This window comes from Desulfovibrio sp. Fe33 (genome assembly GCF_028532725.1).
In the GTDB taxonomy this organism is placed as follows: domain Bacteria; phylum Desulfobacterota; class Desulfovibrionia; order Desulfovibrionales; family Desulfovibrionaceae; genus Pseudodesulfovibrio.
In genome coordinates this window covers 112,797-168,091 of record NZ_JAQKGU010000009.1, presented here as the reverse complement: position 1 = coordinate 168,091, position 55,295 = coordinate 112,797, and the positions used below count along the sequence as shown (strand labels likewise).

55 protein-coding genes (1 of these 55 only partly in view) are annotated in these 55,295 nt (G+C 63.0%); 21 read left to right on the top strand and 34 right to left on the bottom strand.

Annotation, left to right across the window (positions count from 1 at the left end):
• Positions 1-348 precede the first annotated feature (348 nt).
• The 7 genes from PSN43_RS12620 to ffh form a co-directional block, all read right to left on the bottom strand.
• Positions 349-990 carry a ribonuclease HII gene (locus PSN43_RS12620; protein WP_272701088.1) on the bottom strand — a complete coding sequence of 214 codons (642 nt, stop codon included), beginning with the start codon at positions 988-990 and terminating at the stop codon, positions 349-351.
• 265 nt (positions 991-1,255) lie between these two features.
• Entirely contained in the window at positions 1,256-1,606 is a 351-nt protein-coding gene (rplS, locus tag PSN43_RS12615; protein ID WP_272701087.1) for a 50S ribosomal protein L19, read from the bottom strand.
• A 73-nt stretch (positions 1,607-1,679) separates the two neighbouring features.
• Positions 1,680-2,975 (bottom strand): tRNA (guanosine(37)-N1)-methyltransferase TrmD, encoded by a 1,296-nt coding sequence (gene trmD, locus PSN43_RS12610; RefSeq protein WP_272701086.1) that lies wholly within the window; start codon positions 2,973-2,975, stop codon positions 1,680-1,682.
• A complete protein-coding gene (rimM, locus tag PSN43_RS12605; protein ID WP_272701085.1) occupies positions 2,972-3,559 on the bottom strand; it encodes a ribosome maturation factor RimM in 588 nt (195 codons plus the stop codon). Before rimM ends, trmD begins: the two co-directional genes overlap by 4 nt.
• A gap of 148 nt (positions 3,560-3,707) precedes the next feature.
• Positions 3,708-3,941, bottom strand: a complete 234-nt coding sequence (locus PSN43_RS12600) for a KH domain-containing protein (protein WP_272701084.1) — start codon at positions 3,939-3,941, stop codon at positions 3,708-3,710.
• Positions 3,942-4,054: 113 nt separating this feature from the next.
• Positions 4,055-4,294 carry a 30S ribosomal protein S16 gene (rpsP, locus tag PSN43_RS12595; protein ID WP_272701083.1) on the bottom strand — a complete coding sequence of 80 codons (240 nt, stop codon included), beginning with the start codon at positions 4,292-4,294 and terminating at the stop codon, positions 4,055-4,057.
• A gap of 87 nt (positions 4,295-4,381) precedes the next feature.
• Positions 4,382-5,911 carry a signal recognition particle protein gene (gene ffh, locus PSN43_RS12590; protein WP_272701082.1) on the bottom strand — a complete coding sequence of 510 codons (1,530 nt, stop codon included), beginning with the start codon at positions 5,909-5,911 and terminating at the stop codon, positions 4,382-4,384.
• Between the two features lie 281 nt (positions 5,912-6,192).
• Here ffh and PSN43_RS12585 point away from each other — a divergent pair, with 281 nt between their 5' ends.
• The 3 genes from PSN43_RS12585 to PSN43_RS12575 all read left to right on the top strand — a co-directional run bounded on the left by PSN43_RS12585 (position 6,193) and on the right by PSN43_RS12575 (position 8,603).
• Positions 6,193-6,747 (top strand): hemerythrin domain-containing protein, encoded by a 555-nt coding sequence (locus PSN43_RS12585; protein ID WP_272701081.1) that lies wholly within the window; start codon positions 6,193-6,195, stop codon positions 6,745-6,747.
• A 28-nt stretch (positions 6,748-6,775) separates the two neighbouring features.
• Positions 6,776-7,543, top strand: coding sequence for a potassium channel family protein (locus PSN43_RS12580; RefSeq protein WP_272701080.1), 768 nt, complete (start codon positions 6,776-6,778; stop codon positions 7,541-7,543).
• Positions 7,544-7,628: 85 nt separating this feature from the next.
• Positions 7,629-8,603 (top strand): 4Fe-4S binding protein, encoded by a 975-nt coding sequence (locus PSN43_RS12575; RefSeq protein WP_272701079.1) that lies wholly within the window; start codon positions 7,629-7,631, stop codon positions 8,601-8,603.
• A 2-nt stretch (positions 8,604-8,605) separates the two neighbouring features.
• On the opposite strand, the gene PSN43_RS12570 is transcribed toward PSN43_RS12575, so the two are convergent.
• A complete protein-coding gene (locus PSN43_RS12570; protein ID WP_272701078.1) occupies positions 8,606-8,941 on the bottom strand; it encodes a TraR/DksA family transcriptional regulator in 336 nt (111 codons plus the stop codon).
• Entirely contained in the window at positions 8,938-10,095 is a 1,158-nt protein-coding gene (locus tag PSN43_RS12565) for a pyridoxal phosphate-dependent aminotransferase (protein ID WP_272701077.1), read from the bottom strand. The genes PSN43_RS12570 and PSN43_RS12565 overlap by 4 nt, the downstream gene beginning before the upstream one ends.
• Positions 10,096-10,293: 198 nt before the next feature.
• Between PSN43_RS12565 and PSN43_RS12560 the strand changes: the two genes are divergently transcribed.
• Entirely contained in the window at positions 10,294-11,235 is a 942-nt protein-coding gene (locus PSN43_RS12560) for a phosphotransferase (RefSeq protein ID WP_272701076.1), read from the top strand.
• 5 nt (positions 11,236-11,240) lie between these two features.
• Positions 11,241-12,686, top strand: a complete 1,446-nt coding sequence (locus PSN43_RS12555; protein ID WP_272701075.1) for a protein adenylyltransferase SelO — start codon at positions 11,241-11,243, stop codon at positions 12,684-12,686.
• A gap of 792 nt (positions 12,687-13,478) precedes the next feature.
• Here the strand turns inward: PSN43_RS12555 and PSN43_RS12550 are convergent.
• The 6 genes from PSN43_RS12550 to ahbB all read right to left on the bottom strand — a co-directional run bounded on the left by PSN43_RS12550 (position 13,479) and on the right by ahbB (position 19,038).
• The gene (locus PSN43_RS12550) at positions 13,479-14,726 is read right to left on the bottom strand and encodes a hypothetical protein (protein WP_272701074.1); all 1,248 of its coding nucleotides are present in this window, start codon (positions 14,724-14,726) and stop codon (positions 13,479-13,481) included.
• Between the two features lie 73 nt (positions 14,727-14,799).
• Complete coding sequence (locus PSN43_RS12545; protein ID WP_272701073.1) at positions 14,800-15,207, bottom strand: cytochrome c3 family protein; 408 nt, start codon at positions 15,205-15,207, stop codon at positions 14,800-14,802.
• Positions 15,208-15,374: 167 nt separating this feature from the next.
• Positions 15,375-16,121 (bottom strand): precorrin-3B C(17)-methyltransferase, encoded by a 747-nt coding sequence (gene cobJ, locus PSN43_RS12540; protein ID WP_272701072.1) that lies wholly within the window; start codon positions 16,119-16,121, stop codon positions 15,375-15,377.
• Positions 16,114-17,142 (bottom strand): cobalt-precorrin 5A hydrolase, encoded by a 1,029-nt coding sequence (locus PSN43_RS12535; RefSeq protein ID WP_272701071.1) that lies wholly within the window; start codon positions 17,140-17,142, stop codon positions 16,114-16,116. Before PSN43_RS12535 ends, cobJ begins: the two co-directional genes overlap by 8 nt.
• A 149-nt stretch (positions 17,143-17,291) precedes the next feature.
• Positions 17,292-18,551, bottom strand: coding sequence for a glutamate-1-semialdehyde 2,1-aminomutase (gene hemL, locus PSN43_RS12530; RefSeq protein ID WP_272701070.1), 1,260 nt, complete (start codon positions 18,549-18,551; stop codon positions 17,292-17,294).
• Between the two features lie 10 nt (positions 18,552-18,561).
• The gene (gene ahbB / locus PSN43_RS12525; protein WP_272701069.1) at positions 18,562-19,038 is read right to left on the bottom strand and encodes a siroheme decarboxylase subunit beta; all 477 of its coding nucleotides are present in this window, start codon (positions 19,036-19,038) and stop codon (positions 18,562-18,564) included.
• 132 nt (positions 19,039-19,170) lie between these two features.
• Here ahbB and PSN43_RS12520 point away from each other — a divergent pair, with 132 nt between their 5' ends.
• The 4 genes from PSN43_RS12520 to cbiD are packed head-to-tail and all read left to right on the top strand — an operon-like array spanning position 19,171 to position 23,042.
• Positions 19,171-20,163 carry an NAD(P)H-dependent glycerol-3-phosphate dehydrogenase gene (locus tag PSN43_RS12520; protein ID WP_272701068.1) on the top strand — a complete coding sequence of 331 codons (993 nt, stop codon included), beginning with the start codon at positions 19,171-19,173 and terminating at the stop codon, positions 20,161-20,163.
• Between the two features lie 13 nt (positions 20,164-20,176).
• On the top strand, positions 20,177-20,455 hold the full coding sequence (locus tag PSN43_RS12515) for a hypothetical protein (RefSeq protein ID WP_272701067.1): 279 nt from the start codon (positions 20,177-20,179) through the stop codon (positions 20,453-20,455).
• An 11-nt stretch (positions 20,456-20,466) separates the two neighbouring features.
• Positions 20,467-21,963 (top strand): SDR family oxidoreductase, encoded by a 1,497-nt coding sequence (locus tag PSN43_RS12510; RefSeq protein ID WP_272701066.1) that lies wholly within the window; start codon positions 20,467-20,469, stop codon positions 21,961-21,963.
• 2 nt (positions 21,964-21,965) lie between these two features.
• Positions 21,966-23,042, top strand: coding sequence for a cobalt-precorrin-5B (C(1))-methyltransferase CbiD (gene cbiD / locus PSN43_RS12505; protein WP_272701065.1), 1,077 nt, complete (start codon positions 21,966-21,968; stop codon positions 23,040-23,042).
• 1,554 nt (positions 23,043-24,596) lie between these two features.
• Here cbiD and fsa read toward each other — a convergent pair.
• Positions 24,597-25,247, bottom strand: a complete 651-nt coding sequence (fsa, locus tag PSN43_RS12500; RefSeq protein ID WP_272701064.1) for a fructose-6-phosphate aldolase — start codon at positions 25,245-25,247, stop codon at positions 24,597-24,599.
• A 148-nt stretch (positions 25,248-25,395) separates the two neighbouring features.
• Between fsa and cbiE the strand changes: the two genes are divergently transcribed.
• Complete coding sequence (gene cbiE, locus PSN43_RS12495; RefSeq protein ID WP_272701063.1) at positions 25,396-26,640, top strand: precorrin-6y C5,15-methyltransferase (decarboxylating) subunit CbiE; 1,245 nt, start codon at positions 25,396-25,398, stop codon at positions 26,638-26,640.
• Here the strand turns inward: cbiE and PSN43_RS12490 are convergent.
• Complete coding sequence (locus PSN43_RS12490) at positions 26,637-27,404, bottom strand: substrate-binding periplasmic protein (protein WP_272701062.1); 768 nt, start codon at positions 27,402-27,404, stop codon at positions 26,637-26,639. The two genes, cbiE and PSN43_RS12490, sit on opposite strands and share 4 nt — an antisense overlap.
• A gap of 101 nt (positions 27,405-27,505) precedes the next feature.
• Between PSN43_RS12490 and PSN43_RS12485 the strand changes: the two genes are divergently transcribed.
• The 5 genes from PSN43_RS12485 (at position 27,506) to PSN43_RS12465 (ending at position 31,862) form a co-directional block, all read left to right on the top strand.
• Complete coding sequence (locus tag PSN43_RS12485) at positions 27,506-28,789, top strand: MFS transporter (protein WP_272701061.1); 1,284 nt, start codon at positions 27,506-27,508, stop codon at positions 28,787-28,789.
• Positions 28,790-28,792: 3 nt separating this feature from the next.
• Positions 28,793-29,350, top strand: a complete 558-nt coding sequence (gene amrA, locus PSN43_RS12480) for an AmmeMemoRadiSam system protein A (protein ID WP_272701060.1) — start codon at positions 28,793-28,795, stop codon at positions 29,348-29,350.
• A gap of 203 nt (positions 29,351-29,553) precedes the next feature.
• Complete coding sequence (locus tag PSN43_RS12475; protein WP_272701059.1) at positions 29,554-30,177, top strand: flagellar brake protein; 624 nt, start codon at positions 29,554-29,556, stop codon at positions 30,175-30,177.
• 16 nt (positions 30,178-30,193) lie between these two features.
• Entirely contained in the window at positions 30,194-31,396 is a 1,203-nt protein-coding gene (locus PSN43_RS12470) for an HD-GYP domain-containing protein (protein WP_272701058.1), read from the top strand.
• A gap of 22 nt (positions 31,397-31,418) precedes the next feature.
• Positions 31,419-31,862, top strand: coding sequence for a hypothetical protein (locus PSN43_RS12465; RefSeq protein WP_272701057.1), 444 nt, complete (start codon positions 31,419-31,421; stop codon positions 31,860-31,862).
• Between the two features lie 4 nt (positions 31,863-31,866).
• On the opposite strand, the gene PSN43_RS12460 is transcribed toward PSN43_RS12465, so the two are convergent.
• Both PSN43_RS12460 and PSN43_RS12455 read right to left on the bottom strand, forming a co-directional pair.
• Entirely contained in the window at positions 31,867-32,139 is a 273-nt protein-coding gene (locus PSN43_RS12460) for a cysteine-rich small domain-containing protein (protein ID WP_272701056.1), read from the bottom strand.
• 1 nt (position 32,140) lies between these two features.
• Positions 32,141-32,440 (bottom strand): DUF4389 domain-containing protein, encoded by a 300-nt coding sequence (locus tag PSN43_RS12455; protein ID WP_272701055.1) that lies wholly within the window; start codon positions 32,438-32,440, stop codon positions 32,141-32,143.
• Between the two features lie 218 nt (positions 32,441-32,658).
• Between PSN43_RS12455 and PSN43_RS12450 the strand changes: the two genes are divergently transcribed.
• Positions 32,659-34,773: a methyl-accepting chemotaxis protein gene (locus PSN43_RS12450; protein ID WP_272701054.1), complete on the top strand. Its 2,115-nt coding sequence runs from the start codon at positions 32,659-32,661 to the stop codon at positions 34,771-34,773.
• Positions 34,774-34,974: 201 nt separating this feature from the next.
• Positions 34,975-36,009, top strand: coding sequence for a hypothetical protein (locus PSN43_RS12445; protein WP_272701053.1), 1,035 nt, complete (start codon positions 34,975-34,977; stop codon positions 36,007-36,009).
• A 10-nt stretch (positions 36,010-36,019) separates the two neighbouring features.
• On the opposite strand, the gene PSN43_RS12440 is transcribed toward PSN43_RS12445, so the two are convergent.
• The 4 genes from PSN43_RS12440 to purN form a co-directional block, all read right to left on the bottom strand.
• Positions 36,020-36,415: a secondary thiamine-phosphate synthase enzyme YjbQ gene (locus PSN43_RS12440; RefSeq protein ID WP_272701052.1), complete on the bottom strand. Its 396-nt coding sequence runs from the start codon at positions 36,413-36,415 to the stop codon at positions 36,020-36,022.
• Between the two features lie 17 nt (positions 36,416-36,432).
• Positions 36,433-37,194: a precorrin-4 C(11)-methyltransferase gene (gene cobM, locus PSN43_RS12435; protein ID WP_272701051.1), complete on the bottom strand. Its 762-nt coding sequence runs from the start codon at positions 37,192-37,194 to the stop codon at positions 36,433-36,435.
• The gene (locus PSN43_RS12430; RefSeq protein WP_272701050.1) at positions 37,194-37,730 is read right to left on the bottom strand and encodes a 3'-5' exonuclease; all 537 of its coding nucleotides are present in this window, start codon (positions 37,728-37,730) and stop codon (positions 37,194-37,196) included. The genes cobM and PSN43_RS12430 overlap by 1 nt, the downstream gene beginning before the upstream one ends.
• 309 nt (positions 37,731-38,039) lie before the next feature.
• Positions 38,040-38,744 carry a phosphoribosylglycinamide formyltransferase gene (purN, locus tag PSN43_RS12425; protein ID WP_272701049.1) on the bottom strand — a complete coding sequence of 235 codons (705 nt, stop codon included), beginning with the start codon at positions 38,742-38,744 and terminating at the stop codon, positions 38,040-38,042.
• 169 nt (positions 38,745-38,913) lie between these two features.
• On the opposite strand from purN, the gene PSN43_RS12420 reads away from it, so the two are divergent.
• Together PSN43_RS12420 and PSN43_RS12415 are read left to right on the top strand one after the other, a co-directional pair.
• Positions 38,914-39,705, top strand: coding sequence for a substrate-binding periplasmic protein (locus PSN43_RS12420; RefSeq protein ID WP_272701048.1), 792 nt, complete (start codon positions 38,914-38,916; stop codon positions 39,703-39,705).
• Positions 39,706-39,832: 127 nt separating this feature from the next.
• Positions 39,833-40,162, top strand: a complete 330-nt coding sequence (locus PSN43_RS12415; RefSeq protein ID WP_272701047.1) for a YegP family protein — start codon at positions 39,833-39,835, stop codon at positions 40,160-40,162.
• Positions 40,163-40,245: 83 nt separating this feature from the next.
• Here the strand turns inward: PSN43_RS12415 and cobA are convergent, their stop codons facing one another.
• Together cobA and PSN43_RS12405 are read right to left on the bottom strand one after the other, a co-directional pair.
• Complete coding sequence (gene cobA, locus PSN43_RS12410; protein ID WP_272701046.1) at positions 40,246-41,760, bottom strand: uroporphyrinogen-III C-methyltransferase; 1,515 nt, start codon at positions 41,758-41,760, stop codon at positions 40,246-40,248.
• 142 nt (positions 41,761-41,902) lie between these two features.
• Positions 41,903-44,569 carry a valine--tRNA ligase gene (locus tag PSN43_RS12405; RefSeq protein ID WP_272701045.1) on the bottom strand — a complete coding sequence of 889 codons (2,667 nt, stop codon included), beginning with the start codon at positions 44,567-44,569 and terminating at the stop codon, positions 41,903-41,905.
• A gap of 127 nt (positions 44,570-44,696) precedes the next feature.
• Here PSN43_RS12405 and PSN43_RS12400 point away from each other — a divergent pair, with 127 nt between their 5' ends.
• Positions 44,697-45,959: a BPL-N domain-containing protein gene (locus tag PSN43_RS12400; RefSeq protein WP_272701044.1), complete on the top strand. Its 1,263-nt coding sequence runs from the start codon at positions 44,697-44,699 to the stop codon at positions 45,957-45,959.
• A gap of 146 nt (positions 45,960-46,105) precedes the next feature.
• A complete protein-coding gene (locus PSN43_RS12395; RefSeq protein WP_272701043.1) occupies positions 46,106-48,007 on the top strand; it encodes a DUF342 domain-containing protein in 1,902 nt (633 codons plus the stop codon).
• Between the two features lie 3 nt (positions 48,008-48,010).
• Here the strand turns inward: PSN43_RS12395 and truA are convergent, their stop codons facing one another.
• From truA to nhaA, 9 genes are all read right to left on the bottom strand, one after another.
• Entirely contained in the window at positions 48,011-48,757 is a 747-nt protein-coding gene (gene truA / locus PSN43_RS12390; protein ID WP_272701042.1) for a tRNA pseudouridine(38-40) synthase TruA, read from the bottom strand.
• A 104-nt stretch (positions 48,758-48,861) separates the two neighbouring features.
• Positions 48,862-49,485 (bottom strand): MotE family protein, encoded by a 624-nt coding sequence (locus PSN43_RS12385; RefSeq protein WP_272701041.1) that lies wholly within the window; start codon positions 49,483-49,485, stop codon positions 48,862-48,864.
• 28 nt (positions 49,486-49,513) lie between these two features.
• The gene (fliJ, locus tag PSN43_RS12380) at positions 49,514-49,954 is read right to left on the bottom strand and encodes a flagellar export protein FliJ (RefSeq protein ID WP_272701040.1); all 441 of its coding nucleotides are present in this window, start codon (positions 49,952-49,954) and stop codon (positions 49,514-49,516) included.
• Positions 49,955-49,983: 29 nt separating this feature from the next.
• Complete coding sequence (locus tag PSN43_RS12375) at positions 49,984-50,157, bottom strand: hypothetical protein (RefSeq protein WP_272701039.1); 174 nt, start codon at positions 50,155-50,157, stop codon at positions 49,984-49,986.
• An 82-nt stretch (positions 50,158-50,239) separates the two neighbouring features.
• On the bottom strand, positions 50,240-51,538 hold the full coding sequence (locus PSN43_RS12370) for a hypothetical protein (RefSeq protein ID WP_272701038.1): 1,299 nt from the start codon (positions 51,536-51,538) through the stop codon (positions 50,240-50,242).
• 129 nt (positions 51,539-51,667) lie between these two features.
• Positions 51,668-52,855, bottom strand: a complete 1,188-nt coding sequence (locus tag PSN43_RS12365) for a DNA polymerase IV (RefSeq protein WP_272701037.1) — start codon at positions 52,853-52,855, stop codon at positions 51,668-51,670.
• Positions 52,856-52,952: 97 nt separating this feature from the next.
• Positions 52,953-54,350, bottom strand: a complete 1,398-nt coding sequence (locus PSN43_RS12360) for a cobyrinate a,c-diamide synthase (RefSeq protein WP_272701036.1) — start codon at positions 54,348-54,350, stop codon at positions 52,953-52,955.
• Between the two features lie 9 nt (positions 54,351-54,359).
• A complete protein-coding gene (locus PSN43_RS12355) occupies positions 54,360-55,091 on the bottom strand; it encodes a tetratricopeptide repeat protein (protein WP_272701035.1) in 732 nt (243 codons plus the stop codon).
• An 87-nt stretch (positions 55,092-55,178) separates the two neighbouring features.
• On the bottom strand, positions 55,179-55,295 hold the 3' end of the coding sequence (gene nhaA / locus PSN43_RS12350; RefSeq protein WP_272701034.1) for a Na+/H+ antiporter NhaA. Its footprint extends 1,230 nt past the window's final position; the window shows 117 of its 1,347 coding nt (coding positions 1,231-1,347); its start codon lies beyond the right edge, outside the window; it ends in the stop codon at positions 55,179-55,181.

Genomic DNA, 55,295 nt, shown 5'->3' with positions numbered 1-55,295 from the left:
CCTCTTTCCAGGGCATGTGCACCTCCAGGCTTCCATGCCCAAAGTGTTACCCATGTTCCCGGACTAATGTGTTACCTATGTACCCGGACTGTACCCTTTCCTTCTCCCCTTCCCCCGGCCCCCCATCCCCTTATCCTTCCTAAACTTTTTGGACCGCTTCGCGAAGCGGCGCACAATTCCGCACGCCCTTTCTTGAAGACGTGTTTCCGCACAAGGTCCAAGACGCAATCTTCAGCGCTCCCGCGCATCCGCCGAAGGCATACAAAAAGTTTGGGAGGGTCCAGGGAACCTTTTTCAAAAGGTCCCTTGGCGGGGTCCGGGGCAGCGCCCCGGCCGCCGGAGGCATCCCTAAAACAGGGAACCCTGGAGCTGCGGCTTGTCTTCGGGTTTGACCTTTTTGAAGGTCAGGCGGTGGATTCGGCAGGGGCCGAGGGTTTGTATGGCGTCAACGTGGACCTTGGTGCCGTAGCCCATGTGCTTGGACAGGCCGTAACCGGGATAACGCCTGGCGAGATGGACCATGAGGCGGTCGCGGAAGGTTTTGGCGAGAATGGATGCGGCGGAGATAGCCGGGACCTTGCCGTCACCCTTGATTACGAATTCTTGGGGAATGTCGCGTTGCAGGGCGTGGTTGGGGATGAGCTTGTCACCATCGATGCGCAGGAACCGGGGCTGGACTTTCATGGTCCGAACGGCCTTTCCCATGGCCCGGAATGTGGCCTGGAGAATATTGATCTCGTCGATCTCCCACGGCCAGGCCACACCCAATCCCCAGGCCACGGCCTGTTCGCGAATGAGCGGGTAGAGCGTCTCGCGCTTCTCGGCGGTGAGCTGTTTGGAGTCGTTCAGCCCCGGCAGATCGTATTCGGCGGGCAGAATACACGCCCCGGCCACCACCGGCCCGGCCAGACACCCGCGCCCGGCCTCATCTACGCCCGCGATCTCGGTGGACGAAAAACCGGAAGATATGAAAAGGGAACCCTGCGTCATGATGGGGCTGTTGTGCCTGAAACGGACCGTGAAGGGAAGCATGGAAACATGTCAGCCGGACAGAGCCCACCCGATGACCAAACCACAAAAGCCCGGAGCGTCAAACAACGCTCCGGGCATATATATCGCATGAATCACGGGGTTTTTTCGGAGGAGTGGGGTGACTGTGCCGACGGGATGGGGATTCGGGGCCGCCGCGTATCTTAATACGCAAGGAGCCGATTTTCCCAGGCGGCGGTGCAGACGCCCGCTTATCCGAAAAAAATTATTCCCAGATCTGCTTGGACTTGATGCGGGCGGCCTTACCGCGCAGGTTGCGCAGGTAGTAGATGCGCGAGCGGCGAACCTTGCCTTCGGAAACCACTTCCACGCGGTCGATGAAGGGGGAGTTCATGGGGAACACGCGCTCCACGCCGATACCGTCGGAAATCTTGCGAACGGTGAAGGTGGAGTTGGTGGTGCCGCGACGGCGACGCAGAACCGCGCCCTGAAAGACCTGAATACGCTCTTTCTCGCCCTCGATGATCCGGTAGTGAACCTTGACGGTGTCGCCGGCCTTGAAATCGGGCATATCCAAGCGAATGTGTTCGGCTTCAATTTTCTTGATGATGTCCATGGTGATCTCCTTAAAATTGTAGAGTGCTGGACCAGCTTCCGCGCCGCCGAAGCGGCGATGAGGCCATCCGCCTCTAGTACTCATCCGCGACGAGCCGGTCGACGATAATCGCCACCGCGCTGCGTACAGACAGATGGTTGTAGTCATCCAAATACCGAAGCGGCCTCACAATGCCGTCCGTTTTGGAGAGGACTTCCTCCGCCAAACCGTGTCCAGTACCAAAAATTAATAATACCGGAGTGTTGGCGAGCCAGCTTCGGACTTCCCCGAAGGTCAGTGCGGGCTGGGCTTGCTTGCGGCGATCCAGACGCGCTGAAGTGGCCGCGAGGCGCGGACATTGCCCTGTTTGCGCCTCAATGTCAAGGACCGCGCTTTCGATATCGTCAAAAACCTTGACCTTGGAAAAAGCTTCGGCCCGGTCCGGATTGGCCTGTGCTCCCGCGCCCTCGCGCCAGTGTCCGAGAAGCTTTTCGGCCAGCGCCTTCTGATCCTCGATGGGCGTGGTCGCGTAGAACCCGCCCAGGCCGTAGCTGCGGGCCACGCGGGCCATGTCGTGCAGGTCCAGGTTGGTCACGGACACCGCCACTTTTTCCCCGAACTTGTTGGTCACGGGGTAATGGCACAGGGCGATGTACAGGTTGCGGCCGAGCCGGGTGCGCGGCAGGGTTCGCAGAAAATCGACATCCTCCACGGTCAGGCGCGCCTCGGGCAGGAGGTCGGGCCGGTCGCGCAGGGTGGCGGTCAGGGACTGATCGCGCCGCCATTCGGCTATCTTGCCGTGGTCGCCCGAACGCAGGACCTCAGGTACTGTCAGGCCCTCAAAATCCTCGGGACGGGTGTAGTGCGGGTATTCAAGCAGTCCGGCGGAAAAGGATTCCTCGTCGCCCGATTCCTCGTGCCCCATGAAACCGGGCAGCAAACGGGCCACGGATTCGACCAGACAGACGGCCGCGGCCTCCCCGCCGTTGAGCACGAAATCGCCCACGGAAACAAGCTCGATGGGATAGAGATCAAGAAGCCGCTCGTCGATGCCCTCGTAGCGGCCGCAGATGAGGGTGACATCCTCCTCGCCCGCCAGTTCGCGGGAAAGCGCCTGGGTCAGGGGCTTGCCGCGCGGCGAAAGCATGAGAGTCCGCCCCCGGGACTTGACGGAGTCGAGCGCCTTTATCATGGAGTCGAGCTTGAGGAGCATACCGGGGCCGCCGCCGAAGGGACGGTCGTCCACGGACTTGTGCACCCCACCCGCGTACTGCCGAACATCCACACAGTCGAGCTTGACCAGGCCGGTCTCCACGGCCTTGGACATGAGGCCGCAGGTGAACGGCGACTCGAAGAAGTGCGGGAAAATGGAGACGAGGTGGAAGTTCATGAAGTCTGCTTCTTGCTGCGCGGAGGACGGCCCGTCTTGTTTTTGGGCGGCTCGGGGTTGAGATAAATATCCAGCAGCCCCTCGGGCGGCTCGATGACGATGACTCCGGCGTCCAGGTCGATGTCCAGGACGAACTCCGGCACGGCAGGCAGGAGAATCTCGGTGCCCGCCTTGTCGACTATGACCCAGGTATCCTGCTCACCGGTCTCGTAGTATCCCTGAAGCTCACCGACCTCGCTCCCGTCCTCCAGGACAACCCGGCAGCCAATGAGCTGATAGAGGTAATGTTCGCCCTCGCCGAGGTCGGGGAGGTCTTCCGCGCGCACCAGGAGTTCGCTTCCGCGCAGGGCCTCGGCCCGATCGCGGTCGAGGACCTGGGGCGAAGTCAACAGGACCAGGTCCTTGTGCTCACGCCAGGAACTGATCTCGATGGGGCGGGGGCGTCCCTTTCCGTCGGACAGGAACAGGGCCGTGCCGTCGAAAAGGGTCGGGGAGTCCGCATAACACCTTATGCCGAACTCCCCCTTGATTCCGTGCGCCTTGACCACTCCGCCCACGGGGATGAAACCGGGCTCTTTCTTCATGGGCCATCCGTTCGCTTGCTGCAAAAGACCGGGGCCGCCGCGCGGGGCAAGCCCGCACGCCGGTCCGTGATCGTTCGCGTCTCGCCTCAGGCCTTGTTCAAGCCCTCACGCGGACGTGCAAATGTTCAGCCGTTCTCGAACGAGAAAGCTACTCGAGGATCTCCAGGACGGAGCGTTTTCTCGCCTTGGTGGAAGCGGCTCCGAGCAGAGTGCGCATGGCTCTCGCCGTGCGGCCCTGCTTGCCGATCACCTTGCCAAGGTCTTCCTTGGCCACCTTCAGCTCGATAACCGAGGTCTGCTCGCCTTCGACTTCAGAAACTTGCACTTGGTCCGGGTTGTCCACCAGGGACTTGGCAATGTACTCAATCATCTCTTTCAACATGACGTCACCTCCGGTGCCGACGCGTCGCCGCGCGCCGTGAATATGAGCTGCCAAACGTGGTCCGGACTCTGCAGGACGGGCCGACGAGACCCGCCTGTCAGAAGAAGCGCAAGCTACTTGCCGGCTTTCTTCAACAGAGAACGAACCGTGCTGCTGGGCTCTGCGCCCTTTTCCAACCACTTCTCGATCTTTTCCATGTCGAGAGCGATTTCATTCGGCTCGACCATGGGGTTGTAGTGCCCGAGGTATTCGACAGGACGTCCGTCACGGCGGGTAGTGCTCTCCAGAGCCACGACGCGGTAGAAGGGACGCTTCTTGGAACCCATCCGGGTCAGTCTGATTTTCATTGCCATGGTTCTTATACTCCCAATAGTTAATTAATACGTTTTTGCCCACGAGATGGCAAGTTTTATCACTGAAGGACCTAAGTTGCCGGTCGCTTACTTTTTGCGACTCTTCTTGTTCTTCTTTTTGTTCAATTTTTTTTTCTTGCGCTCTTTGAGCGTCTTCTTGGAGACGGCCCGTTTGGAACCCTCGTCCTCCATGCCGGGCATACCGGGCATCCCCGGCATTCCGGGCATTCCGCCCCCGAGCGCGTTCAGATCGGGCATTCCGCCCCCGCCGCCCAGGCCGGGCAGCTTGGGCAGGCCGAACTTGCCCTTTTTCTTGCCGCCGCCCATCATGGACTGCATCATCTTGCTCATCTGCTTGAAATTCTTGATGAGCACGTTGACGTCGGCGAGCTTCACGCCCGAACCCTTGGCGATGCGCTCCTTGCGGCTCGCATTCTTGAGCAGGTCGGGCTGGCGGCGCTCCTTGAGCGTCATCGAAGATATGATCGCCTCGGTGCGCTTCAGCTCCTCTTCGGGCAGGGCGTTGTCGCCGAGCTGCTTCATGATGTTGCCCATACCGGGAATGAGCTTGAGCAATCCTTCCATGGAGCCGAGCTTCTTGAGCTTCCTCATGTGGCCGAGGAAATCCTCGAAATCGAACTCGGCCTTGGCCATCTTCTCGGCCATGGCCTTGGCCTCGTCCTCGTCGATCTGGCTCTGCGCCTTCTCGATGAGGGTCATCATGTCGCCCATGCCGAGGATGCGCGAGGCGATGCGGTCCGGATGGAAGAGCTCCATATCGGAAAGCTTCTCGCCCACGCCCACGAACTTCACCGACCGCCCGGTGACGGTCTTGATGGACAGGGCCGCGCCGCCTCGGGCGTCGCCGTCCATCTTGGTCAGGACCACGCCGGTGATGCCGAGCTTCTCGTTGAAGGCCTCCGCCACGGTCACGGCGTCCTGGCCGGTCATGGCGTCGGCCACGAACAAAATTTCCTGCGGCTCGCACTCGCGCTTGATGTTCTCAAGCTCGCCCATCAGCGTTTCGTCGATGTGCAGACGGCCCGCGGTATCGAAAAGAATCAGGTCGCAGCCCAGCTCTTCGGCCTTGGCCATGGCGTCGCGGCAGATGTCCACCGGGTTCATGTCCGTGGTGGACGGATAGACCGGCACGTCGAGCTGGCGGGCCAAGGTGTTGAGCTGATCGATGGCCGCCGGGCGGTAGACGTCGGCAGGCACCAGGTAGGGCTTCTTGCCGTGGTGCTTGCGCAAAAAGAGCGCGATCTTGCCCGAGGAAGTCGTCTTGCCCGAGCCCTGAAGACCGACCATCATCAGCTTCAGCGGCCGGGCCTTGAGGTCCAGGTCCTTCTGCTCGCCGCCCAGAAGCTCCACAAGCTCCTCGTTGACGATCTTTATGAAGTGCTGGCCGGGCTCAAGCCCCTTGAGGACCTCGTCGCCGAGAGCACGTTCCTTGACCTGGTCAACGAACTGCTTGACCACCTTGAAGTTGACGTCGGCCTCGAGAAGCGCGAGACGCACCTCTCTCAGACCCTCCTTGATATTGTTCTCATCAAGGGTCTTTTTGCCGCCCAACTTGGAGAAGGTGGAGCCGAGTCTTTCTTGCAAGCTCTCGAACAACTTATCAACTCCCTGAAATAAATATAATTATTCTTTTTGCCTGCGTAGAGACCAGCGTCCAGCGCGGGCAAAGAGGACGTTTGTTAAGCCAGATTCCCCGGATAGTCAAGGGCAGCCGGGGCACTCCGGGGGAAAGCGGCTTCCCGCAAACCGCGAACGGAACGCATTCCGCCTCGCCCGTTCCGCCCGCGCCGCCCCCTTCCGCCGCGCAGCTCCCTGCTGGACAGGAGCACGATAATATATATATTATCCGAAACAAACCCCGGTGATACAATATGAACATGAAGCCCCAAGCAGCATTGATCTGGACCCCGGACCTCTCCGTCCACATGGAGAACCTGGACAGCCAGCACCGCAGCATTCTTCTGCTCATCGACACGTGGTGGAGCAAGCTCAACGCCGGGGAATTCAACCCGACCAGGCAGAATCTCTCCAACATCTTCAGCTTCCTGAGCCGGTTCACCCAGCAGCACCTGGAGCTGGAGGAGCGCATTCTCGACATTCTCGTTACGCAGTTCGGCTATTCCGGCGAAACCACCAACGGACACAAGATGCGCCACCATGTTTTCCGCAGCAAAATCATGCCTCAACTGCGACACGACATCATGCTTCAGGTGCAGTCCGGCGGCAGCGGCTCGGACCTTTTGCGGCCCATCGCGAAATGGTGGGTTTCCCACATCAAGACCGAGGACCGCGACTACGGGAACGTACTGGGCGCCTTCTCCGCAGAGGACAGGGACAAACTCTTCATCCAGCTTGTGGAGTCGCTTCTGGACAAGCCCATCGTCACCATAAGCTACAAGCAGTTCGCCAAGGCCATCGGCGAAACCGCGTAGGCCGAGGTCGCGCGGACGGCTCACCGACATGCAGCAATCCCGGGAACCGCTCTTAATCCAGGTCTGGCTGACCCACTTCGTGCCCTGCTTCTTTGTCGGTGCCGCGCTGCTGCTCACGACCAGCGAAATGTCCGACCTCCAGCTGCTGCCGGACGGAAACGCCCGGATCTTCATCCGGGCCGCGCTCAACGGGGCCGTCATGGCCGCGGTCACCGTCGCCTACCACCTGGACAGAAACCGACGCCTCAGACGCCTCTGGCGGACCACGGCGGGACAGTACACGGGCGCGCGCCTGCGCTGCGCGGCCGCGGTCGGCTTCCTGGCCGGAGCGTCAGACATCCTGCTGACCCTGAGCGAATGGGGCGTCCTCTTCCTCGCTATCCTGGTCCTGTCGATCCTGGTTTGGAACCTTCGCGTCTTCGTGCGTCATGCCGTGGATCTGCTCGGACCCGACAGCAAAATCCGTTGGGCCGATTTGAGCGAACTCCTGCGCATCTACCTGACCACCCTGATCGGCTTCACCCTGGTCAACGCTACCCTCGACGGAATGCACAAGCTGGCCGGATCGCCGCCGCCCTTCCATTTCGGCGCAGCCGACGCCCAGCCCCTTCTGGACTCCCTCTATTACACGGTGGTCACCATGACCACGCTCGGCTTCGGCGACATCGTGCCCCTCACATGGGACGGCAAGGCGATGCTCGTCGTCCAGAGCCTCGTCAGCTATTTCATGTTCGCGTTGATGGTCGGCATCATCACCAGGGGCGTGAGCGGCAACAAGGACCCGGACCGGGAATAGCCCGCCGTTTGTGCACCGGCTTGCAGCCGGTTGCGGTTGAGGCGCGATGAGTATAGGGACCCGCCAGACAGGACAGGTCCCTATTATGAAATTGACTCCAGATCGTTTCCGGCAAGCCGTTCAGGCGGCTTTCACCCTCTTCTCCCTCTACGCGGGCTACCGCTTCATCCTTTTCCTCGACTGGGCCGCAGGCCGCTCCGAGACCTTCACGCCCAAACCGGGCGCGGTGGAAGGATTTCTGCCCATCAGCGCGCTGCTCGGCTTCCGCAGGCTCCTGGCCTCAGGCTTCTGGGACCAGGCGCACCCGGCGGGGCTGGCCGTGTTCCTGGCCGCCCTGGTCATGGCCTTTTTCTTCCGCAAGGGTTTCTGCGGCTACATATGTCCGGTGGGATTCATCTCCGGGCTACTGGAACGGGCCGGGCGCAGGATGGGACTGGCATTGGTCCCGCCCCGCAAGGTCGACCTGCCCCTGCACAGCCTGAAATACCTGCTCATGGGCGGCTTCCTGTTCGCGGTATTTTCCATGAGCGCGAGCTCCCTGGAATCCTTCCTGCGCAGCCCGTTCAACCTGACCTCGGACGCCCGGATGCTCGACTTCTTCCTGCATCCGTCCGGCACGGCCCTGGCCGTATTCGCGGCCCTCGCCCTGCTCAGCCTGGTCGTGCGCAACTTCTGGTGCCGGTATCTCTGCCCCTACGGCGCGCTCCTGGGGCTCATCGCCTGGTTCGGGCCGATTCGGGTGCAGCGCGACGCCGACGCCTGCGTGCATTGCGGCAGGTGCACGGCCCGCTGCCCCTCAGGCATACAGGTGGAAAAGAAGGATCGCGTACTCTCCCCGGAATGTATCGGCTGCGGCCAATGCGTGGGGACGTGCCCGGTGGACGGATGCCTCGGATTCAAGGCACTGGGACACGGCATCCCATGGCCGACGGTGGCTGTCGGGGCCGTGCTGGTCCTGGTCGCGGCGAGGATATGGGCGGGATACGCGGGCGTCTGGGACAACCCCCTGCCCCCGGACATGCTCAAACGGATTTACATGATCGGCGCCGGACTCCTATAGGCCTACTCGGCGCAGTCCACGCAATACCCCGTTTCAGGCATGGCCTTGAGACGGGCCATAGGGATCGGCTCCCCGCAGTCCATGCACAGGCCGAATTCCTCGTCATCGTCCGCCCGCTTCACGGCCTCCCGCAGCCGGGCCAGGCGAACCCTGGCCTTGGAAAGCTGGGCTTCGGCCACGGACTGGTTGACGATGTTGTCCATGCGCGAGATTCGCCCAATGGCGTTGTCCGGAGCCACGGGCTTGACCAACTCCGCGAGCCGGGGAATTTCCGTTTCCAGGGCCGCGATCTCTTCGGCGGCGAACTTCTTGAATTCCGTTCTTTCCTTCTCGGTCACGAGAGCCTCCCCAGACGCTGCATGGCGTCCTCCAGCACATCCATTTCCTTTGCGAAACAGAACCGGGCCAGCGTTTCCCCCACAGGGCCGGAATAAAAGGCCGAGCCGGGCACACAGGCCACGCCGGTCTTTTCCAGCAGATACAGGGCGCGCTCCTTGGCGGTTGCGCCGGGGAGGGACGTCACGTCGGCGAGCGTGTAGTACGCCCCGGACGGGACATGCGGGGCCAGCCCGACCGATCGCAGGGCGTCGCAAAACCGGTCCCGCTTGAGCTGATGGTCGTCGGACACCCCCTGGTAATAATCCACACCGAGTTCCTCCAGCCCCTTGGCCGCGCCGAGCTGCAACGGAGCCGGAGCGCAGACGTAGACCAGATCGCTGAAATGGCCGATGGCCAATGCCCATTCAGGATCGCAAAGGGCGTAGCCGAGCCGCCAGCCGGTGATGGCGAAGACCTTGGAAAACCCTGAAATGGTGATGGTCCGCCGGGCCATGCCCGGCAGGGTGGCCGGAGACACATGCTCCCGCCCGTCGAAAACGAAATGTTCGTAAATCTCGTCGGTAAAGACGAACAGGTCGTGCGCTTCGGCAAAATCGGCGACAAGGGCAAGTTCCTCGCGGGTGAAGACCTTGCCCGCCGGGTTGGACGGGGTGTTCAGAATGATGGCGCGGGTTTTCGCTGTCACGGCCCGTTCCAGGTCTTCGGCGGCGAATCCCCATTCGGGCGGCTCCAGGGTGACATAAACCGGCTTGATGCCCAGGGAAACCATGGTCACGATGTGGTAGCCGTAGTACGGCTCGAAGACCAGGACCTCGTCTCCCTCGTCCAGCAGGGCCAGGCAGGCGGAATAGAACGCGCCCGTGGCTCCCGCCGAAACCACCACCTGTCCGTCCGGGTCGAACTCCATGCCGGTGAACCGCTTCTGCTTGGCCGCCACGGCCTCGCGCAGGCGCGGCAGACCGTCGAAGCGGGTATAGATGTTGGTTCCCGCCCGCATGGCCTCCTCCGCGCCCCGGATGACCGGTTCGGGCACGGGCAGATCGCATACGCCCTGGGCCAGGTTCACCCCGGACACCTTGGCGCATTCAAGGGTCATGTTTCGTATTTCCGACTGGGCCACAAGCGGTCTGCGCTTGCTCACTTTCAAGGACATGGGGTACTCTCAGGTTGAAACGGGTAATCAACGACAAAGTTCAAGCATACAGCATATCATCCCGGAATAAAACCCTGATCCCGACCCGGAGCGGCGACGCCTCCGCCAGGCGCGACCACGGGTTGACGGTCGGCACAACGCCCATATAGGCTCGACCATGACCAAACCGCAGCCCATGGGGCTGACAATAGGACCGCCATGACCGATCTGCTCACCCTTTGGGGACTGTCCTCCGGCCGTCCCCGCACGGATATCGTCCTGCCCGGCAGCCCCGAGAGGTGCCTGTCCCGGCGCGCCATGGAAGACGGCCAGGGCCGAATCTGGATGCTCGAGACATTGCGCCCAGGCCAGTTCGACAGACGCGAGCGCATCGCCCGCGCCCTGGACCGGCTCGGCCGGGCCGGACTGCCCGTGCCCGCCTATCTGGCAGGGCCGGACGGATGTTTCGTTGTCGAACACGAGGGGCAGCACCACCAGCTGTCTCCGTTCATTCCCGGCGACCCACTGCCCCAGCCCGAATACATAGAGGATGCCGCGCGCGGCGAAAGCCTGGGCAGGTTCCTTTGCCGCCTGCGCGAGGTCTCGGGCTGCATTCACGAATTCAATGACGAGCCCCCATTTCTCCTGGAGCGATACGTCGACGAGCTCATGGCGGCCATGGCCGCACGCAGGCCGGACCTTTACGAGACCCTCTCCCCGGTCCTGCCCGCGCTGACGCCCCTCTTCGAGGCGTGGCCGAGCCTGCCCGTCTCCTTTTGTCACGGCGACTTCCATCCCCTGAACATCATCTGGCACGGCACTTCCGCCGCGGCCGTCATCGACTGGGAGTTCGCCGGAATCCGCCCCTGCCTGTTCGACGCGGCCAACTGCCTCGGCTGCGTCGGCATTGAGGACCCCCACGCCCTGGTACGCGGCCTGGCCCCGGCCTTGCTGTGCACCCTGCGCCAAGGCGTGTGCCTGGACAGGACCTCCCTCGCGCTGCTGCCGGAAATGGTGCTCGCCCTTCGCTTCGCCTGGATGTCCGAATGGCTTCGCCGCCGCGACGAGGAAATGATCGGGATCGAGGCCCACTACATGCGCCTGCTGGCCAATTCGCTGGACACCCTGCTCCCGGCCTGGCTCAACATCCTGGGGGAATGAACGCCATGCGCTTCATCAACAGCTACGCGCATCTCCCCGAGGTCTTCTTCCAACGAATCGACCCGGAACCGGCGGCCGCGCCCTCGCTCATCCGTCTGAACCGCCCCTTGGCCGACCGCCTTGAGCTGGACCTGCCCGGGAACGACGCCGACCTGGCCGCCTTGTTCTCCGGCAACCGGCTATTGCCCGGATCCGCGCCCATTGCGCAGGCGTATGCGGGGCACCAGTTCGGACAATTCGTGCCGCAGCTCGGCGACGGCCGGGCGCACCTGCTGGGCGAGGTGGTCAACGGCCAAGGCGAGCGGTTCGACATCCAGCTCAAGGGCTCGGGCCGCACCCGCTTTTCGCGCGGCGGCGACGGCCGCTCTCCCTTAGGGCCGGTGATCCGCGAATACGTGGTCAGCGAGGCCATGCACGCCATGGGCATCCCGACCACTCGCGCCCTGGCCATGGCCTCCACGGGCCAGCCGGTGTTCCGCGAGGCCGAGTTGCCCGGCGCGGTCCTGACCCGCGTGGCCTCGGGTTTCGTGCGCGTAGGCACCTTCGAGTATTTCGCGGCGCGGCGTATGGAAGACGCCGTCCGGCAACTTGCCGATCACGTCATCGACCGGAACCATCCCGCCGCCCGAAAGGCCGACAATCCGTATCTCGCCCTGTTCGAAGCAGTCTGCGAGGCCCAAGCCGGGCTGATGGCGAAATGGATGTGCGTCGGGTTCGTGCACGGAGTCATGAACACGGACAACACCGCCGTAAGCGGCGAAACCATCGACTTCGGGCCGTGCGCCTTCATCGACCACTACGACCCGGAAGTGGTATTCAGCTCCATCGATCACTTCGGACGCTACGCCTTCAATCGGCAGCCCTCCATCATGGCCTGGAACCTGGCCTGCCTCGGCGGCTGCCTCATCCCCCTGCTGGATGAAGACGAAGCCCGTGCGCACAAGGCCGGCGAAAAGGTTCTGGAACAGTTCATCCCGGCCTTCACCGACCATTACCGCCAAGGACTTTGCCGCAAAATCGGACTCCCCGGCGACGACGAATCCTTCAATCTCGCCCGACGCCTTCTCGACCTCATGCGGCGCGACGGGACCGATTTCACCAACGCCTTCCGCGCCCTGAGCGCAGCCCAGACCGACCCGGCCCCGTTCGCGGGCCTCTTCGCCCCGGACGAGGAAATCCGCGCATGGCTCGACGACTGGCGTGCCCGATTGGCGTTGACAGGGGCCGCAGACACGGCACGCGAGACCATGCGTTCCGCCAACCCGGCCTTCATCCCCCGGAACCACCGCATTGAACAGGCCATCCGGGCGGCGGAGCACGGCGATTTCACCCCGGCGAACAAGCTCATCGAAGTGCTCCGGCGGCCCTACGACGACCAGCCGGAAAACGCCGAATACGCCGCCCCGCCGCGCCCCGAAGAGCGCGTAGAACAGACTTTCTGCGGCACGTAGGCGGAGAGTAGGGAGGTTGGGAGAAGGGAGAGAAAAACTTTGAAAAGGGAACCATCTCCTACTACCTGAAGACGAAAATCAGGCATTGAATGCCGCTTTGCGGCGATAGACGGGTGATTTCGCCTCCGGCGGGCAAGGGTTCGCACCCTTGCATCCCCTGTATGCGCCTTCGGCGCGGCTTTTTCGGCTTCGCGGCTGCGTAGAACAGACCTTCTGCGGCACGTAGGCAGAGAGTAGTGAGGTTGGGAGAAGGGAGAGAAAAACTTTGAAAAGGGAACCATCTCTCCTACTCACTGAAGACGAGAATCAGGCATTGAATGCCGCTTTGCGGCGATTGTCGGGTGATTTCGCCTCCGGCGGGCAAGGGTTCGCACCCTTGCATCCCATGTATGCGCCTTCGGCGCGGGCTTTTCGGCTTCGCGGCTGTGTAGAACAGACCTTCTGTGGTACGTAGGTGCAGAGTGGTGCGGGCGAGGGAAGGGAGAGAAAAACTTTGAAAAGGGAACCATCTCTCATACTCCCTGAAAACGAAAATCAGGCTTTGAAACCCGCTTTGCGGCGATTGTCGGGTGATTTCGCCTCCGGCGGGCAAGGGTTCGCACCCTTGCATCCCATGCATGCGCCTTCGGCGCGGGCTTTTCGGCTTCGCGGCTTTCTGCTCCGAAAGCGGGGGGGCTTATTCCTTGTTGGGCATTTATTTGATGGAAGGTGAATGGAAAAGGCCTCACCCTGACGGGTGAGGCCTTTGTAAATTCTTTGAGACGGAGTTGGCCTTTCGGCCGGGATTTGCGGCTAGTCGTCGAAATCGGCAGCCAACGCGGCGATCTCCTCGCGAATGATTCTGGCGGCTTCCGCCGGGACCATCTGGGCTATCTCGTCGCGTAGGCGCAGTTCAAGCTCCTCCACACGGCCCTCCAACTGGCGCACCTTGGCCTGAAGCTCCGCAAGGGTGGGCTCGCCCTCCCCTGCCGGGATAACCGGGAGCTGGCCCGTCTCGCTCATGTCTTCGCCCATGCTCTCGTCCATGCTGTCGGACGGTCCGGATTCGGCGGCCAGCGCCTCATCCAGGGACCCTTCGTCCAGATCCATGACCATGTCGTCGTCCATCTCGGCGTCAACCTCTTCGGAATCCACAACGTCGGACACGTCCACCTCGACGTTGTCCAGCAGGCTGTCCACGTCCTCGATGTCGTCGTCGCCCAGCTCGTCCAGGCCGGTAAGCTCGGCGTCCATCAACTCGACGCTCGGCAGATCGTCCGCCGCCGGGGCCTCTTCAAGCTCTTCAACTTCTTCCATGACGGCGTCGGGCTCCACGACGGGCAAGGCCTCGTCGACCAGTTCCACGATGGGTTCCTCGGCGGCGGGCGCATCGTCCAGGGCGGGCTCCGACCCGGACTCGAAAATTGTCTCTTCCGCTTCGGCCGGGGATTCCTCCCCGATCAGGTCGTCGAGATCGATGAGCGGTTCCTCTTGGGGTTCTTCGGACACTTCGGGCTCATCGGAACCGAAGGAAACAGGCTCCTCGGCGAGATCGTCGAGATTGATGATCTCGTCGTTTTCGCCGGACTCTTCACCGGCGGAAAGCTCCATGTCGTCTTCCCCGGTTTCGGACGCCACCGCCCAGGTTTCACCCTCGGCGGCATCGGCCTTCTCGACCAGATCGACGACCTCGTCGAGCACGATCAATTCGTTCTCGTCGTCAAGCTCTTCGACCGGTTCTTCAACCACGTCGTCCAAAAGCAAAAGATCATCGCCCTCCGGCGCGGAGCCGCCCGCGGCGGGTTCCCCCACCACGTCGTCCAGAACCAGCAACTCGTCATTGGCGGGTTCGTCCCCGGCCACGTCGTCGAGCAGGACGGGACCGCCGCTCTCGTCGGGAACGGGGGCGTCCTCAAGGTCGTCGGCGAACAGGTCTTCGAGTTCCTGCTCGAAATCCGCATCCACGGAATCGAGATCGAAACCTTCGCTCTCGACAGCGGGTTCGTTCAGTACGTCGCGCACGTCGGCGTCGTCTTTGGGAGGAGGCGGGGCAGGGGTCATGGGTTACCTCCGGAGGACCGGTTTAAAAAGGGGGGCCGTTCTGGACAGCCCCCCTAGTATTCACCCTAAAGGCTTATTGAGGGTGGCATTCCTTGCAGCTGACCGGAACGGCCTTGCCGGCCTTCTTTTCCTTCTTGTGGCAAGCCAGGCAGGAAGCGTCGGACTTCTTGCTGTGGAAGGCGGCGTAGAAGCCGGTGGGCTCCTTCTTGGCGGCCTTGCTGGCGTCCACATGACAGCCCTCGGCGGCGCAGCTCTTGGCTTCGTCCGGGGTGGCGGACTTGTGGTGGCAGACCAGACAGTCGATGCCGCCGTCCACATGTTTCTTGTGCGGGAAGGTCACGGGCGTCTTGGTAGCCTTGGCGCCGGCGGGGACCTCGATGGTGATGGTGTCTGCGGGCGCGTTGGCAGCGATGACCACGGGCAGGCAGAAGACACAAACCAGGGCGGCCACCATCAAGCTGATGATGAGAGACTTCTTCATTTACCTAGTTCCTCCTGTTGCATAAAAGATAAACAGTCACACTCTCTACTATGCGGGATAAATAAGTATCCACCCCCTGTCAAGGAGGGGGCTGCCATCGTAGACCCTTGCTTTTACCCGATAAAGGACCTTGAACGCAAGGGGGATTTCCACTTTGATTTACCGCTTCAGAGGGCGTATTTGCTGTGATATCCCCTAGGCGTGAGCATCCGTCCGCCGACCAGCCGGGTGGCCGAGTTGCCCACTATGAGAACAGTCTGCATGTCGACCTGCTCCACGTCCACCGCGTCGAGCCGGACGGCTTCGACCCTTTGGCCCGGACGGTACGCCTTGCGCACGATGCCGACCGGCGTTCCCGGCCTGCGGAACTGGCCGATGATCTCCAGGGCCTCTTGCAGGTGGCCGCTGCGCTTCTTGGAGCGGGGGTTGTAGATGGCGATGACGAAATCCGCGCTGGCCGCGGCCTGGAGCCTTTGCTGAATGCGCTCCCAGGGAGTCAGCAGGTCGCTCAGGCTGATGGAGGCGAAATCGTGCATGAGCGGCGCGCCGAGCAGTGCGGCGGCCGCGTTGAAGGCGGCCACGCCCGGAACGACCTCAAAAGGAACCGTTCCGATGAGGCCCTCGCTTTCGAGAACCTCCATGAGCAGACCGGCCATGGCGTAGATGCCCGCGTCCCCGGAGCAGACCATGACGGTCTTTCTCCCCGCGCGGGCGTGCTCCACGGCCTGCCGGGCGCGGTCCACCTCGCCCATCATGCCCGTGGAGACCACGGTCTTGCCTTGCAGCAACTCTTCAGGGACCAGCTCGATGTACGCCTTGTACCCGGCCACGACATCGGCTTCGGCAATGGCCGCACGCGCCGCCGGGGTCAGCAGGGATTCGTCGCCCGGTCCGAGGCTCACAGCCTTAAGCACGATTACTCCTGGCTACCGCCAAGGTTACGGTTGAAGTCTTTTCCTTGCTGACGAGGAGTCCCCCGCCGTGGGAGGCAAGCATGGCGGACGCTTCGGCCACGCTCGGCACGCCCATGTGCTGCTGGACGCGGTCAGAGGGCGTAGGCGCATCGACGGCGGCGAGCTGGGCCGTGGTGTAGAAGACGGGGTCCACCCCGAATTCCTCGGCGGCCTCCAGCAATCCGGCCTCGTTGCGCTTGGCCTCCACCGATCCGACGGAAGCGATGGACTCCATGGCCAGACCGTATTTCTTGAAGACCATGTGCACGTGGTCCAAAATTTCGTAGGTCGTGATGTCCCGGCGGCAGCCGATGCCCAGATGCAGCATCCTCGGATGCAGGGGCAGGCTCCCCTCGGGGGCGTCGTTGTGCCACGAGACCCAAATGCCGGGGCTCGCCTCGTTCCAGTCCTCGTAGCCCGCACGGCCTTCGAATCCCGCGTGCCAGGCCAGCCCGAGCCAATCCTCGGGATCGTACACCTGGACGATGCGGTTTTCGAGCAGGGCCATGTTCACGTCCTTGATCTTGCTGATATTGCCGATGGCCAATCCCTTGGCCATGGCCAGGCTGTCGATGGACAGGACGCCCGCCGAATCCGTGGCGGTGGTGATGACCGACTGCCCGCCCATGGTGCGCGCGCACCTGTCGGCGAGTTCGTTGGCCCCGCCGAGGTGGCCGGACAACAGGCTGATGGCGAAAAGCCCGGCCTGGTCCATGCAGACAACGGCCGGATCGGTCTCCTTGCTCTGAAGGTGGGGCGCGATGCAGCGGACCACTATGCCCGCGGCCGCCACGAACACGTGGCCGTCAAAGGCATTGAAGGTGGCCGAGACAAGGTATTTGAGAGACTCGAAAGGAATGGCGCCTTCCGCTTCCAGGGGTTTGGAGGCGTAAAGGGTGCCGTGCAGTCGGGCGGCCAAAAGCCTTCCCACCGCCAAGCCTTGGGAGGTCAATGCGTAAACGGCTATTTTCTTTGCTGGCATTCGTTTCATTTATCAGCAACCTTCAATTGGGGGAAGGGAAAAACGATACAAAATGAGGTGGTTTTTCATTTTCCACCGCAGACCGACGAAAAACGGGCCGGACCCCGAAGGGGTTCCCGGCCCGATCGCATGAGCGGTTTCGACGCGACCTAGAACGTCACGGCCCGGGCCGCGGCCAGGGTCTTCTCGAAATCCTCGTCCGAATGGGCGAAGGAGGTGAAGGCGCACTCGAAGCCGGCCGGGGCCAGGTAGATGCCCCGGGCCATCATCTGCCGCCAATAGGAGGCATAGGCGTCGCCGTCGCACTGGCCCGACTCGACCATGTTGGTCACGGGCTTGTCCGAAAAATACATGGTGAAGGCCGAACCGGCCTGGGCCACGTAGACGGGCTTGCCCTTGGATTCGACGATGGCGGCCAGCTCGCCGGTCAGAGCCTTTGTCCTGGCCTCCAGGGCCGCATAGTCGCACTCCTGCAAACGCTTCAGGGTGGCCAGCCCGGCGGCCATGGCCACGGGGTTGCCGGACAGGGTGCCCGCCTGGAACACGCCGCCCACCGGGGCCATGTGCTCCATGATCTCGCGCTTGCCGCCGTAGCAGCCCACCGGGAACCCGCCGCCGATGATCTTGCCCAGCGTGGTCAGGTCCGGGGTGATGCCGTACCGCTCCTGGGCTCCGCCGGGGGCGAGCCTGAAGCCGGTGATGACTTCGTCGAAAATGAGCACCGCGCCGTATTCGGTGCACAGGTCGCGCAATCCCTGGAGGAAACCGGATTTCGGCAGCACCAGGCCCATGTTGCCCGCGCAAGGCTCGACGATGACGCAGGCGATATCATCGCCGGATTCCTCGAAGAGCTTCCGGACAGCTTCCAGATCGTTGTACTGGGCCAGCAGCGTATGGCTGATGACGGCCTCGGGCACGCCGGGGGTGCCGGGCACGGTGCCCGCGGCGGAACCGGCGGCGGCCAGGAAAGCGTCGGCGTGTCCGTGGTAGTTGCCGATGAACTTCACGAACTTGTTGTGGCCGGTGTAGCCGCGCGCCAGCCGCAGGGCGGACATGGTGGCCTCGGTGCCGGACGAGACCATGCGCATCATCTCCATGGACGGGATGAGCTTGTTGATCTCTTCGGCCAGCAGGACTTCGCCGAGGCAGGGAGCGCCGTAGCTGGAGCCGTGGTCCACGGCCTCATGGGCGGCGGCGTTCACGGCCGGGTCCTGGTGTCCGAGCAGCATGGGGCCCCAGGAAAAAACATAGTCGATGTACTCGCGGCCTTCCACGTCGAAGAGGTGCGCCCCTTTGGCGTCGGCGATGAAGACCGGCTCGGAATTGACGTATTTGCAGGCCCTCAGCGGTGAATTGACGCCGCCGGGCATCAGGGTCAGAGCCCTTGCGTAAAGCGATTTCGAATCCATGTCGTGCTTCCTATTTAAAATAGACCATGGAGGTCTTTTTGAGTTCCTTGAGGGACCGAAGCGTGCAGTGGTCGTCAATGCCCACGGCCTTTTCCAGCTCGGCCACCACCTCGTCGGTGTGGCCGGGACGCTCGCCGTGGATCATGGTGTAGACGTTGTAGGTCCACTCCGGATAGGTGCGCCGGACGTAGCAGTGGGAAATTTCGGGCCGGTCCGCGAAGACCCGGCCGACCTCCTCGGTGCGCTCGTCCGGGACGCGCCAGGCGACCATGGCGTTGTGGCCGTAGCCAGCCTTCTGATGGCGCAGGGTGGCCCCGAAGCGGCGGATGATCCTGCGCTTCTTGAGGTCGCCGAGAAGGTCTATGACCTCCTGCTCGGTAACGCCGACGGCGTCCGCGATGGTCTTGAACGGACGCTCGGTGTCCGGCAAATCCCCGCCCGCCAGGGCGAGTATCCTTTCCTCGGTTTCGGTAAATTGTATTGCCATGTGGGGTCTATACCTTCGACCGTCCCGGGATGCAACCGGCGCGGACGGTTTTCCCGGCCCCGCCGCCCTTGCCACCGCCGCGCGCGCCACGTATGCTTAACGACTCGACAAACCAGCCAAGGAGACCATCTGATGAAAATAGCTGTTCTGGGCGCGGGCGCATGGGGCACCACTCTTGCCGACATGCTCGCCAAAAACGGAAGGGACACCACCCTGTGGGCACGCGAGCCCGAAGTAGTGGAGGATATCCGCAGCCATCGGGAAAACCGGGTTTTCCTGCCCGGCGTGACCCTGTCCGAGGCCCTCAAGGTCGAGTCCGACCCCGAAATCGCCTTTGCCGGGGCCGACTACTTCCTGGTGGTCATCCCCAGCCAGTTCATCCGCCCGGCCCTTGCCGGATTCCGCGACCTGCTCCCGAACCGCCCGGTCATCATCAACGCGTCCAAGGGCATTGAGCTGGACTCCCTGGCCCCCATCTCCCGCGTGGTGGCCGATGCGCTGGAAGGCAAACGCCCGCGTTACGCGGCCCTGTCCGGCCCCTCCTTCGCCGCCGAGGTCTCCCGCGACATGCCCACCTCCGTGTCCCTGGGCTGCGAGGACCACGACCTGGGCCGCGAGTTGCAGGAAGTTTTCTCCACCCCCTATTTCCGCGTCTACTTCACTCCGGACTACCGGGGCGTCGAGCTGGGCGGCGCGGTCAAGAACGTCATCGCCATCGCCGCGGGCATGGCCGACGGCCTGGGCTTCGGCCACGACGCCAGGGCCGCGCTGATAACCCGGGGCCTGGCCGAATTGAGCCGCCTGGGCGAGGCCATGGGCGGCCAGGAGCGCACCTTCATGGGCCTGTCCGGCATGGGCGACCTGGTGCTGACCTGCACCGGCGACCTGTCGCGCAACCGCCAGGTTGGCCTGCGGCTCGGCCAGGGCGCCAAGCTGGAGGAGATCATCGGCGAGATGAAGGCCGTGGCCGAAGGCGTCAAGACAACCAAATCCCTGCACCATCTGGCCCTGAAACTCGACGTGGAGTTGCCTATTACCGAAGAGGTCTATAGTATCCTCTATGAAGGCAAGGACCCCGGCCAGGCCACCCGCGACCTGATGAGCCGGGACCTCAAGGACGAATAACCGGAGCTTCACCATGCGCCGATCCCTCATCGCCACCCTTTTCGCCATGCTGGCCGCGGCCGCCCTGCTCCTTGGGGGCTGCGCCAAGCCCTGGACCCATCCGGACTACTCGGGCAAGACCCTGGACCGGAAGTTCAAGGAAGATTCCCTCACATGCGAAGTGCAGGCGGGCGAGAAGTTCCCCCTGGACAAGCACAAGCAGAACGCGCAGTTCATCATGTGCATGACCGATCTGGGATGGAACTACCACCCGGACGGCGAAGGCATCACCTTCCAGACCAAACCCCGCTAGGCGGCGACGTCATGGATGCCGCGCAGGTTCTCGTCCTGGGTTCCACGGGCTATGTCGGCGGGCGTCTCGTGCCGCTGCTTCTGGAGCGCGGCCACCGGGTCCGGGCCGCGGGCCGCAGCGTGGAGAAAATCCGCGCGCGGTCATGGGGCGGCAAGGCGGACGCCGTGCAGGCCGACATGCACGACCCCGAAAGCCTCAAAAAGGCCGCCGAAGGATGCGACGTCTGCTTCTACCTGGTCCACTCCATGGCCAAGCCGGGGCGCGATTTCGCCGAACAGGAGCGCGACGCGGCCTACAACATGGTCGAAGCCGCCAACCATGCGGGCCTCAAACGGATCATCTATCTCGGCGGGCTGGGCGAGGACAGGGAGGATCAGCCCCTTTCCAAGCATTTGCGCTCGCGGGCCGAAGTGGGGCGCATTCTCGCCCTCGGCCCGACCAAAGTGACCACCCTGCGCGCCGCCCAGATCATCGGGTCGGGTTCGTCCTCCTTCGAACTGGTCCGCTACCTGGCGGACCGTCTGCCGGTGATGATTACCCCGGCATGGGTGCGCACCCGGACCCAGCCCATCGCCATCCGCAACGTGCTCGGTTACCTCGCCGGGTGCCTGGAGAACGACGCCACCGCCGGATTGACTCTGGACATAGGCGGACCGGACGTTCTCTCCTACGAGGAGCTGTTCCACCTCTACTCCGAGGTTGCGGGCATCCCCCGGCGGCGGCTGCTGCCCATGCCCTTCGTCACCCCGCGCCTCTCCTCCTTCTGGGTGTCCATGATTACCCCGGTTCCAATGCCCCTTTCCCGCGCCCTCATCGAAGGTCTTCGCAACGAGGTGGTCTGCCGGGACGCCCGCATCCGCGACCTCGTGCCGCAGGAACTGCTCTCCTGCCGCGAGTCGATCCGCCGCGCCCTCGAAAAGACCGAGCAGCAAGCGGTGGAAACCTGCCTGTTCGACGTGGGGTCCGCGTGTATGCCCGAATGGGCCTCGGCCAACGACCCGCATTACGCGGGCGGAACCCGCTTCGAAATGGGCTACAAGGCCCGGTTGCAGGGTGACCCGAAAAAGGTCTGGGAACAGGTGGCACGCATCGGCGGGGAGCATGGCTGGTATTTCGGCGACCCGCTGTGGCGGCTGCGCGGCTTCATCGACAGGTTGCTGGCCGGACCGGGAATGCACCGGGGCCGTCCGCGCGGCGACGACGCCCCGCGCGTGGGCGATGCACTGGATTTCTGGCGCGTGATCGCCTCGGACGAGGAACGGAGGCTGCTCCTGTTGGCCGAAATGCGCCTGCCCGGCGAGGCGTTGCTCGAATTCCGCATGGACGCCCAATGGGACAATGCCGTGGACCTGTCCATGACCGCCAAATTCCTGCCGCGCGGCCTGACCGGCATACTCTACTGGTACGCCATGTACCCCTTCCATGTGCTGCTCTTCAAAAACATCGTCGAGAACATCTCCGACCTCGCGGGAACCATCCTCTACGAACCCGCCAGAAGGATTCGTTAATCATGGACAAACAGCTCAGAACCGGCAGGACCACCGGCACCTGCGCCGCAGCCGCGGCCATGGCCGGCATCCGCTTCCTGATCGCGGGCGAACGTCCCGACGCGGTGGACGCGCCCCTGCCTCCGGGCGGATTCCTGACCGTGCCCATTGAGCGCATCGCACCCGAGGGAAACGAGGTGCGCACGACCGTAATCAAGGATGGCGGCGATGACCCGGACGCCACCCACGGTCACGAAATCCAGGCCGTGGTGCGACTGGACCCCGACGGCCCGACGCCGCCCGCCGTGACGCTCGAAGGCGGCAAGGGGGTGGGCCGCGCCACCCTGCCCGGCCTGCCCGTGAACGTGGGCGAAGCCGCCATCAACCCCGACCCTCGGCGGCAGATCGAGAAAGCGGTCCGGCTGGCCGCTTCCGGGCTCGAATCCGGACGCATCCTGGTGACGATCGAAGTTCCCGAGGGCGAGGCCATCGCGAAAAAAACCATGAACCCGAGGCTCGGCATCGTCGGCGGCATCTCCATTCTCGGCACCCACGGCATCGTCAAGCCGTACTCGCACGCCTCGTGGATGGCGACCATCGACGAGGGGTTGAGCGTGGCCCGCGCCCAAGGGCTCGATCTGGCGGTCATGACCACGGGCCGCAGAAGCGAACGGCTGTACCAGGAGACCCGGCCCGGCACGCCGGAAACGGCCCTGATTCAGGCCGCCGATTTCTTCGAATTCTCCATGCGTTCCGCTGCCGACCATGGATTCGGCCGCGTCGCCTGGTCCGTGTTTTTCGGCAAGCTCGTCAAACAGGCGCAAGGGTTGCCGTACACCCACGCGGGAACGTATCCCGTGGACTTCGGGCTGCTGGCCCAACGCAGTCTCGAAACGGGCTGCGATCCGGTGCACGAACCGATCATCCGCACGGCCAACACCGCGCGGCAGGTCCTCGACCTTCTCAAGAACGACCCGGCCCGTCCGGCTCTCGTCGCCCGGCTCGCCGCGCTCGCCAAGAAAGCCGCCGAAGCGTTCTCCGATGACCGTGTCGCGGTAGAATATCTCGTGTTCGATTTCGACGGAGAGCGGTTGTTCTAGACAGAGGCGTCTTCTTTTTCTTTACTTTTGTAGCGCGGGAAGGTGTGCCGCGCTTCGCGGCAGACCGTGCGCGTTCTCATCACGTTTTGTTTCGCCTTTACGGCGACTTCCTTTTTTGCTGGCGCAGAAAAAAGGAAGCAAAAACTGCGCCTTTCGGCCCTTGCAGCTCCCGAAAGCAGTGGCCAAGAGCCTGTAGCGGCTTTCGCTGCCCGACAGGATGTCCGTCTGCGACGGACGCAGTCGGCCTACGCTTCGCCGCTTCAGACAGGCTCTAGGCCCCGGCTTTCGAACGTCTCCCGCGCAAGCGAGGGCCGCTCTTCTAGATCAATAAGACCTATTTCCGGCTCTTCGTTCTCGAAGGCCCTCCCCAAGGCGAACGCAAGGCAAATGGTCTACTACGAGCTCTAGCCCTGGATCAGCGGCCTAGAAGCCGACCGCGAAGGGGCGGCGGCTCCTGTGACGAGGAAGGAAAGACCTGCGAGAGTGAGAAGCTGGCCAGCGGGAAAGGGCTTATACCTTTGCTCGGATGGAGCCGACCCGAGCGGATCGGATTCTTGCCGATGATCCTGCGGGCGGCCGCGCTGGAAAAGGCCCTTTTCTTTCGTCTATTTCTTTTGGGCCAGCAAAAGAAATGGACCCCGCCGGGAGGGCATGGAGGTTGAAGGGGCAAGGCCCCTTCACTGGCTCTCGCGCCAACGGCGCGCTTCTTTCCATCAAAAGAAAAGCCGCCCCTTAGGGCGGCCTTCCATATTTGTTTTTTTTGGGAGGAGAGCGCGTGAAGGTGTGCCGCGCTTCGCGGCAGACCGTGCGCGTTCTCATCACGTTTTGTTTCGCCTTTACGGCGACTTCCTCTTTTGCTGGCGCAGAAAAAAGGAAGCAAAAACTGCGCTTTTCGGCCCTTTCAGCTCCCGAAAGCAGTGGCCAAGAGCCTGTAGCGGCTTTCGCTGCCCGACAGGATGTCCGCCTGCGGCGGACGCAGTCGGCCTACGCTTCGCCGCTTCAGACAGGCTCTAGGCCCCGGCTTTCGAACGTCTCCCGCGCAAGCGAGGTACTGTCTTCAAAATCGATAGACCTTATTCCCCGCTCTTCGTCCTCATAGCCGCTACCCAAATCCACCCCGAAGGCGGTTGCACTCGGCTAGCCCCCTTACGAGCACCAGCCCTGGATCAGCGGTCTAGAAGCCGACCGCGAAGGGGCGGCGGCTCCGGTGACGAGAAAGGAAGAACCTACGAGAGTGGGAAGCTGGCCAGCGGGAAAGGGCTTATACTTTTGCTCGGATGGAGCCGACCCGAGCGGATCGGATTCTTGCCGATGATCCTGCGGGCGGCCGAGCAGGGAAAGGCCCTTTTCTTTCGTCTATTTCTTTTGGGCCAGCAAAAGAAATGGACCCCGCCGGGAGGGCATGGAGGCTGAAGGGGCAAGGCCCCTTCACTGGCTCTCGCGCCAAAGGCGCGCCTGACTTATCGTAATCGCGCACCTCCCCGCGAGGAATCACCCATCTTAATCAAAAACAAAAAAGCCGCCCCTTAAGGCGGCCTTCCTGTTTCCCGTCATCTATTCACTTTTCTGGAAAGCTTCCCAGTCGGCCAGGAAAGTGGCCAGCCCCTTGTCCGTGAGCGGGTGCTGCATGAGCTGCATGATCGTCGCATACGGCAAGGTAATCACATCCGCGCCGATGAGACCGGCCTCAAGCACGTGCAGGGGATGCCGCACCGAAGCGACCAGAATCTTGGTTTCGAAATCGTAATTGTCGAACATGGTCCGCATCTGTTCCACGCCCTCCATGCCGGACTGGCTCAGCCCGTCGAGCCTGCCGACGAACGGCGAGACGTAGGTGGCTCCGAGCTTGGCGGCCAAAAGGGCCTGCGTGGGCGAAAACACCAGCGTCACGTTGGTCCGAATGCCCCGTGCGGTCAGCTCCCTGAGAGCCTTGAGCCCCTCCGGGATCATGGGAATCTTGACCACCACGTTGGTGCCGAAGGACACCAGGTCTTTGGCTTCCTTTATCATTTCCTCATGGGTTGTGCCGATGACCTCAAGGGAGACCGGGCCTTCCACCAGCTCGCAGATACGCGCGGCCTGCCTGCGCCAATCGCCGCCCTCGCGGGACATGAGCGTGGGATTGGTGGTCACGCCGTCGAGCAAGCCGAGCTCGCCCACTTCACGAATCTGATCCAGGTTGGCGGTATCGAGAAAGAACTGCATGTTTCCTCCTAGGTGGCGGGGCGGGACGCTCCGGGGTTTGCAGGGCTGTTCATAACATAAACGAAATTAAGTGAAAACCATCCACAATCGTTTTCCTTTCATGCGCATTATCCTTCCCCCCCGGCTTTGTTTCGTTTACATTGCGGCAATGAGCAAGACAAAACCCGTCCGCATCATCGGGCTGCCGCCCGGCTCCCTTTCCCTGCCTGAAACCGCAGCCTTGGCCCTCGCCGAAGCCGACCTCGTGGTGGGCGGCAAACGGCTCCTTGAGGCCTGTCCGGACAGCTTGCTCCAGGCCCATGCCCATCGGCTGGCCATTACCGGTTCTCTCAAGCCGGTGATCGAAACCATACGCAAGGCGGCCAACAAGGGACGCCAAGTGGTGGTTCTGGCCGACGGGGACCCGCTTTTCTTCGGCATAGGCAAGCGCCTGGGCGAGGAATTGGGCCGCGAAAACCTGGTGGTGGAGCCGAGCCTGTCCACGGTGCAGTTGGCAGCGGCCCGGCTGGCCCTGCCGTGGCAGGAGATGGACTTCGTCTCCCTGCACGGGCGCGACGACTACGCCCCGCTCTATGCGGCTTTGGTCCGCGCGGACCTCATCGCTGTCTTCACCGACGCCGAGAACTCCCCGGCCGAAGTGGCCCGCGCCCTGCTCGAACGCGGGGCAGACTGCTTTTCCATGACCGTGCTGGAAAACCTGGGCGCGCCCGACGAGCGCATCAGGCCCCTGGCGTTGTGGGAAACCTGGGGCATGGATTTTTCGCCCCTGAACCTGGTTATCCTGGAACGTCAATACCCGCCGGAGATAGGTCTTTCCCTGGGCATCCCGGATCACTTCTACCTGCATCAGAAAAATCTGATTACCAAACTGCCCGTACGCGCGGCCGGACTGGCCCATCTGAATGTGGCCCCGGACTCCACCGTCTGGGACCTTGGCGCGGGCTGCGGCTCCGTGTCCATCGAGGCGTCCCACCTGGCCAGGCGGGGACGGGTCTTCGCCGTGGAACGGAACAAGACCCGGGCGGCCATGATCCGCGAAAACATCCGGCGCACCGGGGCGTGGCTGGTGGACGTGGTCCTCGGCGAAATGCCGGGCGCGCTTGAAGGTTTGCCCGAGCCGGACCGCATCTTCATCGGCGGGGGGCTCGGAGGGGAATCCAACCAGGACACCGTCCTGCTCGAAACGGCCTGCAGCAAACTCAAGCCGCGCGGACGGATCGTGGTCCACTGCATTCTTCTCGATTCCCTGCACACGGCCAAAGCCCATTTCCAGGCGCACGGCTGGCACTTCGGCGTGACCCAACTCCAGGCGTCGGCCACGGACTCCCTGGCCGGAGACCTGCGTTTCAAGGCGCAGAATCCTGTCTTCGTGCTCTGGGCCGAAAAGCCCTAACGCTGCTTGCCGTCCTTTCCGCTCCCGACGGCATACGATGCCGCCAGACGGGAGTAGGTCCCGTCGGCCCGGATTGCGGCCAGTCCTTCATTGAAGCGAGCCAGGAGGCCGCTCGCGCCGGGATACGCCCTGGAAACCATGAGGCACAGGTGCGCAAGGGCCCACGGGGTGGGTGTGGAGCCGAACTGGCTTACGCGGTCGGGGTAGACGCGTTTGACGAGCGCCCAACCCGCCAATTCATCATCGGCGAACAGGGCGCACCGCTCCTCCCAGACCTTCCTGATGCCCGAGACCTCGCTGGAAGCGTAATCCATGCTGAGTCCCTTCGCCTTGAACACCTCCTCGTAATGATGGCCGGTGGTCCCTGCGATGGTGAACCCGCGCAGGTCCTCGAAGGAAGTGAAATCGTAGTCGCCCAGCCTTCCCTTGAGATAAAAGAAAACGTTCCGGCTGGTCCAGATCGTATCGCTGAACCAGGCGTATTCCTCCCGTTTCGCGGTGTGGGCAAAGGGAAAGGCCGCAAAGACGTCGCCCTGGCGGACCATCATGGCGCACCGCCGCCAGGGAAGCATCAGCACCGTCGTCTTCACCCCGCTCCGGGCGAACGCCGCCGCGACCACCTCGACCAGCAGCCCGGGCCGGTCCTGACGGTTCATGACGTTCGGGGCGTACTCTCCGGCGACAAGCGTGACGGACTCCTCGGCCCGAACCGGGGGGACGGAAAGCGACAGCAGGAGGACGAAAAACGCCAGGATTCGGATCATGGCCCCTATTAACACGCCCGTACGGATTCCGCCTCCATTATTTTCCATGGAGCGGCGGCTCTGTGGTGGCGCGCGGCGATCGCATGTATTACCCTGCGCTCATGTCCGAATCCAATCGCCGACGCATGTCCACGTCCCGCTCGCTCTTTTCCTGGGCCTTGTACGACTGGGCCAATTCCGGTTTTGCCGCATTGGTGCAAACCTTCGTTTTCGCCGCCTACTTCGCAAGGGCCGTGGCCGACAACGAAACTCTGGGCACGGCCTTGTGGGGAAACATGATGGGGACGGCCGGACTGGTCATCGGCCTTGGCGGGCCGGTGCTCGGCGCCCTGGCCGACCGCGCCGGGCGGCGCAAGCCATGGCTGGCCGCCTTTACCGCCCTGTGCATCGCGGCCACGGGGCTGCTGTGGTTCATCCGGCCCGACCCGTCCCATGTCTGGGCCGCTCTCGCCCTGGCCGGGCTCGGCACCATCGGCAGCGAGTACGCCATGATCTTCTACAACGCCATGCTCCCGGACCTGGCCCCGCGCCGGCGCATGGGCCGCTGGTCGGGCTGGGGATGGGGACTGGGTTACGCGGGCGGCCTGGTCCTGCTCCTGATCGCCCTCTACGGCCTGGTCAAAACGCCCGGCTGGTTCGGCATTCCATCCACGGACGCGCTCAACGTGCGGGCGGTCATGCCCCTGACCGCCCTGTGGTATCTGCTCTTTTGCCTGCCTCTCTTCCTGTTCACCCCGGACACGCCCTCCGCGAACATCCCGCCGAAACGCGCCGTGCGCGAAGCGGTCTCCCAGTTGCGAAATTCCCTGAGGGACCTGCGCAAACACCGTTCGATCGCCCTGTTCCTGCTCGCCCGCATGTTCTACAACGACGGCCTGACCACCATGTTCGCATTCGGGGGCATTTACGCCGCTGCGGCCTTCGGCATGACCCCCGACGAGGTCATCGTCTTCGGTATCGGGCTGAACGTCACCGCCGGACTGGGAGCGGCCGCCTTCGCCTGGCTGGACGACCGCCTCGGCCCGCGCAGTACCATAATCCTCTCCCTGATCGGCCTTGTCGTGCCGGGCACGGCCATCCTGCTGGTCCAAAGCAAAGCCCTGTTCTGGATTTTCGGACTGGCTATCGGTATATTCGTGGGTCCGGTACAGGCTTCAAGCCGCTCCTGGCTGGCCCACGCGGCCCCGGCCGGGAAGCGCACCGAAATGTTCGGGCTCATGGCCCTGTCGGGCAAGCTGACCTCGTTTCTGGGGCCATTTCTGGTGGGCTGGCTGACGCTGGCCACAGGCAGCCAACGGCTGGGCATGTCCGCCGTGGTCGCCCTGTTCGGCATAGGCCTAGCGGTCATGCTGTTCGTCCCCGCCCCAACCTGCAAGGAGGAGTGACTCATGTCGGATTTCCGCTTCGAACTAACCGATGGGGAAAAACAATACCTCAAGAATCTCGTGATCCAGGCCATCTCTTCCGGCCTGGGAATCGGCGACGGGCCGCATACGCCGCCGGAACCGCCCACCGAAAAGTTGCGCGGGCATCTCGGGGCCTTCGTCACGCTCAAGCTCCACGGCAGCCTCCGGGGCTGCATCGGCAACGTCTACGGCGCGGGCGAACTGTACCGCACGGTCTGGGACATGGCCCTGTCGGCGGCCTTCCGCGACCCGCGCTTCCCGCCCCTCACCGAGGGCGAATTTCATGCGATGGAATATGAAATCTCGATCCTCGGCCCGATCGAACCGTGCCCGGACCCGGCCCTGGTGGAAGTAGGACGCCACGGCCTGATAATGCGCCGCGGCGGACGGTCCGGGCTGCTCCTGCCCCAGGTCCCGGTGGAATGGGACTGGGACCGGGAAACGTTCCTGTCCCAGACCTGCGCCAAGGCGGGCCTCCCCCGCGACGCCTGGCAGGAGGCCGACACGGAAATTTATTGGTTCGAAGCCGAAGTGTTCTAATTCCAACCTTTAGAAAGAGGAAAATCTCCTATCGACAGTGGTACTTATTATCGTGTATAGATTTCTTCCATGAACAGGCGGTCCGGCATATCTCCAGACCGCACAATTTGCCGTGCGCAAGGTATTTGATGTCGGAAAAGGCTGAAAAAGAAACAGACAACCAGACCGCCCCTGTCGAAAACAAGGTCGTCAAAATACCGGGTGTGCAACTGAGCGTATCCCCCGGCAAGGACGTGATAATTCGCGTCCCTGGAGCGGACCGTTCCTACCGGGGCCGCATCGTGGGTTACGATCCCTACGAATATCTCATCGCGTCGGTCCGCCTGCCGGGCCGCATCCGCAGAGAGCTGGCCATGGGCGGCCAGATCATCGTCAAATATATTCATCAGGGCACGGTCTACGGGTTCAAGAGCCTGGTGCACAACGCCATCACCTCGCCGACCTCGCTCATCTTCTTCGATTACCCCTCGGTGATGGAGAAAGTCGAGCTGCGCCGGGACACGCGGACAAAGTGCAACATCGACGGGATGCTTCAGGCCGAGGACGCGGAATATGAATGCATGATCGTCAACATCAGCGCCACCGGCTGCAAGGCCTCGGTCCGCGCCGGATCGCGGGAACCCATCGCCCGTGTCGAAGTGGGCGACGCCCTGGTGGCCATCGTCAACCTCGGAACCGAAGGCACGCTCAAGCTGCCCATCGTGGTCCGAAACATTCAGCGCGAGCAGGGTATTCACACCCTGGGCGCGATGTTCCTCGACCTCAACAAGACGGAAGAGGAAAAAATAGGGAACTACCTGGAAAGAATGCGCAGATTGACCCGCTAACCAACGGACTCGCGACATGATCAAGAAAATCCCCATCGAAGACCTGAAGCCAGGCATGGAAGTGGTCCGGGTGGCCAAGGAACTTTGGTACCACCTGCCCTACCTGTATGCCGACCCCGGCATCATCGAATCCGAAGAGGAAGTGGCCCGTCTCCAGGACCTGGGCTACAGGGAGGTCTTCGTCGCCGTCGACGAGGAAGGGGATGAGTCCGACGAGGCGCGCCTGAACCAGTTCGCCGCCGCGCGGGAGGATGCCCCGAAGCGGCCCGAGCGCATTCCGTTCCAGCAGGCCATCTCTTCCGCCATGGTCACGTACGAGGACGCCATGGCCCACGCCATGCGGATAGTCCACGACGCCAAGCTCGGGCGCAAGATGGATTATGCCGCGTCCCTGGAGACCGCCGGGGCCATCGTGGAATCGGCCGTGTCCAACCCCGACACCCTGGTCTGTCTGGCCAAGCTGTCCGAATTCGACGACTACACATACACCCACTGCATCAACGTGGCCGCCATCAGCGTGGTCTTCGGCGAGTACATCGGCATGTCGCGGGAGGAACTGGTCCTGCTCGGCGTGGCCGGAATGATGCACGACCTGGGCAAAACCACCGTCCCTGCCAGAATCATCAACAAGCCCGGTCCCCTGACCTCGGCTGAGCGGGACGAGGTGCGGCGCCACCCGGAGTACGGCCGCGATCTTCTCAGGCGCAACAGCGACATCCACGCAAAGGTCCTGCGGGCCGTACTGCACCATCACGAACGGCACAACGGCTCGGGCTACCCCGACGGGCTGGCCCGCAAGGACATACCGGCCTTCGCCCGCATTCTCTGCCTGGCCGACGTATACGACGCCCTGACTTCCGACAGGTGCTACAAGAACGCGATCCTGCCCAACAAGGCGCTGGGCATCATGTACGGTATGCGCGACCAGGACTTCGACCCCACCGAGGTCCAACTGTTCATCAAATGTCTGGGCATCTTCCCGGCTGGCAGCTTCGTGCGCCTGAACACCGGGGAGTACGCCCTGGTCTTCGAGAGCAACTCGCGCGAACCGCTCAACCCGAAAATCCGGATCATCATGGACGCGGACATGAAGCCCATTCGCACACGCGACGTGGACCTGACCCAACAGTTCGATCGGGGCAAGGCCATCGAGATACTGGAGTGCGCCGACCCTTCGTCCTACCGCAGGACCCTGATGAATTACCTGGCCCCGAACTGATCCGCCCCGCCGGAGGGATTCGATGCTGGACATGGACATTTGGCTTGGCGTGATCGTGCTGACGATCCTGCTGTACGGGATCAAATGGTGGCACGGCAGCCGAAGGAGGGTGAAGGTCTATCGGATCTCGCCCGAATCCCTGAAACGTTCCAGGGAAGTGCTGGTCGGCGTCCTCCCCCTGGTGGAGGACGGAGAGAACTTCCCCCTGGACAGGCAGCAGCTCGCCTACCCGAAGGAAGACATCAAAAGCGCGGCCAAGATCATGGCCTACTACTTTTGGAAAAAGCGCCGTCACGACGAGCTGGCCCGGATCAGGAACTGCTTCGTGTCCCTGTCGCGGTTCCAGGACGGCGCCCTGGACCTTGAAGCGCAGGAACGGCAGGCCTCACGCGAACGCGGCAGGCTGGAGCGCGAGTTCAACCACTACATGACCCACTCGCCCTTCAACGCCAAACGCCGCATCTGACCCGTCACTTCCTTTCGGAACCCGCCTTGCGAATCTCGACGAAGCGTTCCTTGAGCCGGGCCAGGATATGGTCGTACCCCTCCGGCGTGTGGGGAATCATACAATTGGTGCAGTCTTTGACGCCCGAATCAAGGATGGCGTAGTTGCCTCCGCACTCCTCGAAAAAATAGAGCGGGCAGTAGCAGAACATGCAGTTGAAACGCTCCGGCCGCCTGGTCTTGTGGCAGGGGAAATACTCGCAGTCCGTATTGCTGAAAAAACGATGGCTGTTCTTCATGTCAGCGGAACTGTACCTGCTTGGCGGGCGGCTCGCAATCCCCGTCCTCGGGGAATGGGGCAAAGGGGAAAGGCCGCCGGTTGTCGTTCAGGGTGGCGTAACGCATGATCCTGTAGCCGTACTGGGACAGGTTGTTGCACATCCGCCTGAGCGGTTCGCTCCGTTTCCGGGAAACGAGCAGGTAGCCGAACTGGAACAGGGTGGCCACTTGAATTATCAACTTCAGGACCTCAAAAAAAATCAGACAGACCAGCGTGACAAGGAAGCGCCTAAGAATTTCGGTCCGGCTCACAGTGGTCATTCTTGTTTCCGCAGACATGTAACACCTTCCGGGTTGACGTTCACTCTGAACGAGTCTACCCCAACCGAGCCGTTTCGCGCAACCGCCATCCCCTAAGCAGGACTGGACATCTTCGGCGTCATCGCGCAGACTTCGGTTTTCGTTCATATGATCAACCATCTATCGCGTTACGTGCCCCCTATCGGACACACGTAGCCAAAAAGGTGATAATAGTAACTATGAGATTCAATAATCTATCTGTCAAATTTCGGCTCGCCATCGGTTTTTCCCTCCTTTCGATCATCTTCATCGGTTTCGCCCTGTTTCAGAGCCACGCCATGAACAGCCTGTCCGAACTCCAAGACGCCGAGGTCGAAGCCACCCGGGAGATGACCGCCCTGCTGGAAATGGAAATCCGTCTTGAATCCATCAACGCGGATTTCGCCCGTACACTGCTCCGGCCTGATGCCGAGGCGTTCAAGAAGAAAGTTGCGGGACTGCGCGACGAGACTACGCAGGACCTGGAGATAGCCCGGTCCGTGGCTGACAGGCTCAGCATGGAGAGCCGGGTGGAACGGCTGGACAAATCCTACCAAGACCTCCTGGGAATCCTGGAAAAGGACCTCCCCGAGATGCTCAACGGCGGGTATGCCGACCAATCGGGCCTCTACGCCCTGAGCGGCCGCATGGACGAACACTTTCGGATGGCCAAGGAACAGATTGACGCCCTCCAGGCTCAACTCGACACATCCATTGAACAGGAACACGACGCGTTCGTCCTGAGCCGGGATGAGCTTTCCACGACAACGCTCATCATCACCGTAACGGTGGTGGCAGCCGCCATCATTCTCTCCATATTCATGGCCGCGGGCATCGCGCGTCCCGTCAACAAGGCCCTGGCTTTCGCCCGCGAGATAGCCAAAGGCAACTTCGACGCCACGCTCGACGTGCGGCAGAAGGACGAGATCGGACGGCTGTGCGCTCTGCTGGTGAACATCACCGAAACGCTCAATATCATGTCCACACGGTTCAAGGAGACGGCAACCGCCATAGAAGTGGGCAAATTGCGGACCAAGGCCCCGGCCGACGGGCTTGAGGGCGAGTTCGCCGGGATTCTCGGCCACAGCAACGAAATCGCCGAAGCCCTTGTCCGGTATCTCGACTCCATCCCGCTGCCGGTCATGACCATCGACACCAAGATGAACGTCCTCTTCCTGAACGAAACAGGCCGGACCCTGGGCGGATTCAAGGACCACAACGCCTACAGCGCCGTGAATTGCCACGACATCTTCAGGACCTCGGACTGCCACACCGAGAAATGCGCCTGCACCACCTGTATGCGCACCAACAAGATGGAAAGCTCCGAAACCGATGCCCATCCGCGGAACATGGACCTGGACATCAAATACACGGGCAAGCCCATCCACGACGCCGACGGCAAGATTGTCGGCGCGGTGGAGATCGTCGTGGACCAAACCGAAATCATGACCCTGCAACGCAAAAACGCCCTTCTCGCCCAACGCGCTGCGGATATATCCCACACGCTGGCCGATTCCTCCGCCGACCTCAGCGCGCAAGTTGAGCAGGCCACCCAGGGTTCCCGCATCCAAAACGAACGGACAACCGAAACGGCCACGGCCATGGAAGAGATGAACGCCACGGTGCTGGAGGTGGCGCGCAACGCGAGCCGGGCGGCAGAAAACACCAGCCAGACCCGGGCCAAGGCCGGTGAAGGCGCGGAAGTCGTCAACCAGGTGGTCAACGCCATCCGGAAGGTCCAGGAACACGCCGACCAGCTCAAGACGGACATGACCGGCCTGGGCGAGCAGGCCGACTCCATCGGAAACATCATCGAGGTCATCTCCGACATCGCGGACCAGACCAACCTGCTTGCGCTCAACGCGGCCATTGAAGCGGCCCGCGCAGGCGAGGCGGGCCGGGGGTTCGCCGTGGTCGCCGACGAGGTGCGCAAGCTGGCCGAAAAGACCATGACCGCCACCACCGAAGTGAACAACGCCATCAGGGCTATCCAGGAATCCAGCCGGGCGAACATCGCCTCCACGGACACGGCCGCCGAAGCCGTGGCCCAGAGCACCCGCCTGGCCGACCAGGCCCTGGCCATGCTCGACGAAATCGTGGCCTACTCCGACGACTCCTCCGGGCAGGTCCAGTCCATTGCCGCCGCCTCGGAGGAACAGTCCGCGTCGGCCGAGGAAATCGCCCGGGCGACCGAGGACATCAACCGCGTATCCGACGAAACCAGCCAGTCCATGACCCGCGCAGCAGGTTCTGTGGGCGAGCTTCAGCATATGGTCACCGAGCTGGACGAACTCATTCAGCAGATGGTCGCCTAACCGCCAAAACCTATTCAAAAACACCAAGGGGGCAGGGAACGGCGACGCCGTTCCCTGCCCCCTTTCCATCGACGCAAGCCCCCGGACGGCATCAAGGCCCGACCTTCTTTCGCGCAGGCGCGGCCGGTTCGGGCTTCGCTCCATCAACCCATTTAATTTATATTGACTTCTTGAAACGCAAGCCTGAAATATCTTCGTATCATGCATACGACGAACACCTCACCGTCTCAGCGTCTCATTCCGTTTTTTCTGCTCCTACCGCTGTTCCTTTGGCTGTCCCCTGCCCGCGCCCAGGCCGGGGACGCAACCGCTTCCAGCGCCGACACCGGCTTGTACGCGAAAGCCGGAATATCCTTATACCTCATTGATTTGCCTGAATATCTTCCGCTCTGGAACCGCATCGACCAGGACAAAGGCGATCGCTTGTCCACATTCGACGAGACTGTGACCGCGCCCATGACGCAAATAGCCCTCGGGTGGGGAAAAAGCGGCGGTCAGTTCGTTGAAGTCCGAGGCGGATTCGCGGAGTCGAATCCGGTCAAGGAGGGGGCGTATTCCCCCTATGGCGACTACACGAAGGTCGGTTATTTCCCTGTTTCAGGAAATAATTCCGGATTTGGCGGGGCCGGAACGGCGGGGACGGCCTATACGCGAACCGAACTCCAATTCCGTCAGTTGGTCGGGGAGCTGATTGCGGGAACGCAGTGCGCCGCATGGGGGCCCGGCCTCGAACTGTTTGCCGGATACTGGGGAATGAAGCTCGATCAGGAATACTCTGTGGACTACCATTCCAGCACCGGGGACCGGATGACCCTTTCCGACGATGCTGAAGCCACCTACAACGGTGTGCTGTTCGGAATCAGGCTGATTAGGCAGGCCGGACCGGTGAAGCTGTCCCTGGAAACAACTCAAGGCGTCGGAGCCGTGTCCGCGAGCTACGATTCAAGGATGAATTCCAATGCGCAGGGAGGGAAAAGCTCCATTTCGCAGACCGAAAACGACTTTGCCTACCGGGGCACCCTGGACGGAACCATTTCAGCCAATGTCTGGAACAAACTGGACATCGGCCTGAAGGGCGGCCTGCAATACCTTTCGTACGTGCCCCAGATCCTGGGCAGCGGGCAGGGATACAGGTCCATCAAGGAACCATCCTACGGCCCGGCCGGACCGGCCCACATCAGGGGCAAATCCTCCCTGGCGGGCAGTCTGGGCCTGGACCTGACCTATTCCTTCTGACCGGCGGCCGTCAGCTCGCCAGCCACTTGACCCAGAGCTTGCGGGTCCTCGGGCCGTCGAATTCGCAAAAATAGATTTTCTGCCAAGTTCCGAGCATGAGATTGCCGCCCTCGACAATGACCATCTGGTCGCAGCCGAACAGGGACGACTTGATGTGCGCGTCCGAGTTGCCTTCGGCGTGGCGGTAATCGCCGCCATGGGGCACGAGCTTGCGCATGTTCACGACGATGTCGCGGACAACGTCAGGGTCCGCGCCCTCGTTGACCGTCACCGCTCCGGTGGTGTGTGGACAGTAGAGGAGCAACGCGCCGTCGGACCATCCGTTTTCCATGACGACCCTGCGCACGGCTCCGGTGATGTCGACCAATTCCTCACGGTCGCGGGTGCGAATTTCCAGAATCTCCATGGCGTCCTCCCGGCGCGTCAGGCGCGGTACATGTGCTTGAAATCCTTGTCGTAGAGCAGCGACTTGGCCTTGCCCGCGTCCTCGTGGCCCTGTCCGGGCAGGACCAGGAACACGGTCTGGCGGGTGAAGCCGTTCAGCCGGGCGGCTTCGGCAAGCCCGCCCAGTTCGATCTCGACCAGTTTCTCGTCCGGCCAGCCCACGCGGTAGGCCATGACCACCAGGGTGGATTCCGCCATGCCGCCCGCCAGCAACTCGGACTGCACGCCCTCGGGATCGCCCGCCGAAAGATAGATGCACATGGCCGAGCCGTGGGCAGCGAGCTTGCGCAGTTTCTCGCCCTCGGGCACCGGAGTGCGCCCTTCCAGCCGGGTAAAGATGAGCGTCTGCGTCACTTCGGGCACGGTATACGACCGTCCGGCCGCCGCTGCCGCCGCGAACCCGGCCGTCACGCCCGGCACCACCTCATGGGTAATTCCGGCCTCGTCGAGCAGGGCCATCTGCTCGCGAATGGCCCCGTAGAGCGACGGATCGCCGGTATGAACACGGGCCACCTTGCCGCCCGAAGCCACGGTCTCCGCCATGAGCGCGTGGGTTTCCTCCAGGCTCATGGGCGCGGAATCGGCCACCCGGGCGTTCGGCCCGGCCCCGGCCACCACTTCGGCAGGCACCAGGGAACCGGCGTAGAGCACCAGATCGGCCTCGGCGATGAGCCGACGCCCCTTGACGGTCAACAACTCCGGATCGCCCGGCCCGGCTCCGATGAAATACACGTCAGCCATCACAGCACCTTGCACAGGTAGTCGGGGTTCTGGCGCAGCCCGTTCACCGCGATGAGCGCGCACGCCTCCGCATCCGAAGCCGCATTGTGGTGATTCAGCTCGATGCCGAGAAACTCGCACACGCTCGGGAGCTTGTTGGAGGCCAGCTCCCAGGTCTTGCGGGCCAACTGCACCGTACACAGGAAAGGCTGCTCCGGCGCGGTCCGGCCCGCCTCACGGCAGCAGGTTTGCAGCACCGACTTGTCGAAAGCAGCGTTGTGCGCCACGATAAAGTCCGCGCCCTCGAAAAACGGCTCCAGCTTCGGCCAGAGGTCGCCGAAACTCGGCTCGTCGCACACGTCCGACCAGTGTATCCCGTGCACGCGCACGCAAAACGGATTGAACTGGGCCCTGGGCGGCCGGATCAGGCGATAGTCCCGGGCCACGATCTCGCCCCGGTCCACCACCACGATGCCCAGCGCGCACGCCGAATCCCGCTTCGGGTCCGCCGTCTCGAAATCAATGGCCACAAACCGCACGTCGTCTAATGTCGGCATTTTTTTGTTGCCTCCGGCGGCCGGGGGAAGGGGAGAGGGGCCCCCATTGAAAGGCTTCCCCTCTCCCCTTCCCCCGAACCCCCATCCCCTCTCCTCTCCTAAACTTTTTGGGTGCCTACGGCGGGAAGAGTCACAGGGATGGGTAATATTTTTTATAAGTTGCTACAAATACCGCTCCGGCCATTCCCTTACGTTGCCGAATGCCTTCCGCGAAGCGGCGCCAAAACGTTTGGGAGATTCTCAAGAACCTTTTTCAAAAGGTTCTTGAGCGGGGTCCGGGGCAGCGCCCCGGCCGCTGGAGGCATTCCCCTAAAAGCCCTCTTCCAGCGGCGGCCAGACCAGGGCCTGACTTTCCGCATCGGCCGCGCCGACGGACAGGGCGGCCGGCTTCCGGTTGCCGGGCTTAAGGTGCACGACCCGGCCGCGCGTTTCCAGGCGGCCTTCGGCCAGCCATTGCAGGGCCTGGGGGAAAACGCGGTGCTCCAGCTTGATGATACGGGCCCCGAGTTCGTCGCCGCCTTCACCCGGCTGGCAGGGGACGGCGGCCTGGGCAATGACCGGGCCGTGGTCCATCTGCTCGTCCACGAAATGCACGGTGCAGCCGGATATCTTGACCCCGTATTCGGCGGCGTCGTCCTGGCCGTGCACGCCGGGAAAACTCGGCAGCAGGGCGGGATGGATGTTGATGACGCGCCCCCGAAACGGTTCGAGAAAGACAGGGGTGACGATGCGCATGAACCCGGCCATGACCACCGCGCCGGTCTCGTCCACGCCCGATTCCCGGATGACCCTGACCATTTCCTCGTCGAAAGCCTCGCGCGAATCGAAATCCGTATGCAGCAGTACCCGGGTCGGGATGTTGTGGTTGCGCGCCCGGGTCAGGCCGTAGGCGTCCTCACGATTGGACACCACCACTTTAATCTCGGCGTCGAGCGCCCCCGCTTCGATGCGGTCGATGATGGATTGCAGATTGGACCCGCCCCCGGACACGAGGACGGCAATGGGCATTGCCATGGATGCTCCCTTGGATGGTTGAAAACGGCGGGGTCGGCCCCGCCCCAGAACTTGGCCCAAAGCGCGCGCTTTTTCAAGAACGGATTTCCCGCCTGGAGGCTGCATTGATTTTTCGGGCCGCAATCCTTATATTCCGCCCGATTTGCCCCGACACCACAAATAAAGTCACATGAAACGCCTGTTCACCCCCCTGATTTTCTTCCTGCTGCTTTGTCCCGGCCGCGCCGCCGGTGAGGACCTGCTCGTCATCACCGAGTCCAACCCGCCATTCACTTTGAACGAAACCTGCGGCCCCGCCGGGATCGCCACGGACCTGTTTCTGCTCATGGCCAAACGGAGCGGGCTCGACGTGAAGCGCCCCGACATCCGGTTCTGGCCCTGGGCGCGCGGCTACCAGGAGATACGAGAAAAGCCCAACGTCATTCTCTTCGCCACAGCCCGGACCGGCGAACGGGAGGCCCAATTCCGCTGGATCGGCCCCATCGCCACCCTGCGCAGCGGATTGATCGCCCTGAAATCAAGACGCCTCGCCATCAAGGACCCGGTCAGCGCGGCCTGGCGATACAGATACGGCACCATACGATCCAGCGCCTCGGAGCAGGATCTTATCAACCGAGGCGTGCCGCCCGCCTGGTTGGAGCGCGTGCACGACCGCGCCCTGAACATCCGCAAGCTCGTCAACGGGCATATCGACGTCCTGGTGGGCAACGAGGCCAACACCCTTTACACCATCCGCCGACTGGGCCTTGACCCGAACGACTTCGAGATGGTCTGCCCGCTCATGACCACCGACCTGTATTATGCCGCCAGCCCGGACCTGGACCCGTCCATGGTGCAGAAGCTGCAAACCGCCCTGGACTCCCTCAAGGCCGACGGCACCGCCGCCCGTATCACCGCGCAATATCGCCAAGAGCGGGCCGGGCGTCCGTTCCGGGAGGAAATGCTGCAAGCGCAACAATAATCGCCGTTGAGCGGTAGCGCGAAATCCAAGAGTGTGATACGGATTATCATTACCGAATTCACGCAGGCGTTTCCCCGGCAAATTGGCGCGCCGCACGACGCCTCCGGCACACCCAAGGAGATTCCCCATGGCAGGAAAATACGAAAGGAAACAGTCTAAGGACGGCCAATGGATGTTCAACCTCAAGGCCGGTAACGGCGAGATCATCCTGACCAGCGAACTCTACACCACCAAGGCCGCGTGCGACAACGGCATCGCCAGTGTACAGAAGAACAGCCCCCTGGATGAGCGTTACGAGCGCAAGGAAGCCAAGAACGGCAAACCCTATTTCGTGCTCAAGGCCGCCAATCACCAGGTCATCGGCAAGAGCGAGATGTATTCGTCCGCCGCGTCCATGGAAAACGGGATCAACTCCGTGAAGACCAACGGCCCGACCACCAACATCGTGGACGCTTAGTTTTTTCCGACCCAGAATTGAAAGAGGACCGGCGCGCAGGTATTGCGCGCCGGTCCTCTTTGTTTGTCGAATGGAATCCGGGCCTATTCGGCGGCAGCGTCCTTGAGCAGCGCGTCAACCAGGCCGGGGATGGTGTAGTCGCCGGGCTCGATGGCCGGGATCAGGCCGAATCCCCTGACGGTATCGGAGGTGATCGGGCCGATGGAGGCGATCTTCACCCCCGGGCACGCCTTGAAGGCATCCGCCGGGACAAGCTCGAAGAAGTTTTCCACCGTGCTCGACGAGGTGAAGGTCACGTAGCGGATTTCGCCGGAGGTCAACGCCTCCAGAATCTCGTCGCCGCTCGCCTGGCCCAGGCGGGTCTCGTAGACCGGCAGGACCGTGACGTTGCAGCCGGCGGCCTTCAGTTCGCGGGGCAGGACCTCGCGGGCCACCTTGGCGCGCGGGATGAGCACGTCGGAGCCCTGGATGCCGCGTTCAAGCAGCCCCTTGACCACGTGTTCGGCCACGTACTTCTCAGGAATGAAATCCGGCTCGATGCCGCGAGCCCGCAGCTCGTCGGCCGTTGCCGGGCCGATGGCGGCGATCTGCATTCCGCCGAAGATGCGCGCGTCCAGACCGATGGCCCGGAGCTGCTTCCAAAAATATTTCACGCCGTTGACCGAGGTGAACACCACCCACTGGTATCGGGCCAGTTGCAGGATGGCGGTCTCGACCTCGGCGTAGTCGTCCAGCGGCTCCACAGAGATGGTCGGGAACTCCCGGACGCACGCCCCGTGGCCGCGCAGGATGTCGACCAGTCCCGACGCCTGCTCGCGGGCGCGGGTGACGATGACGCCCTGCCCGAGCAGGGGCTTCTTCTCGAACCAGCCCAGCTTGTCGTGCAGGCTGCACACGCCGCCCACGATGATGATGGACGGAGCCTTCCACTGCCGGGCTTCGGCCTCTTGCGCCACCTTGTCCAGGGTGGACACGAACGAGGTCTGGTTGCAGCGGGTGCCCCAACGGACCAGCGCCACGGGAGTGTCGGCGGCACGGCCGTTGTCCATGAGATTCTTGGCGATCATGGGCAGGTTGCCCACGCCCATGTAAAAAACCAGGGTGGAGGTGGACTGTCCGTACACGGCCCAGTCATGCCCGGATTCGGACTTGGTCGGGTCCTCGTGGCCGGTGATGAAGCAGACGCTGGTGGTAAAGTCGCGGTGCGTCACCGGGATGCCCGCGTAGGCCGGAGCGGCCACGCCCGCGGTGATGCCCGGCACCACCTCGAAATCGATGCCCGCCTCGACAAGCTCCTCGCCCTCTTCGCCGCCGCGCCCGAAGACGTACGGGTCGCCGCCCTTCAAGCGGCAGATCCGTTTCCCGGACCGGGCCTTGTCCACGATCAGGTCGTTGATCTTGTCCTGCGGCAAGGTGTGATTGCCGCCCTTCTTGCCCACATACAAGATTTCACAACCAGGCTTGCACCACTTCAAGAATTCGGCGTTGGCCAGATAGTCGTAGATCATGACGTCGCAGGTCTCGATGATCTCCTTGGCCCGAAGGGTGAGCATCCCCGGATCGCCCGGTCCCGCTCCAACAAGAAACACGTTTGCCATAGCTTTGCCTCCGGCGGCTTGAGGGACCTCTTGAAAAAGGTCCCTCAAGAATCCTCCAAAACTTATTATCGCGGCGCAGCCCCTTCGTGCGGAATCCGCATTCCCGGGCGCGCCGTTTCGGGCCTGTTCGTCGCCCTGGACGCTAACTCATCACGCTTTCAAGGCGTGCCTTGAGCTGGGTGAGCTTGGTCTTTTCCTCTTCCATTTCGGCGAGCTTTTTCTTCTCGCCCTCGACAACCTCGGCCGGGGCGTTGTTGACGAAACCGGGATTCTTGAGCTTGCCCGCCACGCCCTTCATGGTCTTTTCGAGCTTGCCCAGGTTCTTGTCCAGGCGGGCCAGTTCGGACTCGAAATCCACCACGCCTTCCAGCGGGACGGACAATTCGTTACCCTGAACCACGGCCGCGCCCGAAGCCTTGGGAGCCTTGACGTCGGGACCGATGGTCACGTTTTCGATGCGGGCCAGAGAGCGGATCAAATCGAGGTTGGCCTCAAGCACGGCCATGTCGCCGTCGCTGACGGTCTTGATGAGCAGGTCGAGTTTCTTGGCCGGTTCGATCAAAAGTTCGGTGCGGATGTTCCGGGTGCCGGACACCACGCCCATGAACAGCTCCATCTCGGCCTCGGCCCTGTCGTCCAGGCAGCCGGGCCGCTTTTCCGGGAACGGCAGGGTGGCGATGTCCTCGGAGCGGTCGTCTCCGGCCGGACGGGGCAGCACGGACCAGATTTCCTGGGTGATGAACGGGGTCACGGGATGGAGCAGAACCATGGTCTCGGACAGCACGGTCCACAGCACACGCTGCGTGTCCGCCTTGGCCTTCTCGTCCTCGCCGTACAGGGCGGGCTTGATCATCTCCAGGTACCAGTCGCAGAACTCGGACCAGATGAATTTGTAAAGGGTCTGGGCGATCTCGTTGAACCGATATTCCAGGGTGGCGGCCGCAATGGACTCCTTGACCTCTTCAAGGCGATGGAGAATCCAGCGGTTGGCCAGGCCCTCGGCCTCGGTCACGTCCGCGTCCGGGATTTCGTCGGGCAGGTTCATCATGGCGAACCTGGTGGCGTTCCAGACCTTGTTCATGAAGTGCTTGTAGCCCTCGATGCGCTGTTCGGACAGCTTGATGTCCCGGCCCATGGCCGCGAAGCTGGTCAGGGTGAAGCGCAGGGCGTCCGCTCCGTATTTCTCGATCATGTCCAGGGGGTCGATGACGTTGCCCGTGGACTTGGACATCTTCTTGCCCTGCTCATCGCGGACCAGGGCGTGGATGTAGACATGATGGAACGGAACTTCCTTCATGAACTGAAGGCCCATCATCATCATGCGGGCGACCCAGAAGAAAAGGATGTCGAAACCGGTGACCAGACAGGAGGTCGGGTAATACTTGGCGAGCTCCTTGGTGTCGTCGGGCCAGCCCATGGTCGAGAACGGCCAGAGCGCCGAGGAGAACCAGGTGTCGAGCACGTCCTCTTCCTGGATGAGGCGGGAGGAGCCGCACTTGGTGCAGACGGTCGGGTCTTCCTTGGCCACGATCAGCTCGCCGCAATCCTCGCAGGTCCAGGCCGGGATGCGGTGGCCCCACCAAATCTGGCGGGAGATGCACCAGTCGCGGATTTCATCCAGCCACTGGTAGTAGGTTTTGGTCCAGTGCTCCGGGAAAATCTGGGTCTGCGCGGGAACGGCGGCGCGGGCCTTTTCGGCCAGGGGCTTCATGGAAACGAACCACTGGGTGGAGACATGCGGCTCGATGGTGGACTTGCAGCGGTAGCAGACGCCGACCGAGTGGTCGTGGTCCACGATCTCGCCGAGCAGCCCCTCGGCGTCCAGGTCTTCGAGCACGGCCTTGCGCGCGTCGGCCACGGACATGCCCCGGTATTTCTCGGGGGCGTTCTCGTTGATGAAGCCCTGCTCGTCCAGAATGGAAATGACTTCCAGCCCGTGCCTGCGGCCGATCTCCCAGTCGTTCATGTCGTGCGCCGGGGTGACTTTCAGGCAGCCGGTGCCGAACTCGACGTCGACATAGGAGTCGCCGATGATAGGCAGTTCGCGGCCCACCAGGGGCAGGATGGCGGTCTTGCCGATGAACTTGTTGAACCGCTCGTCGTCCGGGTTCACGGCGATGGCCGAGTCGGCCAGCATGGTCTCGGGACGGGTGGTGGCGATCACGAGATGGCCGGAGCCGTCGGCCAGGGGATACCTGACGTGATGGAGCTTGCCGGGCTTTGCCTCGTGCTCGACTTCGTCATCGGCCAGGGCGGTGTGGCAGCGGTTGCACCAGTTGATGATGTAGTCGCCCTTGTAGATCAACCCCTGTTCGAACAGGGCGACGAAAACCTCGCGCACGGCCTTGGCGCGCTGATCGTCGAAAGTGAAGCATTCGCGGGTCCAGTCGACGCTCGCGCCCATGCGGCGGATCTGGCTCAGGATGTGGTCGCCCTTCTCCTTCTTCCACTCCCAGACGCGCTCGATGAACTTCTCGCGGCCCAGGTCGTCCCGGGTCAACCCCTCTTCCTTGAGCCTGCGCTCGACCACGTTCTGGGTGGCGATGCCCGCATGGTCCGTGCCGGGCACCCACAGGACGTTCTTGCCCTGCTGCCGGTTGAAGCGGCAGAGGATGTCCTGGAGCGTCAGGTTCAGGGCGTGGCCCATATGCAGAACGCCGGTGACGTTGGGCGGAGGAATGACGATGGAGTAGGACTCTCCCGGACCGTCCGGGTCCGGGGTAAAGGTCTTGTTCTCTTCCCAGTGGGTCTCCCACTTGTCTTCCACATCCCACGGTTCGTAGGCTTTGGCTAACTCTTTCCGGGCCATGAAATTCCTTCCTTTATGCCTGCTGCCGGTGCCGGGCGACCGACGGCCTGAGATCTCGTATGGTTACGCTTGCGCAAGTGGTTGCGCCTTTGGTAGCGTCGGGCTACCCTTGTCAAGAGAGCCGCATATGTCAAGCATACATATATATTGGGACGAATCGCACTTCTGGGGCCTGCTGGCCGCCAGAGCACTCTCCGCGTGGCGCATCCCCCACCGGCTGGTGCGCGGCTCTGAAATAGCCGATGGCGCGCTCTCTGGCAAGCTCGGCGAGGTCCCGGCCGCGCTCCTCGTGCCCGGCGGACGCGCCAAGGGCAAGGCCGACCGGCTCGGCGTGCGTGGCATGGACGCCATCTGCGAATACGTGAACTCCGGCGGAGCCTACCTCGGCTTCTGCGGCGGGGCGGGGCTGGCCCTGACCGGCCCATACGGCCTGGGACTCTCTCCCTGGACGCGCAAGGGGTACCGCAACCGGCTCCATCACTTTCTCTCGGGCCACGTGGAAGCCCGCCTGGACAGCTCGAGCGACCTCGTGCCCGACGGCATGGACGAGGCCCTGCTGCCGGTCTGGTGGCCGGGACGGTTCGATCCCGCCGACCCGTCGGTCCGGGTCCTGGCCCGCTACGGCAAGCCCGGGCCGGATTTCTGGGTGGCGGATATCAACCTGTCCACCCTGCCCAAGGGGACCATGGCGGATTGGGAAAATCTCTACGGCGTGAATCTGAGCCCGGATTTCATGGAAGGAGCCCCGGTGGTGGCGGCCAACCGATTCGGCGCGGGACGAGTCGTCCTGAGCTACGCCCACCTGGAGACCCCCGCCTCAAACCAGGCCAACCGTTGGTTTTCGCACCTCCTCGGCCGCGTACTCGACGAACCCGAGACGGCTGCGGCTGAACGCAGGCCGGTCCCGGCCTGGGACGTGGCCGCCCGCCCCATCGTATGGGAGGACGCCACGCTCATCCGCGCCCGCCGGATTATGGAAGAAATCATCCGAACCGGCTCCGAACACTTCCTGCTCTTCTGGCGCAACCCGTGGCTGCTCGGCTGGCGGCGCGGCATCCCGGGCGCGGGCGTCAACACGCTGTATTCGCTCATCTGCGAAGCCCTGGCCTGCGAACCGTCGGACGAGGCCCTGGCCTTCTGGGACGGGATGCGCGACCGCTTCCGGGTGCTCATGGACCTGCTCGGCAATGGGCTGACCGGCTATCTGCTGGCCGAACGGCTGTCCATGACCGTATTCCACTCCGACTCGGGCGCGGTCTCCAAGGAAGGACTCAGGGAACAACGCCGCGCCCTGTTCGGGCTGCCCCCTGAGCCGGGCGGCATCTATGCGGACCTGGCCGGAATGCTGGAAGAGCTCTACTGGCGGCTGTACCCTTCCTCGACTCCGTAACTATTCTCGAATCAGCCGCTTTTCCAATGGATTGCCAGCTCCGATGTCCCGTGCTAAATTAACTCCCGAGAATGCGCCCCTCCATCCGGGACGGTCCGGCCGGGGCAAATCCAGCTTTCACTCCTTATCCGATCACGCGGTGGACCATGCAGGATGAAGAGGCCCTGAAAAACAGCCCGGACGCACAATTTCGCTTCTGCATGTCCGAAGACGGCATGAAGCTCGGCGTCAACCGCTACTTCCCGCCCAACGGGGGCAAGGAACCGAGCGTGGCTCTGCTCAAGGCGCAGGTGGCCGCCTGCGGGGTCAGACTGCCCGTGGATGAAGAAGCCGCCGGACGCATCGTCGCAGCGGTTCTAGCGGGCGACGAATTCCGGGGCATCCCCCTGGTCCGGGGCATCCCTCCGAGGGAGCCGAGAGAGGCCGTCCTGTCGGCCCTTGGCGACCTGCAATTTCCCGTTTTTCCCGAAGACCGCTTCCTCCGCTTCCGCCCCGCCGCCACGGCGGCCGTCGGCGAGTCCATCGACGGGCGGGCGATCCGGCCCACCGGTTCCTTCACGCCCAAGGCCGTCAAGGTCGAGGCGGGCGAACATGTGGATTGGGACCCCTCGGCCGGAGCATACTACTCCCGCGTTTGGGGCGTGGCCAAAATCCGCGACGGCGTGGTTTCGGTAACCCCCTGCGCCCACATCACCGACGACGAGGTCGAAGTCGTCGGGACCATCCACCACAAGGATTTCCGGGGCGAGCCCATCACCGTGGAGCGCATCGAAAAGGAACTGCGCGACATGGGCGTGCTCATACCCGTGGACCTGGAAGCGCTCGCGGCCAAACTCGGCCAGGCCGGAGACATGAACATGGCCCTGCCCAACCAGGTTCTGGTCAAGGGAGCGCATCCCGTGCCGGGCCGCGACGGCTGGCTGGAGTCCATGGTCGCCACCCGCGACGAGACCGGCACCGAGGACGCCTCTGGCAGGCTCGACTTCCGCGACCGGGGGACCTATCCCATGGTCGTTACCGGGCAGATCATCGGCAGACTCCATCCGCCGACCGCGGGCGAAGGCGGCATCGATATCTACGGCAAGACCATACCGGCCAGCGCGGGCAGGGAGCTGAAGATCGTCCTGGGCGAAAACGTCCTGCTCCAGAACGACGGGACGACCTACGCATCCAAGGCGCAGGGCGTGGCGGTCCTGGAGCGGAACACCCTGTCCGTGACCGAGTGCTTGGTGGTCCACGGCAACGTGGACCTCAATTCGGGCAACGTGAAGGTCGAGCACGGCTCGATCAAGGTGTTGGGGTCGATTCAGGCGGGCTTCTCCGTCTCGGCGCCGAAGCACGTCCTGGTGGAAGGGTCCATCGAAAGCTCGACCGTCTATGCGGGCGGCCTGGTGGAGGTCAAGGGCGGCATTCTCATGCCCGACGGCGGCGAAATCGTGAGCGACGGCCGCGTGGTCGCCAACTTCGCCATCAACGCGCGCATCCGGGCCGGGCACGATGTGGTTATCGCCAACGAAATACAGAATTCGTCCATCCACACGGACGGCAGGCTCATAGCCCTGTCGGGCAAGGGCACGGTCCAGGGCGGCGAAGTCCTGGCCCGCAAGGGCATCGAAATCAACGAGCTCGGCTCCGAGCTGGGCGTGGCCACCTTGGTGGGGATTGTCGTCGAGGATTGCGAGGACGATGCGCTGCGGGAAGAGCGCATCCGGGTGGCCCAGTCCATCAAGAAGATCGACGCCACCCTGGGCACGGAGCCGCCCGAGACGCTCCTGGCACGCACGCCCGAAGCCAGACGCCCCGCCCTTGTCGAGGTAATCCGGCACCGTGAAGCCCTGGTCAAGCGGCGCGACGCCTTGAGCGACAAGATCAACCGCACGACGGTCCGCCTCCAGCAGGAACTTGCGGGGCTCACCATCCAGGTCAAGAAGATCGTCCAGCCCGGCGCGGTGATCGGATTTTGCAGCGTCAGGAAAAAGGTCGAAAAGCGGCTTGAAGCCACGGTATTCTACTGGGACGCGGAAAAACGCGACATCCTGGGACGCTGACCGTCAGCTCCCGTACTCCACCCGCACCAGGGTCAGTCCCTGGGGGGGAACCGTGGCCGGGGCCAGCGTCCTGTTGCGGGATTCGAGCACGGCCCGCACCTCTTCCAGGCTCATCCTCCCCCGACCGCAGGCCACCAGACAGCCCACCAGATTGCGCACCATCTGCTTGAGAAACCCGTCAGCGGAAAAGCGCCAGACAGATTCGAACTCCGTCGCGCCGGGATGGCGCGAGATTCCCGTCACGGTCCGCACTGTGGATTCGACGTCGGTGCCGACATTCTGAAAGGCGGCGAAGTCGTGCTCGCCCGCAAGGATCGCGGCGGCCGCCTCCATACGCGCGAAGTCCACCGGCCCGCACGCCCAGACGAAACGGCGGCGTTGGGGAAGGCAGAAGGCCCGCTCGTGCCACAAACAATATTCGTAGGTTTTGGAAACGGCTCCGTACCGGGCGTGGAAGTCGTCGGCCGCCGGAGCGGCTTCAAGCACGCGCACATCCTTCGGCAGCAAAGCGTTCAGGCTCCGCCGCCATGGGAAATCGGGGCGGTCGTCCGGGCAGTCGAAATGCACAGTCTGCCCCAGGGCGTGGACCCCGGAGTCGGTGCGCCCCGAGCCGTGAACACGGACCGGCCTGCCCAAAATGGTCTCCAGGGCGCGCTCAAGCTCGCCCTGCACGGTGCGGTCTGCGGGCTGTACCTGCCAGCCGCAAAATTCCGTGCCCTCGTAGGCCAGGATCATTCGGACGCGCGTCATGGGCCTGCTATACGTGAAGGCGGTCCGCAGTTCAACGCCGGACGGCGGCAAAAAAAGCGGGCGGCCGTCAGACCGCCCGCCCGCAATGTTCAGGGTTGCCTGGCCTAGTTCTCGAAGGGAATCTGCAACTTGGTCAGTTCCTCGGAGAGCTTGGCGGCCTTCTTGGATTCCACGAAGGAGAGGATCTCGCCCGCCTGCCTGCCGCGCATTCCCGACAGGACCTTGACGGCCAGATCGTCGTCCATGGACTGCAAAATCTCGGCGGCCTTCTTGGCCTTGGTGTTGGAGAGCATGTCCACCAGCTTCTTGACACGCTGGTCCTTGATCTGCTTGGCCTCGTCGAGCATGGACTTTATCTCGGCATGGAGTTTCGCGACCCGCTCGGCCTCGGCCTTGATGGACGCCTCCATCTCCTTGAGGGCACGTTCCTTGCCCGCCAACTCGTCCTCCTTGCGCTTCAGGGCCTTCCACTCCTCGGGCAAATCCTCTTCCGTGCGCTTTTCGGCGGCGGCGCGGTCCATGGCCGCCTCGGCCTTCGCGGCGCGATTGGCCTCGGAGTCCGCCTTGTCGGCGATGGGAGTGGCGGGAGCCGAGTCGCTCCGGGCGGGGGCGGCATTGTCCTGGGCCGCGGCGGTCTCGCCTGACAGAACGTCGGGCAACACGTTTCCGACAGCCTTGAGCGTCATGGAATCGACGCTCAGAAGGCCGAACACGGTCAGCTTCAGCAAGGCCAGGAAAACGAGACTGGCGAGAACCTTAGTGATCGTGAGACTTGAACCGGAGCGTTGCCGTTTCATCGTTTTCCTTTTCTTCACGGGCGTTTTCTCGATCATGATGCCTCTTGGCTTGCGTTTGCTTGAGCTTCTCCAGGAGCTTCCTGTCCCTGGAACGTTCCACAGCTTCCGTGCGGCATCTTTGCAATTTGAGTTCCAAACCGTTCAAATCCACCCTGGCGATGGCCACGTCCTGGGACAGGGCGTCTTTGTACTGCCGCCACAGCCACATGTCGTTGGCCGACCCGTGCGACTCGGCCTCGGCGGCCAGATGGGCCTCCAGGCGCGTCTCCAGGCCGCGCAGGACCTCGGCCTGGGCGTCACGCGCGGCCCTGGCCCGGGCGAGCGTTCCCCTGGCCTGCTCCTCAAGCTGCTCGCGGTAGTCGAGCACCTTGTCGAGCTTGAAGCGAAACGGTTTGGACATGACTTGAAATCCTTTCGGGGAAGGGGCGGCTAGCTTTCGGCCCCGGCGGGCTTCCCTGCCATGCCGCAATACCCGACGCCCCGTTCGCGGTCCACCCAGCGCCACATCATGCATTGGGCCACCTGGCACATCTTCATCTTGTCGTCATGGGTCATCAGCAGGGGACAGAACAAAAACTTGGCGTCATCCACGTGAACGAGCATGGGGCTTCTCCTTGCGGCAAATGAAAAACGGCGCGCCGACCGATCGGCGCGCCGTCAATATAGCGTGTATCCGGTCCGCTGACTAGTTGCCGGGCGCGGTCTCGCGCTGCGCCACTTCCGCGGCCACGGGGTGAGTCGCGTTCTCCGGCCCCTGGGCCACGGGCTGAGACGCCTCGCCCTCCAGGGCGATAAGGGTGTCCATGCCCATGAGGGATTTGAGCTTTTCCAGGGCCAGCACCGACCGCCGCGCGTTATCGTCCAGAACCTCGGCATACCCGCCGTCGCGGATGACCTTGGCGTAATCGCGGGACTTCAGCTTGGGATCGTCCTTGAACCGGGCCTCGAAGTTGCGGGCGTATTCCTCGATGAGTTCGTTCACCCGGCTTTCAGGCATGGCCATGACGTCCCTGAGGCCGTCGACCAGGAACTCCGGAGTGAGGCCGTTGGACTCCACCACCTTGGAGAAGCTGCGCACGTAACGCAGGGTCCCGTCATAGATGTGGGAACGCTTGACCACGTTCATACCGGCCCATCCCGCGTTCAGCCATTTGAACAGGAAGACCGTGCTGCGAGGCGCCTGAGCGTCCTGCTCCACGAAAACCTGAACCGAGCCGGAGGCGTAGGTGAAGGTGTCCATCCAGCCGATCATGCCCTTGTTGAGGCCTTCCAGCCCGGAGTAGAAATACTCCCAGCTCTTGTCGTCCAGGATCGCCCCCTTGCGGCCGACGTCGGACTTGCCGTCCTGCTCGGACACGGAAATGAGCACGTTCTTGCCCTGGAATCGGGTCAGGATAATGAGCCGGTTCAAATCGTAGCCGTAATACGCCTCGGCAAACGAATCGGGCGTGGTCACCTCGTACTCGCTGCCCCGGACCACCACCGGCCCGTTCTCGCCCAGCGAAGGCAACTCCTCCCACAACCCGTTCGGCCGGGCCAGGAACTCGCTGCCCTCGCGCCATCCCGACGAGCGCAGAACCGCCGGACAGAGCAAATGGTTAGGGATGTCGGGGTTGTAGAAATACTTGAGGATGCGGGTCAGATCCGTGGACACGTCGCGGCGCAGGCAGATTCCCCGGCCGTCGAAGCGCTTGGCGGGTTCGATATCCTTGGGGTCGGCATCCACGTTGACCACGAAGTCGAGCATGGGTTGCAGTTCGGCCACCGACAGGGGAACGGATTTGTCGTCAAGGACCGCGAAAAGGTGACTCAGGCCCTTTTCCACATTCTCGGCCAACGGCGCGGGCTTGGCCGAAAGGTCCACGTCCATGATTCCCTTGGGTTCCTCCTCCGCCGAAACGCCGGCCGCGAACAGGCACGGCGCAAACAAGACGAAGGCGAGAACAAGCAGACCCCTGACATTGAGCAATTTCTTACTTTTCATAATATTCACGAATGGTTGACATCCTTTGATACTCGCCGAAAGACGATATTTTTTTCATAGTATCTTTTCTATGTAGTAATCTTCATCAGCTTTGGCAAGCCGGAACCGCCGAAACCTCGCCGGGGACGCTCACTCAGCAGAATTGGTTGGTTTTTTCTTGAATCCCAACAGCTCCACGCGGGTCACGGCCTTGCCCCCGAACTTGCGCCGAACCTCGTCCACGGCCCTGTCCAGCTCACTGGTCGACTCCCTTTGCTCCGGCGATTCCTCGAACAAATTGACCTGGCGGGCGCGGGCCTCGAAATTCGACACGCCCACTCCGATCAGCCGGACGGCGCGCGGAAGGCGCACCTGCTCAAGCAGGGAACAGGCGGTGTCGTATATGACCCCGGTCTTGTCCGTGCGGGCGTCCAGGCTTTTCGAACGGGTGATCTGGGTGAAATCCGCATACTTGATCTTGAGCGTAACGGTTCGTCCCTTGTAGCCGTGACGGCGCAAATCCTCGCCAACCCGTTCGGACTGCGCGAGAAGCCATTTGCGCAGCAACGTCCGATCCGTGGTGTCTTCCTGAAATGTGTTTTCCGCGCTGCAACTCTTGGCCGCCTCGTGGGGCGTGACCGGCGTGGGGTCGATGCCGCGCGCCCTTTCGTGCAGGGCCGCGCCGTACTTTCCCAGCCGCTCCTCCCAGTATTCTGCGGGCTTGAGCAGGACGTCGCCGCAGGTGCGCACGCCCATGCGTTTCAACACCTCCAACAGCTTGGCCCCCACACCGGGAATCCTGCCCACAGGCAGCGTGCGCAGGAACTCCCCGACCTCCTCGTGCCGGACAATGAACAAGCCGTCGGGCTTATCCATATCCGAAGCGATCTTGGCCAGAAACCGCACCGGGGCAGCGCCCACCGAGCAATTCAGCCCCGTGGCCTCCTTCACTCGCGCCTTGATCCGCCGCCCCATCTCGTCGATGGGGCCGAACAGCCGCTCCAGTCCCGTTCCGTCCAGGTACGCCTCGTCCACGCTGGCCTGCTCCACGGTCGGCGAGAACTCTTTCAGCACGCCCATGACCTGCCGCGAGACCTCCTTGTAGCGGGCCATGCGCCCCGGAACCATGATTATCTCCGGACAGAGCTTGCGCGCCTTGACCACGGACATGGCCGAACGGACGCCGTACTTGCGCACCTCGTAGCTGGCCGCAGACACCACGCTGCGGTCCGACGTCCCGCCCACGGCCACAGGCTTGCCCCGCAACTCGGGGTTGTCCATCTGCTCCACCGACGCGAAAAACGCATCCATGTCGATATGAAGAATCCACGTCCGCATCCTTCATCTCCTACCCGGTCGGGCGTCGTTTGTTAAGGGGGGGACGCCTCGGGCGGCCGGTTGCCGCCCGGAAAACGGTTCGGGAATGAAGGCCCGGCTACTGCAAGCTGTTGCCTGCCTCAATACACAGGCGCACGAAGGAACGCGCGATTTCCGGGTTGGAGGCGAAGTGGAGGTGGACGTAGGAGCCGAGGGTGTTTCGGGTGACGAACCCTTCGGGCGCGTCGATGCGCCCCTTTCGGCCGGACATGGAGTAGACCGGGTGCAGGGCGTCGGGCGCGCCGTCCTCCTGAAGGGAGGAATAATGGAATTCGTGTCCGCGCGCGACGGTTCCCGCCGGACCGAGGATGGTGGCCTCGCGGGTGGCGATCTCACGGTAGCCCAGGGCGCGGAACCGCTCGTTCATTTCCGCGCGCACCGGATAGACGCCGGTCATGGCGTAACGGCCCCGCCCGGTGATGATGTCGTTCATGAGCAGCATGAACCCGCCGCACTCGGCGTAGACCGGGCGTCCCGACTCGCAGAACTCCTTGATGTCACGGCGCATACGGGTGTTCTGGCCGAGCTCGAAGGCATAGAGTTCCGGGTAGCCTCCGCCAAGGTAGAGGCCGTCCAGATGCTCCGGCAGACGAGCGTCGGCGATGGGGGAAAACTCCACCAGCCGGGCTCCGGCCTCCCGCAGGAGACGAAGATTTTCCTCGTAATAGAAACAGAAGGCGTTATCCCTGGCCAGCCCGATAGTCACCCTGGGGAGCTGCGGCACGGGCTCGAACGGGGGGACGGCCGTAATGTCGGGCAGCCGGGCCAGAATCGCGTCCGGGTCCAGGCCGGTCTCCACCCAGTCGGCCAATCGCTGATACCGCGAAAGATCCGGGGCGTCCTGTTCCGGGGTGACGAGGCCGAGATGGCGCGAGGGGGTGGCGATGGAGTCGTCGCGGCCGAGCACGCCCAGCACCGGCACGTCAGGGACCAGGGTCATGGCCTCGCGCAGCAGCTCCGCATGGGACGCGCTGCCGACGCGGTTGAAGATGACTCCCGCGATGGTCACTTCGGGATCGAAGTCCGCGTACCCCGCCACCAGGGCGGCGGCGGACCGGGCCATGGAGCGGGCGTCCACCACCAGAATGACGGGCAGGCCAAGTATCTTGGCCAGTTGGGCCGTGGACCCGGCTTCGCCGGTCCCGGAAATGCCGTCGAAAAGGCCCATGCCCCCTTCGATGACGGCCACGTCGCTGCCTGCGGCGTAACGGTTGAAGATATCGAAGTTGGCGGCCTCGTCGAGTATCCAGCCGTCGAGGTTGTGACTTGGAACAGGCACGCCGTCCACGGCGCAGGCCAGGGCGTGATGGCCGGGGTCGATGAAATCCGGCCCGTTCTTGAAGGGCTGCACCCTGACGCCGCGGCGGGCCAATGAAGCCATGAGCCCCAAAGAGATGGACGTCTTGCCGCACCCGCTGTGCGTTCCGGCGATGACGAAGGCCTTGACCGTGCTCACGCCCGCCCCCTAGATCAAGCCTTTTTTGGCGAGATGATCCATCATCCTTCGCCCTTCCTCATGCTCCGGAGCCAGCTCAAGACACTTGGCCGCGGCCTTGGCGCAGGCGGCCCAGTCCTGCCGTTCGAATTGCGCGCGGGCCAGATTGTACCAGAGATTCTCGTCGTCGCCCGCCAGCTCCAGAGCGCGGCGGTAATAATCGACGGCCTGGCCGAACAGCTTCTTCTTGCGCAGGGCTATGCCGTATTCGTTGAAAAGGTGCTTATGATCGTCGGAAAAGGCGGTATCCAGGCCGAGAATGCGGTCGAAGACCTTCTTGGCCTTCTCCTCCTCGTCCCGGGCCAGAAGGCACAGGCCGATACCGAAATTCGCCCGCACGTTCAGCTCGTCCAGGTTCAACGCGTTGGCGTACTCGTACTCGGCGGTGAAATTTTCGCCCCGCTTGCGGAACTTGTCGCCCCTGGCCACGGATTTCTGCACCGCGCGGAGATTGCCGAACACCTCCTTGAAGAGCTGCGGCACAGGCAGGTAGTCGGCCAGAAGTTCATCCTTGGTAATGACCCCAACCGGCCCGAAAGGCACGTTCCGGCTGTTCAGGCCCTGAAGCTCGATGGAGCCGTCCTCCGTCTCCCTGGCGTAATACAGCGCACTCTGCCCCACTCGCCGGGAAGTAGTCCCCGTACCGATCCGGGTCGTGCGTTCAATGGAGAAGACGCCTTCGATCAGTCCTAGTTCACTCATCATTGTCGGATGCCTTGTGTTTTTTGGAAGAAAACGGCCGCGTTCACACGGTGAACATACACCGTATCCCACCCGATAGGAAGCGGTCTAGGAATCAGGCGGCCCCTGCCTCGGAGCGGTACGCAGGACAAGGAAGCCGCCCACGCCCGCCGCCAGGGATGCGCCGAGCACGGCAGTCTTGGCTCCCGTGAGCAGCTCCGGCGC

Excerpts from the sequence above, each read along its gene's own strand:
- PSN43_RS12620 (WP_272701088.1), bottom strand. The coding sequence starts at position 990 with ATGACGCAGGGTTCCCTTTTCATATCTTCCGGTTTTTCGTCCACCGAG.
- rplS (WP_272701087.1), bottom strand. The coding sequence starts at position 1,606 with ATGGACATCATCAAGAAAATTGAAGCCGAACACATTCGCTTGGATATG.
- trmD (WP_272701086.1), bottom strand. The coding sequence starts at position 2,975 with ATGAACTTCCACCTCGTCTCCATTTTCCCGCACTTCTTCGAGTCGCCG.
- rimM (WP_272701085.1), bottom strand. The coding sequence starts at position 3,559 with ATGAAGAAAGAGCCCGGTTTCATCCCCGTGGGCGGAGTGGTCAAGGCG.
- PSN43_RS12600 (WP_272701084.1), bottom strand. The coding sequence starts at position 3,941 with ATGTTGAAAGAGATGATTGAGTACATTGCCAAGTCCCTGGTGGACAAC.
- rpsP (WP_272701083.1), bottom strand. The coding sequence starts at position 4,294 with ATGGCAATGAAAATCAGACTGACCCGGATGGGTTCCAAGAAGCGTCCC.
- PSN43_RS12585 (WP_272701081.1), top strand. The coding sequence starts at position 6,193 with ATGAAGCCCCAAGCAGCATTGATCTGGACCCCGGACCTCTCCGTCCAC.
- PSN43_RS12580 (WP_272701080.1), top strand. The coding sequence starts at position 6,776 with ATGCAGCAATCCCGGGAACCGCTCTTAATCCAGGTCTGGCTGACCCAC.
- PSN43_RS12575 (WP_272701079.1), top strand. The coding sequence starts at position 7,629 with ATGAAATTGACTCCAGATCGTTTCCGGCAAGCCGTTCAGGCGGCTTTC.
- PSN43_RS12565 (WP_272701077.1), bottom strand. The coding sequence starts at position 10,095 with ATGTCCTTGAAAGTGAGCAAGCGCAGACCGCTTGTGGCCCAGTCGGAA.
- PSN43_RS12560 (WP_272701076.1), top strand. The coding sequence starts at position 10,294 with ATGACCGATCTGCTCACCCTTTGGGGACTGTCCTCCGGCCGTCCCCGC.
- PSN43_RS12555 (WP_272701075.1), top strand. The coding sequence starts at position 11,241 with ATGCGCTTCATCAACAGCTACGCGCATCTCCCCGAGGTCTTCTTCCAA.
- PSN43_RS12550 (WP_272701074.1), bottom strand. The coding sequence starts at position 14,726 with ATGACCCCTGCCCCGCCTCCTCCCAAAGACGACGCCGACGTGCGCGAC.
- PSN43_RS12545 (WP_272701073.1), bottom strand. The coding sequence starts at position 15,207 with ATGAAGAAGTCTCTCATCATCAGCTTGATGGTGGCCGCCCTGGTTTGT.
- PSN43_RS12535 (WP_272701071.1), bottom strand. The coding sequence starts at position 17,142 with ATGCCAGCAAAGAAAATAGCCGTTTACGCATTGACCTCCCAAGGCTTG.
- hemL (WP_272701070.1), bottom strand. The coding sequence starts at position 18,551 with ATGGATTCGAAATCGCTTTACGCAAGGGCTCTGACCCTGATGCCCGGC.
- ahbB (WP_272701069.1), bottom strand. The coding sequence starts at position 19,038 with ATGGCAATACAATTTACCGAAACCGAGGAAAGGATACTCGCCCTGGCG.
- PSN43_RS12520 (WP_272701068.1), top strand. The coding sequence starts at position 19,171 with ATGAAAATAGCTGTTCTGGGCGCGGGCGCATGGGGCACCACTCTTGCC.
- PSN43_RS12515 (WP_272701067.1), top strand. The coding sequence starts at position 20,177 with ATGCGCCGATCCCTCATCGCCACCCTTTTCGCCATGCTGGCCGCGGCC.
- PSN43_RS12510 (WP_272701066.1), top strand. The coding sequence starts at position 20,467 with ATGGATGCCGCGCAGGTTCTCGTCCTGGGTTCCACGGGCTATGTCGGC.
- cbiD (WP_272701065.1), top strand. The coding sequence starts at position 21,966 with ATGGACAAACAGCTCAGAACCGGCAGGACCACCGGCACCTGCGCCGCA.
- fsa (WP_272701064.1), bottom strand. The coding sequence starts at position 25,247 with ATGCAGTTCTTTCTCGATACCGCCAACCTGGATCAGATTCGTGAAGTG.
- cbiE (WP_272701063.1), top strand. The coding sequence starts at position 25,396 with ATGAGCAAGACAAAACCCGTCCGCATCATCGGGCTGCCGCCCGGCTCC.
- PSN43_RS12490 (WP_272701062.1), bottom strand. The coding sequence starts at position 27,404 with ATGATCCGAATCCTGGCGTTTTTCGTCCTCCTGCTGTCGCTTTCCGTC.
- PSN43_RS12485 (WP_272701061.1), top strand. The coding sequence starts at position 27,506 with ATGTCCGAATCCAATCGCCGACGCATGTCCACGTCCCGCTCGCTCTTT.
- amrA (WP_272701060.1), top strand. The coding sequence starts at position 28,793 with ATGTCGGATTTCCGCTTCGAACTAACCGATGGGGAAAAACAATACCTC.
- PSN43_RS12470 (WP_272701058.1), top strand. The coding sequence starts at position 30,194 with ATGATCAAGAAAATCCCCATCGAAGACCTGAAGCCAGGCATGGAAGTG.
- PSN43_RS12465 (WP_272701057.1), top strand. The coding sequence starts at position 31,419 with ATGCTGGACATGGACATTTGGCTTGGCGTGATCGTGCTGACGATCCTG.
- PSN43_RS12460 (WP_272701056.1), bottom strand. The coding sequence starts at position 32,139 with ATGAAGAACAGCCATCGTTTTTTCAGCAATACGGACTGCGAGTATTTC.
- PSN43_RS12455 (WP_272701055.1), bottom strand. The coding sequence starts at position 32,440 with ATGACCACTGTGAGCCGGACCGAAATTCTTAGGCGCTTCCTTGTCACG.
- PSN43_RS12450 (WP_272701054.1), top strand. The coding sequence starts at position 32,659 with ATGAGATTCAATAATCTATCTGTCAAATTTCGGCTCGCCATCGGTTTT.
- PSN43_RS12445 (WP_272701053.1), top strand. The coding sequence starts at position 34,975 with ATGCATACGACGAACACCTCACCGTCTCAGCGTCTCATTCCGTTTTTT.
- PSN43_RS12440 (WP_272701052.1), bottom strand. The coding sequence starts at position 36,415 with ATGGAGATTCTGGAAATTCGCACCCGCGACCGTGAGGAATTGGTCGAC.
- cobM (WP_272701051.1), bottom strand. The coding sequence starts at position 37,194 with ATGGCTGACGTGTATTTCATCGGAGCCGGGCCGGGCGATCCGGAGTTG.
- PSN43_RS12430 (WP_272701050.1), bottom strand. The coding sequence starts at position 37,730 with ATGCCGACATTAGACGACGTGCGGTTTGTGGCCATTGATTTCGAGACG.
- purN (WP_272701049.1), bottom strand. The coding sequence starts at position 38,744 with ATGGCAATGCCCATTGCCGTCCTCGTGTCCGGGGGCGGGTCCAATCTG.
- PSN43_RS12420 (WP_272701048.1), top strand. The coding sequence starts at position 38,914 with ATGAAACGCCTGTTCACCCCCCTGATTTTCTTCCTGCTGCTTTGTCCC.
- PSN43_RS12415 (WP_272701047.1), top strand. The coding sequence starts at position 39,833 with ATGGCAGGAAAATACGAAAGGAAACAGTCTAAGGACGGCCAATGGATG.
- cobA (WP_272701046.1), bottom strand. The coding sequence starts at position 41,760 with ATGGCAAACGTGTTTCTTGTTGGAGCGGGACCGGGCGATCCGGGGATG.
- PSN43_RS12405 (WP_272701045.1), bottom strand. The coding sequence starts at position 44,569 with ATGGCCCGGAAAGAGTTAGCCAAAGCCTACGAACCGTGGGATGTGGAA.
- PSN43_RS12400 (WP_272701044.1), top strand. The coding sequence starts at position 44,697 with ATGTCAAGCATACATATATATTGGGACGAATCGCACTTCTGGGGCCTG.
- PSN43_RS12395 (WP_272701043.1), top strand. The coding sequence starts at position 46,106 with ATGCAGGATGAAGAGGCCCTGAAAAACAGCCCGGACGCACAATTTCGC.
- truA (WP_272701042.1), bottom strand. The coding sequence starts at position 48,757 with ATGACGCGCGTCCGAATGATCCTGGCCTACGAGGGCACGGAATTTTGC.
- fliJ (WP_272701040.1), bottom strand. The coding sequence starts at position 49,954 with ATGTCCAAACCGTTTCGCTTCAAGCTCGACAAGGTGCTCGACTACCGC.
- PSN43_RS12375 (WP_272701039.1), bottom strand. The coding sequence starts at position 50,157 with ATGCTCGTTCACGTGGATGACGCCAAGTTTTTGTTCTGTCCCCTGCTG.
- PSN43_RS12370 (WP_272701038.1), bottom strand. The coding sequence starts at position 51,538 with ATGAAAAGTAAGAAATTGCTCAATGTCAGGGGTCTGCTTGTTCTCGCC.
- PSN43_RS12365 (WP_272701037.1), bottom strand. The coding sequence starts at position 52,855 with ATGCGGACGTGGATTCTTCATATCGACATGGATGCGTTTTTCGCGTCG.
- PSN43_RS12355 (WP_272701035.1), bottom strand. The coding sequence starts at position 55,091 with ATGAGTGAACTAGGACTGATCGAAGGCGTCTTCTCCATTGAACGCACG.